The 57,671-nt window shown below is 44.3% G+C and carries 44 protein-coding genes and 1 tRNA gene (1 of these 45 running past the window's edge); 25 read left to right on the top strand and 20 right to left on the bottom strand.

Features of this window, described 5'->3' with window-relative positions; genetic code table 11:
- Together A3EU_RS30820 and A3EU_RS0116545 are read right to left on the bottom strand one after the other, a co-directional pair.
- The coding region (locus tag A3EU_RS30820; RefSeq protein WP_044086109.1) for a hypothetical protein at positions 1–353 on the bottom strand (353 nt) is incomplete at its 3' end.
- Between the two features lie 87 nt (positions 354–440).
- Positions 441–662, bottom strand: coding sequence for a hypothetical protein (locus tag A3EU_RS0116545; protein WP_020537305.1), 222 nt, complete (start codon positions 660–662; stop codon positions 441–443).
- A 335-nt stretch (positions 663–997) separates the two neighbouring features.
- Here A3EU_RS0116545 and A3EU_RS0116550 point away from each other — a divergent pair, with 335 nt between their 5' ends.
- Both A3EU_RS0116550 and A3EU_RS0116555 read left to right on the top strand, forming a co-directional pair.
- Positions 998–1,744, top strand: a complete 747-nt coding sequence (locus A3EU_RS0116550) for a glycosyltransferase family 2 protein (RefSeq protein ID WP_020537306.1) — start codon at positions 998–1,000, stop codon at positions 1,742–1,744.
- 280 nt (positions 1,745–2,024) lie between these two features.
- Positions 2,025–2,777 (top strand): SprB repeat-containing protein, encoded by a 753-nt coding sequence (locus tag A3EU_RS0116555; RefSeq protein ID WP_020537307.1) that lies wholly within the window; start codon positions 2,025–2,027, stop codon positions 2,775–2,777.
- Positions 2,778–2,881: 104 nt separating this feature from the next.
- On the opposite strand, the gene A3EU_RS0116560 is transcribed toward A3EU_RS0116555, so the two are convergent.
- The 5 genes from A3EU_RS0116560 to A3EU_RS0116580 all read right to left on the bottom strand — a co-directional run bounded on the left by A3EU_RS0116560 (position 2,882) and on the right by A3EU_RS0116580 (position 9,593).
- On the bottom strand, positions 2,882–3,880 hold the full coding sequence (locus A3EU_RS0116560) for a hypothetical protein (protein ID WP_020537308.1): 999 nt from the start codon (positions 3,878–3,880) through the stop codon (positions 2,882–2,884).
- A gap of 95 nt (positions 3,881–3,975) precedes the next feature.
- The gene (gene ybeY / locus A3EU_RS0116565; RefSeq protein ID WP_020537309.1) at positions 3,976–4,449 is read right to left on the bottom strand and encodes an rRNA maturation RNase YbeY; all 474 of its coding nucleotides are present in this window, start codon (positions 4,447–4,449) and stop codon (positions 3,976–3,978) included.
- A 66-nt stretch (positions 4,450–4,515) separates the two neighbouring features.
- On the bottom strand, positions 4,516–4,902 hold the full coding sequence (locus A3EU_RS0116570) for an ATP-binding protein (protein WP_020537310.1): 387 nt from the start codon (positions 4,900–4,902) through the stop codon (positions 4,516–4,518).
- Positions 4,903–5,125: 223 nt separating this feature from the next.
- A complete protein-coding gene (locus A3EU_RS0116575) occupies positions 5,126–8,473 on the bottom strand; it encodes a DUF4175 family protein (RefSeq protein ID WP_245569367.1) in 3,348 nt (1,115 codons plus the stop codon).
- A 160-nt stretch (positions 8,474–8,633) separates the two neighbouring features.
- Positions 8,634–9,593, bottom strand: coding sequence for an ion channel (locus A3EU_RS0116580; protein ID WP_020537312.1), 960 nt, complete (start codon positions 9,591–9,593; stop codon positions 8,634–8,636).
- Between the two features lie 271 nt (positions 9,594–9,864).
- Between A3EU_RS0116580 and A3EU_RS0116585 the strand changes: the two genes are divergently transcribed.
- From A3EU_RS0116585 to A3EU_RS0116610, 6 genes are all read left to right on the top strand, one after another.
- Positions 9,865–10,791: a hypothetical protein gene (locus A3EU_RS0116585; protein ID WP_020537313.1), complete on the top strand. Its 927-nt coding sequence runs from the start codon at positions 9,865–9,867 to the stop codon at positions 10,789–10,791.
- A 53-nt stretch (positions 10,792–10,844) separates the two neighbouring features.
- Positions 10,845–15,944, top strand: a complete 5,100-nt coding sequence (locus A3EU_RS0116590) for an Ig-like domain-containing protein (RefSeq protein ID WP_020537314.1) — start codon at positions 10,845–10,847, stop codon at positions 15,942–15,944.
- Between the two features lie 325 nt (positions 15,945–16,269).
- Entirely contained in the window at positions 16,270–16,845 is a 576-nt protein-coding gene (locus A3EU_RS0116595; protein WP_020537315.1) for an RNA polymerase sigma factor, read from the top strand.
- 11 nt (positions 16,846–16,856) lie between these two features.
- Complete coding sequence (locus A3EU_RS0116600; RefSeq protein WP_020537316.1) at positions 16,857–17,141, top strand: hypothetical protein; 285 nt, start codon at positions 16,857–16,859, stop codon at positions 17,139–17,141.
- Between the two features lie 38 nt (positions 17,142–17,179).
- Positions 17,180–18,031 carry a mechanosensitive ion channel family protein gene (locus tag A3EU_RS0116605; RefSeq protein WP_020537317.1) on the top strand — a complete coding sequence of 284 codons (852 nt, stop codon included), beginning with the start codon at positions 17,180–17,182 and terminating at the stop codon, positions 18,029–18,031.
- Positions 18,032–18,067: 36 nt separating this feature from the next.
- On the top strand, positions 18,068–19,018 hold the full coding sequence (locus A3EU_RS0116610) for a DUF3078 domain-containing protein (RefSeq protein WP_020537318.1): 951 nt from the start codon (positions 18,068–18,070) through the stop codon (positions 19,016–19,018).
- Positions 19,019–19,217: 199 nt separating this feature from the next.
- Here A3EU_RS0116610 and A3EU_RS0116615 read toward each other — a convergent pair whose 3' ends face one another.
- The 5 genes from A3EU_RS0116615 to A3EU_RS0116640 all read right to left on the bottom strand — a co-directional run bounded on the left by A3EU_RS0116615 (position 19,218) and on the right by A3EU_RS0116640 (position 29,913).
- Positions 19,218–24,035: a PKD domain-containing protein gene (locus A3EU_RS0116615; protein ID WP_020537319.1), complete on the bottom strand. Its 4,818-nt coding sequence runs from the start codon at positions 24,033–24,035 to the stop codon at positions 19,218–19,220.
- Positions 24,036–24,061: 26 nt separating this feature from the next.
- Positions 24,062–25,240, bottom strand: coding sequence for a PorP/SprF family type IX secretion system membrane protein (locus A3EU_RS0116620; RefSeq protein WP_020537320.1), 1,179 nt, complete (start codon positions 25,238–25,240; stop codon positions 24,062–24,064).
- Between the two features lie 513 nt (positions 25,241–25,753).
- Entirely contained in the window at positions 25,754–26,437 is a 684-nt protein-coding gene (locus tag A3EU_RS0116630) for a CPBP family intramembrane glutamic endopeptidase (protein ID WP_020537322.1), read from the bottom strand.
- A gap of 172 nt (positions 26,438–26,609) precedes the next feature.
- On the bottom strand, positions 26,610–28,049 hold the full coding sequence (locus A3EU_RS0116635) for a serine hydrolase domain-containing protein (RefSeq protein WP_020537323.1): 1,440 nt from the start codon (positions 28,047–28,049) through the stop codon (positions 26,610–26,612).
- A gap of 73 nt (positions 28,050–28,122) precedes the next feature.
- On the bottom strand, positions 28,123–29,913 hold the full coding sequence (locus A3EU_RS0116640) for a peptidoglycan-binding domain-containing protein (protein ID WP_020537324.1): 1,791 nt from the start codon (positions 29,911–29,913) through the stop codon (positions 28,123–28,125).
- Between the two features lie 427 nt (positions 29,914–30,340).
- Between A3EU_RS0116640 and A3EU_RS0116645 the strand changes: the two genes are divergently transcribed.
- The 6 genes from A3EU_RS0116645 to A3EU_RS0116670 all read left to right on the top strand — a co-directional run bounded on the left by A3EU_RS0116645 (position 30,341) and on the right by A3EU_RS0116670 (position 39,020).
- Positions 30,341–30,853, top strand: a complete 513-nt coding sequence (locus tag A3EU_RS0116645) for an RNA polymerase sigma factor (RefSeq protein WP_044086116.1) — start codon at positions 30,341–30,343, stop codon at positions 30,851–30,853.
- 49 nt (positions 30,854–30,902) lie between these two features.
- On the top strand, positions 30,903–31,403 hold the full coding sequence (locus tag A3EU_RS0116650; protein WP_020537326.1) for a hypothetical protein: 501 nt from the start codon (positions 30,903–30,905) through the stop codon (positions 31,401–31,403).
- A 19-nt stretch (positions 31,404–31,422) separates the two neighbouring features.
- Positions 31,423–31,878 carry a hypothetical protein gene (locus A3EU_RS0116655; RefSeq protein WP_156825797.1) on the top strand — a complete coding sequence of 152 codons (456 nt, stop codon included), beginning with the start codon at positions 31,423–31,425 and terminating at the stop codon, positions 31,876–31,878.
- Positions 31,879–32,015: 137 nt separating this feature from the next.
- The gene (locus tag A3EU_RS0116660; protein ID WP_020537328.1) at positions 32,016–33,419 is read left to right on the top strand and encodes a tetratricopeptide repeat protein; all 1,404 of its coding nucleotides are present in this window, start codon (positions 32,016–32,018) and stop codon (positions 33,417–33,419) included.
- 96 nt (positions 33,420–33,515) lie between these two features.
- Complete coding sequence (locus A3EU_RS0116665; RefSeq protein ID WP_020537329.1) at positions 33,516–37,346, top strand: nSTAND3 domain-containing NTPase; 3,831 nt, start codon at positions 33,516–33,518, stop codon at positions 37,344–37,346.
- Positions 37,347–37,433: 87 nt separating this feature from the next.
- Positions 37,434–39,020 carry a vWA domain-containing protein gene (locus A3EU_RS0116670; protein WP_020537330.1) on the top strand — a complete coding sequence of 529 codons (1,587 nt, stop codon included), beginning with the start codon at positions 37,434–37,436 and terminating at the stop codon, positions 39,018–39,020.
- Between the two features lie 82 nt (positions 39,021–39,102).
- Here A3EU_RS0116670 and A3EU_RS33955 read toward each other — a convergent pair whose 3' ends face one another.
- The gene (locus A3EU_RS33955) at positions 39,103–39,975 is read right to left on the bottom strand and encodes a nuclear transport factor 2 family protein (RefSeq protein WP_169433365.1); all 873 of its coding nucleotides are present in this window, start codon (positions 39,973–39,975) and stop codon (positions 39,103–39,105) included.
- 201 nt (positions 39,976–40,176) lie between these two features.
- Here A3EU_RS33955 and A3EU_RS30830 point away from each other — a divergent pair, with 201 nt between their 5' ends.
- The 3 genes from A3EU_RS30830 to A3EU_RS30835 all read left to right on the top strand — a co-directional run bounded on the left by A3EU_RS30830 (position 40,177) and on the right by A3EU_RS30835 (position 44,902).
- The gene (locus A3EU_RS30830) at positions 40,177–41,193 is read left to right on the top strand and encodes a DUF3089 domain-containing protein (protein ID WP_020537332.1); all 1,017 of its coding nucleotides are present in this window, start codon (positions 40,177–40,179) and stop codon (positions 41,191–41,193) included.
- 46 nt (positions 41,194–41,239) lie between these two features.
- Entirely contained in the window at positions 41,240–42,415 is a 1,176-nt protein-coding gene (locus A3EU_RS0116690; protein WP_020537333.1) for a sensor histidine kinase, read from the top strand.
- 171 nt (positions 42,416–42,586) lie between these two features.
- The gene (locus A3EU_RS30835; RefSeq protein WP_083937455.1) at positions 42,587–44,902 is read left to right on the top strand and encodes a TonB-dependent receptor; all 2,316 of its coding nucleotides are present in this window, start codon (positions 42,587–42,589) and stop codon (positions 44,900–44,902) included.
- Positions 44,903–44,918: 16 nt separating this feature from the next.
- On the opposite strand, the gene ppgK is transcribed toward A3EU_RS30835, so the two are convergent.
- The 5 genes from ppgK to A3EU_RS0116720 all read right to left on the bottom strand — a co-directional run bounded on the left by ppgK (position 44,919) and on the right by A3EU_RS0116720 (position 48,353).
- Positions 44,919–45,680, bottom strand: coding sequence for a polyphosphate--glucose phosphotransferase (gene ppgK / locus A3EU_RS0116700; RefSeq protein ID WP_020537335.1), 762 nt, complete (start codon positions 45,678–45,680; stop codon positions 44,919–44,921).
- A 9-nt stretch (positions 45,681–45,689) separates the two neighbouring features.
- Complete coding sequence (locus A3EU_RS35290; protein ID WP_020537336.1) at positions 45,690–46,568, bottom strand: peptidylprolyl isomerase; 879 nt, start codon at positions 46,566–46,568, stop codon at positions 45,690–45,692.
- Positions 46,568–47,212, bottom strand: a complete 645-nt coding sequence (locus A3EU_RS0116710; protein WP_020537337.1) for a peptidylprolyl isomerase — start codon at positions 47,210–47,212, stop codon at positions 46,568–46,570. Before A3EU_RS0116710 ends, A3EU_RS35290 begins: the two co-directional genes overlap by 1 nt.
- Before the next feature lie 19 nt (positions 47,213–47,231).
- Positions 47,232–47,633 (bottom strand): hypothetical protein, encoded by a 402-nt coding sequence (locus A3EU_RS0116715; protein WP_245569368.1) that lies wholly within the window; start codon positions 47,631–47,633, stop codon positions 47,232–47,234.
- 165 nt (positions 47,634–47,798) lie between these two features.
- The gene (locus A3EU_RS0116720) at positions 47,799–48,353 is read right to left on the bottom strand and encodes a thioredoxin family protein (protein ID WP_020537339.1); all 555 of its coding nucleotides are present in this window, start codon (positions 48,351–48,353) and stop codon (positions 47,799–47,801) included.
- Between the two features lie 82 nt (positions 48,354–48,435).
- Between A3EU_RS0116720 and A3EU_RS0116725 the strand changes: the two genes are divergently transcribed.
- Positions 48,436–48,675: a 4a-hydroxytetrahydrobiopterin dehydratase gene (locus A3EU_RS0116725; protein WP_020537340.1), complete on the top strand. Its 240-nt coding sequence runs from the start codon at positions 48,436–48,438 to the stop codon at positions 48,673–48,675.
- Positions 48,676–48,703: 28 nt separating this feature from the next.
- Here A3EU_RS0116725 and A3EU_RS0116730 read toward each other — a convergent pair whose 3' ends face one another.
- Both A3EU_RS0116730 and A3EU_RS0116735 read right to left on the bottom strand, forming a co-directional pair.
- On the bottom strand, positions 48,704–50,212 hold the full coding sequence (locus A3EU_RS0116730) for a M48 family metalloprotease (RefSeq protein ID WP_020537341.1): 1,509 nt from the start codon (positions 50,210–50,212) through the stop codon (positions 48,704–48,706).
- A 59-nt stretch (positions 50,213–50,271) separates the two neighbouring features.
- The gene (locus A3EU_RS0116735) at positions 50,272–51,090 is read right to left on the bottom strand and encodes a zinc-dependent peptidase (protein ID WP_020537342.1); all 819 of its coding nucleotides are present in this window, start codon (positions 51,088–51,090) and stop codon (positions 50,272–50,274) included.
- A gap of 957 nt (positions 51,091–52,047) precedes the next feature.
- Between A3EU_RS0116735 and A3EU_RS0116755 the strand changes: the two genes are divergently transcribed.
- The 7 genes from A3EU_RS0116755 to hisD form a co-directional block, all read left to right on the top strand.
- Positions 52,048–52,371 (top strand): hypothetical protein, encoded by a 324-nt coding sequence (locus tag A3EU_RS0116755; RefSeq protein ID WP_156825798.1) that lies wholly within the window; start codon positions 52,048–52,050, stop codon positions 52,369–52,371.
- Between the two features lies 1 nt (position 52,372).
- Complete coding sequence (locus tag A3EU_RS0116760) at positions 52,373–53,125, top strand: hypothetical protein (RefSeq protein ID WP_020537347.1); 753 nt, start codon at positions 52,373–52,375, stop codon at positions 53,123–53,125.
- A 44-nt stretch (positions 53,126–53,169) separates the two neighbouring features.
- Entirely contained in the window at positions 53,170–54,867 is a 1,698-nt protein-coding gene (locus A3EU_RS0116765) for a S41 family peptidase (RefSeq protein ID WP_020537348.1), read from the top strand.
- Positions 54,864–55,748: a TraB/GumN family protein gene (locus A3EU_RS0116770; RefSeq protein WP_020537349.1), complete on the top strand. Its 885-nt coding sequence runs from the start codon at positions 54,864–54,866 to the stop codon at positions 55,746–55,748. Before A3EU_RS0116765 ends, A3EU_RS0116770 begins: the two co-directional genes overlap by 4 nt.
- A gap of 300 nt (positions 55,749–56,048) precedes the next feature.
- A tRNA-Phe gene (locus tag A3EU_RS0116775) sits at positions 56,049–56,121 on the top strand.
- Positions 56,122–56,359: 238 nt separating this feature from the next.
- Positions 56,360–57,220, top strand: a complete 861-nt coding sequence (gene hisG, locus A3EU_RS0116780) for an ATP phosphoribosyltransferase (RefSeq protein ID WP_020537350.1) — start codon at positions 56,360–56,362, stop codon at positions 57,218–57,220.
- 257 nt (positions 57,221–57,477) lie between these two features.
- A protein-coding gene (hisD, locus tag A3EU_RS0116785; protein ID WP_020537351.1) for a histidinol dehydrogenase crosses the window boundary here: on the top strand, positions 57,478–57,671 show its 5' end (the start). It continues 1,093 nt past the right edge of the window; the window shows 194 of its 1,287 coding nt (coding positions 1–194); it begins with the start codon at positions 57,478–57,480; the stop codon falls past the right edge of the window.

Here is a 57,671-nt window from a genome sequence, read left to right on the forward strand (position 1 = left end):
TGCCAACTAGGATAAGAATGGGAGCAAAAGCTATCGTGTACGCCGCCGACGTTGAGGCTATCCCCATTTTCCATCGTCTGGTGAGCGGCATTGATGATGCTACAGCCATTGGTATAAAAAATCAGGTTTCCTTCATTGTCACAAATCATGCCTATGGGATCCATATGTATAGGAATATCAAAGTAAGAAACCTCTGGTTCACCCGAGCGGAAATCTATCAAGGTACCTCCGTGGTAAATATCAGTGGGCAATAGTCGAGGTGAACCGAGTACCCATTGGGCATCATGAGCTGCCTGGGCAGAGAGGAAGATGGGGAATAATGTTGTGAGGAAAAAGTAGAGGTAGCGAAACATAACCAAGGAATTATTTGCGTTGAATTGGCCATCACATAATGACGGCCAATTCAAAGCGGTGAACACAAATTACTGCACAATCAGTTTTTATCCGGTATTAGTGCCGATGATAAAATCAGGTTCAAATTCTCCATTTTCTGCACATAATGAAGTGCCCGTTAATGTTTCGGTGGGTGTTGGCTCGAAACAGTGTTCCAGAGGACTCTGTTGAGGTTGTGCATTTCCTAAAAAAACAAGAAAAAAAGCAATAAGAGAGAGGCGGCTCCTGAGAGTTGAGCCGGGTGTATAAAAAACTTGTAAGATCAACATAACAATATTGATTTAGTGAGAGAATCGCGTTTGGTGCTGGAAGTGAAATTAGATTATTTTCCGGCTTAGAGTTTTATTTTAATTTTTAAAATGTGCGCGTTAGTAGTTGAATCTTTTTCTGTAAGTTAACTGCAATAAATTTAATTTCCAAATTGCAATAAATCAGCGCTCATCAAAAAAAGCAATGATCTTCGTATTTCTATATCCTTGCACAAAAGAATTGTTATCTAGCATGACCGCGACAAAACCCAACTAAATATAACAATCGCTAATGGACACCTTCTTTTAGGCAACGAAACTTCCTTGTATATTTGCCGAGCAAAATAACGATATCAATGTACAAAGGGAAAAAAGTCATCGCAGTGCTGCCCGCCTACAATGCAGCGCTAACCTTAGAAAAGACCTATCGGGAAATCCCGTTTGACTTGGTAGACGAGGTGATTCTCTGTGACGATGCCAGTAAGGATAATACCTCGGCACTGGCAAAGGAGATTGGTATCAAGCACGTCATCGTCCATGAACAGAACAAAGGCTACGGTGGCAACCAAAAATCGCTTTACAATAAAGCACTAGAGCTAGGTGGTGATATCGTGATTATGCTGCACCCGGATTATCAGTACACCCCTAAGTTGATTCCAGCAATGGTCAACATCATTGGCGACGAGCTCTATCCTGTCGTGTTGGGGTCTCGTATTTTGGGCAAAGGTGCCCTCGCCGGAGGTATGCCGCTCTACAAATACATCGCTAACCGCTTTTTAACCCTGACCCAGAATTTACTCATCCGCTATAAGCTTTCAGAGTACCATACCGGATACCGTGCCTTCTCGCGCGAAGTATTGGAAGGCATTAATTATAATGCCAATTCTGATGACTTTGTATTTGATAATGAAATGTTGTCGCAAATCATTTACCACGGCTTTCATATCGCCGAAGTAACGTGTCCTACCAAGTATTTTGAAGAGGCGTCTTCTATCAACTTTCAGCGGAGTGCTAAATATGGATTAGGGGTGCTCCGGGTATCTGTTAGTCACTTCTTTCATAAGCTGGGCTTAGGAGGATCGGCTATATACCAGAAGCCTTAGATTGTTCTCTTCTTGAGGCTATATGGAAAGGTTGGAGAGCATTAGAAAGCAGTATCCTGAGTAGAACGAGTTGGGGGAAATTAATTTGATAGAAAGTGAATAATGATTGAAGTATTCGCCGCCCCCTTAGTGAAGTTATATTCATAATAAAACATGCAGATAGGGGATTATTATTAGGTGTAAATGCAGCGAATCGTGATTTAGAGAGGTTGAATAAATGAGGGCCGCAATCTGGCCCAAAACGTTGCTCAAACTATTTCTGAATTAAAATGCGCTGATTATGTCTTTTATCACTATTAGGTCAATTGCACTCTTAACACTATTTACGTTGGTTTTTGCTTGTAATGAAAATGAAAACAACCCGGATTTTGTTGAATGTGAGTCGCTGATTGCTGAAATCGATTTTGTCGTTCCAGATAGTATACTTCAGGTTATCGTAACAGGAGGAACAGCCCCCTATAGCTACGATTGGAACGATGGTTCCAGCGAAAGTATACTTAGCGAACCTAGACCCGGAGTTTACGAAGTCACGGTGACGGATGCCCTAGGCTGTACAGCTGAAGCAAGCTTGGTCGCTGCAAGCGATTGTGTTTTGAATTTAACAGCAGATAGGGAATTTGAAGAAATCGGGAATACAGGCGTGTTCCGTTATACTATAGATGCCACGAGTAGTGCTCCTCCAGTTGCTTTTCTGTGGTCTAATGGAGAAACGGGCAATTCGATTCAGATTACGGAAGCAGGCACATACGTAGCCTCAATTACGGATGCTAACGATTGTTTGATCGGCTACTCCACTACGATCAACGAAGGCCCTCAAGGACTTTGCGAATTCGGTATTCGAGTTTATTACTCCACAAGTGAGAATTTACTGAGGGTTGGTTTCCGCAACCTTAGCAGTGGTGGACCATACACTTATTTATGGTCAGATGGTTCTACCGAGCGTACTTTCAACAATCCTGTTCCTGGCACTAATTACACCGTCACGGTTACAGATATAGCTGGTTGCCCGGCGGTGGCTGAGATTAGTCTCTAAAGGCATATAAAGAGCTATTTAGAACGAATAGGTGAGTGCTCCGGATGAGTTCTTGGCATCCGGAGCACACAAGTAATAAGGCTATGCTAGCGAATGATTAGCTATTATTCCCCCTCTAACTTGGTCATCAGCTCAAATCCGTCGAGGGTGACGGTACGAAGCAACTCTCCGGTTGATAGATCAATGCTATAAATATAAGTTTCGATATTATTCTCTAGGGTAGTTCCTCCTCTGCACACAAATGCATTGGTCGCAGTGTGAATCGTTTGGAGGTTGGGAGATAATTGATCAATAGCCAGGTCGCTACCAGATAAGGTCTGGGTGGTGAATTCATTGTCCGTTCTCACCAACCGCACTAAACGGAATACTCGATCAGCATCAGGGTACGTAAGGGCGTAAATGAAGTCGTTTTCAGGATGCTGAACAAAGCCGAATAAGCCAGGTAATACACCGCTGTCGTTTACCAATTCATTGGTGTCTAAATCAAAGATGTAATATTTCTCTCTTTCGAGAAAAAGGAGGTCGTTGGTGCTTTTTTGATAAATCATAGCTTCAAAACTACTGCCATTGAGCGGTAAGTTATCTGCTTGTATTGTGAATGTTTGAGTTGTTAAGTCAGCAACATAAATAGCATTGTCAGCCTTGTCAAAAGCATAAACGGTATTATTGTTGGCACCGAAAGCCAAGAATTCAGGTCGAGTAACTAAAGAGCTTCCATCAGGAAGTTCAAGAAGTATGGTCGTTTTTTCAAGAGTAGTGAGATTTTGAATGATCATTTCTTGCCCATCAATCTGGTTGATGTAAATTCTCCGGTTTTGAGGGAAGTCAGTAAGGGCAGCGGTACCGTTTGGGAAATTAATTGCTCCGGCAGGTTCTTTAGTACCGGGTATAGAATCGTAGTTGCCGGTGGTGATATCTATAAATGTTTCCCATTCGCCAACGCGACTTCTGAAATTAGTGGCATACACGTGAACAGAAGGATCGTATTCGCTAATGCTCGGCTGTTCGTCGTCGTCTTTACAAGAGGAAATACTCAGGGTAAGCATCAGACCAGTGAAAAAGATTAGGATAGAGAAAAAGGGCATTTTCTGAGGAGAGGGCATAATAGATTGTTTTAGGAGGAAAATATTTAATACGTTACCCCCTCAAGATAAAAGGTTCTTTTCGGTCACTATCAATAGCAAGCGTTAAACTTTTCCTAAACCATAGTAGCTAGCATGGCTAGGGCTTCTTCTTCGAGTTTACGCATCCGTTGAGCTTCTTCTTGAGTCTTATCTCCGAAGCCACAGAGGTGTAATACGCCGTGTATGATGACGCGCTGAAGCTCCGTAAGAAATGGGAGGCCAAGTTCTGTAGCATTTTCTGCTACGCGGTCTGTACTAATATAAAGATCACCACTGACAACAGGTGGATCAGCGTAAGGAAAAGTGATAATATCAGTGAGAGTATCGTGATCAAGGTACTCCACATTGAGTTGGTGGAGGTATTCGTCGTTACAAAAGATATACTGAAGTTGTCCTAGCGCTCCCTTATGGTGTTGAATAACACGCTCGATCCATTGGGTTAGCATTGTGAAGTCGGGCATAGGCTGCTCGACATCCTCTACATGAAAAGAGATTTCCGGTTCCAGCACTGCGTCTGAAGGGAAAGTGGGGAAAAGAGAATCTGACAAATGAAAAGTACTTAATATTGCGCAGAAAATAAACTGCGATTTCGCTTTTTATTTTCGTGCTGTTCCTTAGAGCTTGAATTGCATTTCTACGGTACGTCCGCCGTTACGGTAGGCGATTTTATCGGATAAGTGCTGCATGAGAAATACGCCTCGGCCGCCACACTTACAGATATTTTCTTCTTTGGTTGGATCAGGAACCTGTTTATAATCGAAGCCACAACCCTCGTCTGATACCTGAATAGCTAGTTTATCTTTAGCTTCTCTCAGGCTTATGGAAACTTTCTTATTACTGTCTTCGCAATTTCCGTGGATAATTGCATTATTGACTGCTTCTGTAAGGCTGATGAGAATATTGCCGTGTTGATCATCATTGAGGCGGTAACGTCTTACGAGCTTGGTAACAAATAGCTCTACTTTTGCAATGCTCTTGGCCTCAGAAGCTAATCTAAGCATGAATGGTTGTGTACTAGTCTTCGTCATATATCGATTAATATAAGAAAAAATTGACTAAAATGCAAGGCCTCATAAACGAAGACCAACATTATTAAGACGTCATTTGGAGTACGGGGTCACAATAGGGTAAGGCATCAATCGGACAACAAATGTAAGGGATGTAGAGCAGTTTGTCAAGAGCTGTACACCCCTTATTGTCATTTTTACAAAAAGATACTTGGGTTTAGTTGGCCCGCAAGCTCTTGAAGTACTCGTCTACGAGGTACTTATAATAAGGTTTCAAAGAAGGTGAAACCGTTTTAAACATATCTATTTCTGCTTCCCGCTTTTTCAGGTATTCCTGGAGGGAAGGAGGCAACTCCCGCTCGCGTTGGCGGGCGGTATCTGATTTGCGGCGTTCGTCCTGATCTTGCTGGCGCTCGGCTTTTTCGTGTTCGAGTAGCCGCGACATGATTTCTTGTTGGCGCTGCATCATTTCATTGGTCAGACGCTTGTTTACCAGGTCTTCCTCGCTGCGATCCATTTCATCGATCAGCTCTTGGAGCTTTTGGTCTGTCCCATTACCTTGTTGCTGGCGTTCGGCTTGCTTCTTGCGCAAGGCATTGCGTAAGGCGGCTTGCTTGGCGGCCATTTGTGCATATTCTTTGCTTGATACGCCCTCGCCTTTTTCCAGCGCATTTTTCATGCGTTGCAGCCCTTCGTTGATGGATTGCTGGCCGGGGCTCATCTTGTCACCAGGTTTATTACCTTGTTTGCCCTGGCCTTGGCCGCCGGGGTTGTCACACATTTGGTCGCCGGCCATCATGCCCGACATTTGTTGTTGCATCTGGTTCATCACTTCGCTCAGCATCAATGCCAGGTCGTTGACGTTGGTCATCGTGCGTTGTTGGTGCTCAGAAGCCTGTGGCACGCGGCGCTCTTCCAGTTCTTTTACGCTCGCGCGCATATTACTGCGGATTTCGGTCACCTTTTCCGTTACAAATGACTCGATTTGGTAGACTCGCTTGCTCAGCGCGTGCAGGCTATCCTGAATTAGGCGGAAGTCATCCTTTAGCTTAAACTGGTCCTGTACCAGCTCCACATAACGCGGGGTATTGATACCTGCGCGCTCAAAATTATCGATTAAATCTTCTTGGTCAAAAGATAGGCCTACGAGGTTTTCCAGCAATTGGCGCAAAGCCTGCATGTCTTCTTCCATTTGCTCTTGCTGCTCGCCTTCCATCTGCTGTTGCATCATGCTGGCCATGCTCTTCATCTTCTGGCCCGCTTTTTTCTGCGACTCGCTGGCGCCACTATTCTCTTGCTTTTCCAGTTGCTCCTGGCTCTCTTCCATGTCCTCCTCAATACTCTCCGACTGCTCCTCAAAGTCACCCATCTCAGTGGGTTTCTCCAGCTCCTCGTTCTTCTTCTCCATTTCCTCCATCTTCTCCTGGATCTCTTCAAACTTCTCGCTGATTTCTTCCTGCTTTTCTTGCAGTTCCTCTTGCGACTTTTCGCCACTTTCGGTCTCTTCAGCAAGTTGTTCCTGCTCCTCAGCGAGTTTCTCCAGTTCGTCGATGGTCTCCATCATATCCTGCTCCAGCTCCAGTTGCTTGTACATTTCCAGCATCCGGTCCAGTTCCATCTCCATCTCTTCGTCGCTCATCTCCATCTCCTCCATCATCTCCAGGGCCTGGTCTTTATCCATTTCCTGAAGCAGCTCTTCAATCTGCTTCATCAGCTCCTGCATCTCTTCACTCAGCGATTCTTCAAACATTTCTTGCAGGCGTTCCTGCTTTTCCTGTAGGCGTTCTTCCTGTGGCGAAAGTTCTTCCTGCTTTTGGATGTTCTCTTCAAACTTTTGCTGAGCTTCCTGGATCTGTTGCTGCAACTCTTTCTGCCGCTCCAGCATTTTTTCCAGTTCCTTGCGATCCTGCCAATCCATTTCTTTTTCCTGAAGCATCTGCTCGCGCATCTCCTTCATCTTATCCTGAATAGCTTTAGATTCTTTCAGCGCAGCTTCCAGGTCTTCTTTGATTTGCTCTTCGTTTTCTTCAATCTGAGCAGCGATCTCATCTTCTGTAGGTACGGCATAGCTCATCAGGTTGGTACGGGCAGATTTGCGACCGTTTACACCATCGTTATCCAATACCTCAAAGTAGTAAACCACATTATCTCCTGGCTTGAGGCCAAGTTCCCGTAGGTCAAAGGTATAATCGTAGCGAAGTGCTTTACCTTTGGTTATTGCCAGCGGTACGCTGACGGGCTCCTTGGCCGCACCTTCAAGATCACTAATGGTGTAGTGGAAGTTTAAACTGGTCAGCCCGTAATCATCGGACGCTTCTCCTACGAAATACATCAGTTTGTTATAGCTGCTGTCCTGAAAAGCTTCCACCCCGATCTCAGGATAGAGGTCAGGAATCACACTTAGACTGTAACCGATAGAATCGGCATTAGGCAACAAAGCATTTGATACATACAGGCGGTAAGTAAGGTCGCGTAGTGCGCGCTTTTCCAACGTAAACAGATCGTCGTCAAAACGGCGTGCTTCCTTAATTTCCTGATCGTCGGAGAAAGCGATGCTCAAGTCGTCTGTGTGTTGAGCATTGAAAACCCAGTTGATCGTCGTTCCTACAGGGACATTCAGGTCACCGATGTTATCCAATTTCTCGTTACGACGCTGTAGGTAAGCAGGGTAATTGAGCTGTACTTCAAAGCTGGCGATATTAGGCTTTTTCAAAACCTCCAGCGTGAATTCTTCAGAGCTTACACCTCCTGCATACAAGCGAAAGCGGGTGTCTTTTTGCACATTACTAAAGCGGTGTGAAAATTGATTGATCGACTCTTTGGTCAGGCGGTACTGGTAGTTGTCTACTTCAATGTAAGCCTCATTGGGAAACTGTTCTCCGTCTATTTCAATACTCAGTGGGAAATCACCAAATTGTACCACCGACAGGTCATCGGCAAGTAGATTAAAGCGGAAAGGCGCAGGACGTTCAAATTCTTGCCCGTTGCGAATGAGGCGGCGGGTAGAATCTTTGATCATGCTAGGGGCGGCAAACAACAAGACAACAAGTAGCAACAATGGCGGTAAGGCATACTTGAGGTATTGGCGGTTGTTGTTGAGGTCAATAGCTGCGCGGAAAGGTACCGGACTAATCTCTTCGGTCTTCTGGTTGATACTGGCCATGATCAGGGCCTTGTTCTCAGCAGTATCTGCCTGATGGCGCAGTTGTAGTACGTTGAGTAGCTTATCTTTTACATTGCTAAAGTGGTCGCCAATAATCTGAGCGGCCTGCTCATGAGAGATGACTTTACCCAGGTGGAAATAAGCCATCAAAGGCCGCACGATCCAAATGCCCAAAGCGAGCAAGCTGGTGCCGACAAAACCAAAGAACAATAGTTTCCTTCCGCCTTTACCGAAATAGAAAAAATTCTCCATCAGGCTCACTGCTAAAAACAGCAATAAGATAGCTCCTACGCTATACAGTGCCCCCCGAATCAATTGGTTCAGGTAGTACTTCCGGATAAACTGATCTAACTTTTCTACCAGTAACTGGTAATTATCTTTGGCCGCCATTTCTTTTTGCATTACTTGTTCGCACGTCGCTATATCTACAACTTTCAAATATACGCTTTAGTACACGCAATAGTTGCTTTAGCATAAGGGAAATCAGGGGAGAACCGGGTATTGTGCAGTGAATGACGGAATCGTGACGATTTTTGGGGTATGCATTCGTGCAAAGTCCAGCTTACTCCAGGAATTCAAACTCGTGGATCGCATCAAGGTCCAATACCGTTTTCCCAGAGCGCGGATAGTACATGGGCAAGTAGCGAGCATTCCACCGAATTTCCCGACAAGTATAGGAGCTACTGACGTGAACTCTTTGTCCAAAGGACTCGTCAAAACCTTCGATGAAGATAATTACTTCGGCTTGTTGGCGAGTGAAGTCTTTCGGCTCCCAGCCTAGAATGGGGCTTTTTTTGTCAATAATATGAACGATAGTCCAGTTTAGCGGCAGTAGATTCACTTGGTCTCGTTCTAGGGGTAGCGTGAAAAAACGTCGTGTGGAGTGTTTGTTATCGTCTTCTTCTACCCAGGAAAGAATGACGCTGGCGCGTAGATTGATAATCCGACTTTTTCGCAAATTGGCAATTCTGAACTGAAAGCTCATTTGCTCGGTTCCTCGATACGGAGAAATTAACGCATCCTTGCTAAAAATGAGCTGAGATTGCGCCTTAGAAAAGCGGGCAAAAAAAAGCCCTGTAGCAAGTGCGGTAGAGATGAGCCCCACCAGCGCATCGGCCGAAGCCAGTAAATTGGCTCCTACTCCCTGCGGGTTGACGGCCCCGTAGCCCACGGTAGTAAAGGTTTGCACACTGAAGAAAAAAGCTTCGGCTAAATCGTCGAGCCAATGGCTGGCAATCACCCCCGATAATCTTTCTACCCCAATTAGAAGAAAGCCAATACCAAACAAAAAATTAACTGCAAGGTAATAGAGCACAACGTATAGAAAAAAGGAAGACCAACTCATTTCCACCAGGCTCTGATAAGCTGTCCACACCTGCTGCCCTTCCCTGATAATATTGTAGGATCCATCTTTATTGATCAAGCGATCTGCGGAGTGCGTAATCCTAGTACCAAAGCCAGGGTCCTGAAGTTCAGGGTTCCCCTTTGGGGTAGATTTGCGGTTGAATCCAGGAATATTCATGGTGCTGCGGATGGGTTTAGTAATCTTCGTCTCTGAGAAGTTTGTTTTTAAGACGGACGTGTCAAAATCGGAAACCTTTAGGACTTTCGATGTGCATGAAACGCAAAATTGACCAGAGAATCGTAATTTTAGGTCCTTTTACAGACGACACGGTATTTGCCAGATATGAAACTATCTCTTTAGATCATCGTAATCTAACCTAACATACAACACGCAAAACTGTTTTTTCAAACAGAAAACGGCTTTGTCAATATCGTAAAATCGTCTATCAATGAGAGCTGAAATCGTTCTTGTTTATTTCTTAATGCTGTTTTGGGCTATTCCATTATCGTCGCAATCAACGGAAGTTGAAACGAGTACCCCTCAAGGTGAAAGTTTCACGATGGTGGCTTTCGGAACCGGACAAACTACGGGCCATATTGCTACGCTTACGGTAACCAATAATACAGCAGCTGAAGTAAACGTAGCCCCTCAATCCTTTTTACTTCCCGCTTTACAGACCTACCAAAGTTATGTTGGGCGAATTCCGGCAGGGATAAGTATCAAAAAAGGAGAATCTGTAGAAATTGCCCTTACCGGTTTTTGTATAGATGTTCATAGTCCGCCGATTCCATTAGGGCGGGCACTGCTCCCTGTTAAGGATTGGGTGCCTGTTGGAACTAAAATCCCAAATCCTGGAATTGTCACAACAACACTTTTGCCCCGTGCGCCACTAGTTGATTTTAGCCTTTCTGATATTGGTTTTTTGAAAACACTACCTGAGTTCAAAACTCAACGCTCCAAAAAGGGAGGAGTACCTCGCATCACTTATCCTGGTTCAGAAACACCCATTGGTGGCAGTCTGTCTAAAATCACAGACATGGCCAAAATAGCTCCGTTACTAGTTGCTATGGTGCAATCTATTGAAGCGGCTACGCCCATGATTCAAGAAGAATACACGACCCCTTTTCAGGGAGATTTGCTTAAAGAGCGCGAAGCCATCATCCAGCAAAGTGTGTGGATATTCATGGCGCAGTTGACGGGCGCAAGCTACACCCAGGAAGATTTTGCTAAAAAAGTTGAGCAGGAACTACAGCAACGCACCGGCACTTTGGCTAACAGTTTGCCACCAGGCCAGCAAGCAAAACTTGAAACCGGCATCAACAATTTTTGGACTGCTTTTTTAGCTACAGGCGCTGCTGCTAAAGTATGGCGATAGATGACCGGGATTGAATCCTGGCGATTTTTTCCTTCCCCTTTGATACGTACCCTATGAGAATATACTACACCTCCATTTTACTAGTTGCCTTACTTAGCGGCAGTTCATTATCAGCCCAGTCTGTTGACCAGCCGACAGACACCACCGGGATAAATGGCTATGGGCAAGACCCCTGGACCAGCATTGACCTCACCGGCCAGCGTATGAAGCCGGGATTGTTGCAGTCCTCACAAGTTAATGAAACAAAAAGGAAAATACCTTTCTGGGTTCCTCTGGGAGGTGGTATTCTCGGAGGAAGTGTCGTCACTTACATTCTTTTACAGGAAGAAGAACCCCAGGACACCATACCCATCATCGGACCAGAGCCGGAACCAGAGCCCGACTCTCTGGTGGTGAGGGATAATGCTTTCACCCTGCCTTGCTTACCTCCTTTTACCATCCGGCCATTACTTAATGATGAAGGGAGTGGTATTTTTATCAGTACTGTTGGCCCAACTGGTGATGCTACAGTGGAATTATTTGGTACAGATGCTTTAATCATTACTGATTTTGGACCAGCCGAAATATTTACATTTTCGATTAGTGTAAGCGACTCCTTGGGCAATTCGGCAACCAATAACATCACCCTGACGGTAGATCGCCCTGACATTTCAATTCAAGATGATGATTACAGTGCCCCTTTCAACACCCCCGTTTCGGGCAATGTGCTCGACAATGATCAAGGCAATGGTATCCGGGTAATTGATTTCACGCCACCTGCAACAGGAGGTACTTTTGAACTTGGGGAGGATGGACTGATGACCTTTGTTCCGTATCCTGATTTTGTGGGTACGATTACTATTCCTTACACGATTGAGGACGATTGTGAGCAGCAACTTTCCGCTACGATAACGATTACGACAGGTGCGCCCGATTGCGATTTTACAGTCACACTCACTCCTTCTCCCGCTGATTGTGGCTTAGCCAATGGTGTTGTTAACACTCTTGTCACTCCGGCAAATGACTACACCTTTAATTGGTCAAATGGTATAGAAAGTCAGGATCTCGAAAACTTACTACCTGGCGATTATGAGGTCACTATTACCAGCAATAGTGGTCTTTGTATAGACAGCATTGCAACGACGATTATTGAAAACCCCTTCACTTATATCGTTTCAGCTACCAGCGCAGCCGGAGACTGTACCGGAGAAGGAGAAATAACGCTTAACCTGGATGCTCCCGGAGCAGTACCACTCGTGACTACGATCAGTGGTCCCGAAGGAGATCAGCAATTTGTTCTACTGGCTGGGACGACGATGCTTAGTGACTCTATCAATCTTTTCCCCGGGGACTATATCATCGTTGTCTATCCTCAAAATGCAGGAGATGGCTGTGCCCAGCAAACGATGGTGAGCATCGCTGACAATAGTGTTTTGCCCACGCTGAGCAATGACAATTACACCACTCCCTTTCAGACTGCTGTGGGCGGGAACCTTCTTGATAATGATAGCGGAATGGTAATCGCCATCACCGAAGCAGGAGATCCAGGCGAGGGTATTTTGAACTATAGCGAAAACGGCAACTTCACCTATACACCACCTGCTAATTTTACGGGAACGGTTAGCTTCCCTTATTCCATCACCGATATATGTGGCAATACCTTAACGGGAACAGTAACCATTGAGATAGGTGCACCAGATTGTAATTTCAGCCTCTCCCTGGAAGCCTTGCCTGCCGATTGCGGAATAGCAAATGGAAGTATCAGCAGCAGTATTTCTCAGGAAGGAGCATACAATTACGCTTGGTCAAATGGCGCAGAAGAAAATCAAATTGAACAACTCATTCCTGGAGAGTACCAACTGACGGTAACCAGCAATGGCGGTCTTTGCAGCGAAGAGTATTCGGCGACGGTTACCGAAATCCCCGGTAATTACATCAGCAATGTGAGTACTACACCAGGTAATTGTTTAGGCGGAGGCAATATTGAACTAACATTAAATTCTCCGGCCGCAGGGCCGCTCACGCTTGCTCTTACCAGTGCAACGGGTACTGAAACCTTCAGTGTCGATGCAGGAACAATTTCTTTAAACACGCTGACCAACATCCCCACTGGCAACTACACCTTTGGTGTGTATCCTGAGATTGCGGGAAGTGCTTGTAGCCAGTTCAACAGTGTAGCTGTTGGTGACAATACGCCTCTGGTCTTAGCTAACAATGATTTTTACACCACGCCTTTCCAAACCGCTATTGGCGGAAACCTGTTGATTAACGATCAAGGTCTACAAGTTGAAGTGGTCTCCATTGAGGGCATTACGGGAGGCATGGTGACATTCACCCCTGGTGGAGCATTCACTTTTACACCTACGGATACCTTTACTGGAATGGGTAGTTTTTCTTACACTATACGCGATGCCTGCGGAGGAGAGGCCATTGCCAATGTAATGATTGTTGTAGGAGCACCCGATTGTAATTTCACCGTTGGCCTCAATGCCCAGTCGGCCAATTGTGGGTTTGACAATGGAGCGATCACCACCACAATAGAGCCCGCTGACGAACAGTACGTTTATGCTTGGTCAGAAGGCAGTAGCAGCAGTTCATTAAGCAATGTTGCTGCCAGCCTTTACTCGCTCACGGTAACAAGTAATGGCGGCCTATGTAGCCAAAGCTACAGCATAGTTGTACCCCAGTTGCCGATCAACTACTTCAATAACACCACTACCACGGCGGGTACTTGTCTTGGCGGTGGTAATATAATGCTTGACCTCAATGCCCCAGACGGCGGCTTGCTAAATGGCGTCCTCAATGGCCCCGACTTCAATCAAACAATCAGCCTGCCTAGTGGTATTAATAACCTCAATGAACTTTTCAACTTAAGCGCAGGCAGTTATTCTATCACGCTCTATCCAGTAGCAGCAGGGCCTTCTTGTAGCCAAAGTATCAGCTTGTTGATCCCCGATGAGACCCCGGCTTTATCTGCGACAAATGATAGTTATACCACTCCGTGGCAAACACCTGTTGGCGGCAATGTTATGGACAATGACAGTGGCTTAAACCCTGTACTGATCAGCACGGAAGAAGTCGTTGGAGGAACCGTTATCTTTGAAGCTGATGGTTCCTTTACTTTTACGCCAGCTATTGGTTTTACAGGAAGCGCAAGTTTCATTTACACAATTCAGGACGGTTGTGGTACTACTACGCAGGCGGAAGTGATGATTATGGTACAGGCACCAAGCTGTGTGTTCAATGTATCTCTGGAGGTTACCCCTGCCACCTGTGACTTTAACTCGGGGAGTATCATCAGCAGTGTTGATCCACCAGGGGTGTACACCTACAACTGGTCAACCGGCGCTACCAGCCCTTCTGTCAGCAATTTATCTGCCGGAGATTACACCCTCACGGTTACGAGTAATGGTGGCTTTTGTGTGCAAGAATTCGCAGCAACGGTAATGCAGGCCGAACCTATATTTGTTGACAGTTTGAGTACGGCCCCTGGCGACTGTGCAGGAAACGGATCTATTATCATAGATGTCACCGCTCCTGACAACGGCGAGCTGGTCGTCATTATCAATGGCCCCAGCGGCGCGAGCGAGGTTACCATACCTTCTGGGTTTTCTGACCTTGGCGACTTGGTAAACCTCCCTAGTGGCGTGTACGACCTGGTCGTTTACCCCGTTTCGGTAGGCTTTTCCTGTAACGAGCAAACTTTTGCCGAGATCGAGGACAACACGCCGCCTTTCATTGTTAATGATGACAACTACATTACTCCTTTTCAGACACCTTTGATCAATAATGTTTTACTCAATGACGAGGGCCTGCTAGTACAGGCCGAAGAAGTGCTGGAGGTAACTGGCGGCACCGTTGATTTGAGCAGTAATGGAGATTTTATCTTCACCCCTAACGATGGTGCAACTGGTACGGCTAGTTTTGTATACACCGCTACAGACGCCTGTAATGAGTTGCAGCAAGGTACGGTGACCATTGAAATAGGAATACCTAATTGTAGTTTCACGGCTTCCTTTGTTCAGTCTGAAGCCAGTTGTGGTTATAATGACGGTAGTGTCATTGCAACCGTAAACCCCGCTGGCGACAACTATACTTATGCCTGGTCTAACGATGTGGATACCAGTCAAGTTCTGAACTTACCCGTGGGTGAGCATTCCTTGACGATCACAGACACCAACGATGGTTGCCCGCTGTCTTTCACGTTTGATATCACAGAACTTCCTGCTGCCTACATCAGTGACTTAGAGACAACGGCTCCAAACTGCAATCAAAATGGCGATATCAGCTTCTTGCTTGATGGCAATGCACCAGGGCTTTATGCCATCTCAATCACTGCTCCTGACGGGAATATCACGGAAATCAGCAATATCCCTACGGGCTTAATGCAGTTAAGTGATTACCTGACCATGATGAGTGGCACCTACTCCATTAGTGCTTACAATCAAAATATTGGTGCCGTTTGTACAGAAGAGGTGATGGCTGTCGTTCCCGATTTGAGTGTTCCGCTGATTAATTTGAGTAGTATTACCCAGCCATCAGGAGGCGGGGCGATGGATGGTAGCTTTACTATTGTTTTTGACCAGCTCAGCACTGGTCCCTACCAAGTAGATATCAATGGTGCAGACGCTGGTGCTTCTAGTGGAGCGCCCTTTACTGCCGACAATTTGGGTGCAGGTTCGTATGTCGTTTTCGTAACCGATGCTAATGGCTGTACCTCCAACACCATCACCATTGAGTTGGCAGGCAGCATGCAAATTCGTATTGGCTGGCAGCAGCCGGAGATTTTCTTTACAGAAAGAGATAATGAGCCTGTTAGTGATCTTCCGAATCCTGTTTTGAGGTCTCAGTGGCGGCCTTTCCTGCTATTAGAGCATGCCCGTACTCGCTATTTTTATCAACTTAAATTTACCGAAGCACAGCGTTATTCATCCATTGGACGGATGACGCCCATTTTGCATACCAGTTTTTATTACGGTAGAAAAAATCAAAATGACACAGGTGATTGGAGTTGGAATACCGGCCCAGGTTACCTGGCGAGTCCCTCTCTCGGGTGGCAATGGGAAGCGAATATTGAATGGGGCCCGCCTTCAAGTCAAGCGTGGTCTTTACAGGCAACAGGAGCCTGGGGGAATGAGCCTCGGTTATTGATTGGAATCAATTGGGAGTACTAAAACCAGTGCGAAAGGCAAGGCCTGTAGCCCGGCGGACGGAGGAGCAGGACAAAGGATGGGCAGGAGCGGAGCGACCGACAGCCTGGTGCCGAGGCACGAAGGCATGGCCCCTAGGAGCCTGTTTAACGATTTTGTTTGGAGGAAAAAAACAATCGAATAATGTTATTACTTTTGTAGCGAAATAAAGTAGTCTTTTTAAGCCGTTCTTAACATTTTAGTGCACAGGTCTAAAAAAAATTAACCTTTACCTGTATCTTTTGCATCAATTTGCGTCTAAAAGCCAAGTTCACTTGTGCTAGCAGATGCTGATAAAAGCTAATAATGCATGTCCGCTTGTAATGCACAGATGAACGATCTTGATGTAATCCACAGTTATTTGGATTCTCAGGCATCGCGTTGTTTTAATTTACTGTACCAGCGATATTCTGGAAAAGTATATGCTAAGTGCTTGACGCTCTTAGGAGATACTGCCTTGGCTGAAGATGCGACTCAGGAGATTTTCACCAAAATCTTTTTAAACTTGGGGCGCTTCAACGAGAAGTCTAAATTTTCTACTTGGTTGTATTCAATTACGTACAATTTTTGTATTGATTACATCCGGAAGAAAAAGAAAGAAAAGGCTGTTTTTTCTGACGAGATGGAGAAAGCTCCAGACATGGCCGAAGATAATATTCCAGACAAGGAAATGCTGGAGCTCAACCTGCTTCAATTAGAGCAGGTGATGGGTAGTCTTAAAGCAGGAGATCGGGCGATTCTCCTTATGAAGTACCAGGATGGTGAGCAAATTAAAGATATCGCGGAACAGTTTGGGAAATCAGAGAGTGCTATTAAAATGCAAATTAAGCGGGCAAAGGAAAGAGCCAGAAAAATTCGGGAAGAAAGCTTTGCCATGGAAGCATAAATTCTAAAGTAATGGATGAAAAGGGGCGTAATCCATTTGAAGAAATGGAGGATCATCAGATCCGGAATTTCTTTGAAGGACCAACAGATAGAAAAATAAAATCCGGCTTAGACGGCACCCTTGGTACCGTTAGATTCCTGGGAAACATCGCTGATGTTTACTTGTCACGCTTTGTTGATACCGTTGTGGGCATGGCTAGTGCAAATAGTCAGCGCGACGAAGAGTCAACGCCTTCTAGTGGCAGGCTTGACCCTGATCAGACACCTGGTCGAGACAAAAAATACCCAAACTTATAATTTACTTTTAGTAAAACCGCTACCCATATTTTCTGCTTATGGATCAAATTTTCAAGACGATTGCGACACAGTTGATGGCCATGCTAGACGTCATTCCGAGTCTGTTAACGGCCTTTGTTGTATTTTTAGTAGGCTTAATTCTTGCTAAAACACTACGCAGAGTAATCGGTAAACTATTAGCCAAAAGCGGTATCGACAAGCTAGCCGATCGTTTAAATGATATCGACATGGTGGCCAATACGGATATTGACATCAAGCCCAGTGCGATGATTTCCGGCATCATCTATTACCTGATACTTTTTGTCTTCATCATGGCAGCTGTGGATGTCTTGGGAATGAAGGCGATATCTGATTTGATGACGGATATTATTAACTATATCCCGAAAGCCCTTTCCGCATTTTTTGTCTTTCTCATTGGAATACTTTTCTGTGACTTGATCAAAAAAATGGTCCAGACGGCCTGTGAATCATTGGGAATTGGCTCTGCTAAATTGCTGGCTAATGTGATTTTCTACTTTTTATTCCTCAACGTAGCCTTGATTACGCTGAAGCAAGCCGAATTGCAGACCACCTTCATGGAGAATAACATTTCCATTATCCTTGGTGGGGTGATTTTTGCTTTTTCTATTGGCTACGGCTTGGCTTCTCGCCCTCTGATGTCAAATATGCTGGCAGCCTTCTACAACAAAGGTCGGTTTGCCGTAGGCGACGAAATCACCGTAGATGGCCAAAGAGGAGAAGTTATAAATATGGACACGACGACCCTCACTTTGCGAATGAAAGAGGGAGAGCTCATCGTACCTTTGAGTAAATTATCTAACAATCATTATATCATTCATCGACGCGCGCGCTTCATGCCGCTTAAAGAGAATGAAGGACAGGAGGACTAACGGCCTGTCAAACCTCTTAATTAAACCAATTTTGAAATGAAAGGATTATCTACCTTTTTAGCCATCGTACTAATGATGGCTTTACAGCCTATTGCAGCCCAAACAACAGAAGAGCTGCAAGCAATGAAAGATGAAAAAGCTGCTGAGTTGGCAGAACTCAAAGGTGAGTTAGCTGAACTCACGGGTAAAGTCGACGCCCTAAAAGGCGAAGTAGCTGGCTTAACGGATCAACTGACCCCTTACCCGCGCTGGGATACGGGCCTATTGGGCAATGTAGGACTCAATTTTTCAACTTTTAATGACTGGCTTTTGCGCGACCAGCCAAATACCAGCGCGGTTAATATCGGTTTTTCTTCTACCGGTTTTGCTAACGCAGATTTTGAAAAGGCCTTTTGGCGTAATAGCCTTAGTCTTACCCTTGGATGGTTAAAGTTTGACAACCGTGACAATCCGGATGATAATGACGACTTTCAGGTTTCAGCGGATGCCTTCAATATCACCTCTTTGTATGGCTACAAATTGTCAGACAAACTAGCCATCTCTACTTTGGGAGAATATCGTACCTCCATCCTAGACGGACGTTTCAATAACCCTGGCTATCTTGACCTTGGTGTGGGTGCTACCTGGACACCAATCAAAGACCTTGTGGTAGTGGTACATCCATTGAACTATAACTTTGTGTTCTCTGATGCAGAGTTTGACTACAAGTCTTCTCTAGGTGCAAAGATTGTAGCGGACTATACCCGCCAGTTAACAAAAAACATCGCCTGGAAATCTAACCTCTCGGCTTTCGCCAGCTACGAAGGCAGCGACCTGTCTAACTGGACTTGGGTAAACGGCCTATCTACCGCTGTAAAAGGCATCGGTATTGGCCTGGACATCGGCTTACGTAACAACAAGCAGGAAGCGCTTGCTGCTGAAAAAACGGACAACCCACTCCAGACCTACTGGATTTTAGGCTTGTCTTACGCAATTTCTGCTAAGTAATCTTGTAAGGAAACAATCAAAGTATTCTTATAAAGATGCCGGTTCACGGAAACGTGAATCGGCATCTTTGTTTAAGTCGGGGGCCGGAAACCGGAAGTATTTTTCGCACCCCACACCCCGCACTTCGTACTAAAAGTCACCATCCAACCCACGCCCGGGCTGAAGCCCAGACTACGCCCCGCTCTTCGCACAAAGCCCCCTACCTCAACAAAGTCACACTCCCCGTGTAAATCCGCTGCACGCCATTCAGGTATTCCACTTTGGCCTTGTAGGCATAAGCTCCTTGTGGTAAAATTTCTTCTTTATAGCGACCGTCCCAAGCTGCGGCGGGTTGATCTTCGCTAAGTTCTTCGGAAACGAAAACCCTTTGCCCCCAGGGCGAAAAGATCTCCAGCGTCCACGAAGCGAGGCCAATACCTGCAGGTTTGAAGACGCGCACATCGCCGCTACCACTTTCCGGCGAAAGGGCATTGGGAAAGAAAATATCGTACATAAAGTCGGGGTTTACATCTACATACGCCGTATCCGTACAGCCATTCAGCGAGCTGGCGATGAGCGCTGCTTGCCAACTTCCGTTCTGTTCATAATCATGCACCGGGTCGATTTCTGTACTGCTAGCACCATTCCCGAAATTCCATAAATAGTTATCAGCGCCAGTGCTCTCATTATTGAAGAGCACAATACCACGATACATATCTGTAGGAAGTTCCCACGTAAAATTAGCCACTGGACGGGGAAGTAGATTGACGCTGCCGCTGAGTTGGAGGGAATCAAAGCAAAGACCATCATAAGTAGCGACCAGGCTCACATCGTAGCTGCCAGCTTCACTGTATTCAATAACCGGATTGGGCTCGGTAGAGGTCTCTCCGTTGCCAAAATCCCAGTAATAGTCGGTGGAATTGAGTGTCGCGTTATCAAAAACGACCGTCTGTGGTGCGCAATCGTCAATCAGAATAGGCGCAAAATCCGCTAGTGGTTGAGGGACAATCTGGAAATTACGCTGAAGAACATCCTGGCAGCCAAAGGTATTGTTGGCGAGTAGCTGTACACTGTATTCCCCCTGTCCCGAAAAGGTGATGCTTGGAGACGTAAGGCTGCTGTTTATGCCATTGCTAAACGTCCAATCGTAGGAAGTCGCTCCAGTGCTGGTATTGGCAAAATCAATCACCTGCTGTTCACCGCAATAGACTTCTTCCGGTAAGGAAAATCCTGCTTGCGGCTCCTCAAAAACGACCACACTAACGGTGTCGTAACTGGAGAAACACCCTTGCAAATCTGCTGTTCTTAGACTCACCGTGTACAAACCTGATGCCGTAAACGTATGGCAAGGGTTCAGCGTCGTAGAACTGTTCTCGTCTCCGAAATCCCATTCGTAAAAATCAGCGTTCGTAGCCGTCGCATTGAAACAAACATCCAAGGGGGGGCAACCACTCGCGCCTTCCATGAGTACCGTGCCCTCGGGCCTTTCCCTGACCGTAACGGTACTCGCAAAACTCGACTGACAGGAATAAGCCGTATTGCTGATAATCATTGTCACTTGATAAGTTCCTGGCTGCTCATACTGATGAACCGGATCGGTGGCAGTGCTGTTGCGGCCGTCACCAAAATCCCAAAATACCGTCTGGAAATCAGAGGACTCATTTGTAAACGCAATCTCCTGATCCGGACAGATGACCGGAGGGTGGCTAAACAAAGCCTCAGGGCTGGGCAGCACCTCGATATTGATAGATGTAGAATCTTCGCTACAGGCTGTAATCGCATATTGGTAGACGGTGTAGTATCCCGGATTCACAAAAGTATGCACAGGGTTCGCCTGGTCAGAGGTGGTACCGTCGCCGAAATTCCAGCTTACCGCCGAACCAAAGGAAGAATAGTTCGTAAAATCCACACTCAGAGGCACACAGCCTTGCGTAGTATCTACCCCGAAAAAAGGCGTGACATTGCTGGGATTGACCAGCAGCTCTTGGAAGCTGCTATCGCTCCCGCAGCTGTTACTCGCAATCAGCTGAATAATATAAGTCGTGGCAGCGGTATCTGGCGTGGTAAAGACCTGCATGCCGGGCAAGGAATCTTGAGAAGTGAAGCCATTGCCAAAGTTCCAAAAGTAACTCTCGGCATTTCCTAAACTGGTATTGGCAAAGCTGATTTCCAAAGGCCCACAGCCATCATCTACCGGAATGCCAAATCCAGCAACAGGGCGCGACAAGACTGTCACGGTATCAATCGCCATTGAAACACCACAGGCATTACTCACAGCTACCATCACTTGATAGGTGGTGTCAAAAAGCCCTGGTGCATAAACAACACCTTGAGGGTTTGGAAGTGCACTGCTTTCTCCGTTGCCTAGCGTCCAGTCATATTGTAAATCAACGCCAGTACTTACATCTGCAAAATTAACGCTCAGTGGGCCACAGCCTGTTGGCGTATCCAATGCAAAAGCAGGATCGGGCAAACTCGTCACTACCAATTCTCCATCTGCCGAACGACTACAACCCGCAGTGTTAGTTGCCGTCAAGGCTACTGGGAAAGTTCCTGTGTTCGCCATCGAAAAACTTACACTATCTCCATTTAGCATTTGAGTTCCATCGATCAACCAAGTATAGCTAACACCATCTTGTGGGCTTGCGCCTAAACGGATATCAGCCGCAGCACATACGTAGTCTGGTAAGCTGAAGACGGCTTCAGGAATAGCTTGTATTTCGACCCCGACGCTATCAGCAAAACTACAGCCGGTATTGGCATTGATAATCGAATATTGATACCAATATACGGTATCCAACAAGAGCTGGCTTGTGTTAATAACACCTTGATCAGGGTCTGCCAAAGCGGGCCCCGACCAAGTACCGCCCGCAGGAGTAGGGGCAGGTAAATTTTGCATACCACTCCCTACACAAAAGGCTAGATTAGTGCCCGCATCAAGGTTACCTGGCCCTTGAATATCGAGCATCAAAGCATCACTAACTTCACAGCTACTGCCTTCGGCGATGGTGTAGGTGTAATCAAAAGAACCACTGCCAGCTGCTGCCAAATCTACTTCGCCAGAGAAAGCGTCCATGATGCCGGGGCCAGTCCATTGCCCGCCAGCAGGGGTGCCCATCAGGGTAATCAAACCTTCGCTGATACAGACGCTTTGATCTGGGCCCACCACCGCTTCTTCAGGGTCAATTATCGTGATAATGACTTCTGTCGCAGCGGTGCAAGCCTCGAGCGCATAGGATAATTGCACGGAATATATGCCTTCACCCGGGCTGGTAAAGGTGCCATTAGCACTATCGGTAATAAAATCACCTGACCAACTCAATAGCCCACCTTCAGGCATTGCCGTAGGGTTAAGCTCTTGTTGTAATATCAATGTCCCTGCATCTATACAAAAAGCAGAAGTATCAGGCGAAGTCAGCGTAGGCAACTCCTGTACATTTACAATGGTCTCCTTTCGGAGCAAACAATTACTACTATCCAGCAAGCTGTAAACAAGATCAAAAGAGCCCGTACCGCTAAGACCTGGGTCAAAAACACCTTGCTGATCATCGACAATGCCCGGGCCTGACCAGCTGCCGCCTGTGGGGCTGAAATCCAGCTGTACTAAAGCTTCGTTTTCGCATAGATCAAGGTTTTCGGCTATCGTAACACTTTCGCCCAATAGGATGTCAATACTCATGCTGTCTCCATAAACGCAAGCCCCATCCAAAATTTGATATTGCACATTAAATGACCCTAAACCTGTAATGGAAGGATCAAAAATACCGCTGGAATCGATGCCTAGCCCCGACCAGAATCCTCCTGCGGGGGATGCAGTTAAGGAAACTGGGTCGGAAGCATCGCAAATGGGACCGAGGGGTGATAACTCCAGCAACACCACCTCGGATCCCTGGATAGAAAGCACGGTATTATCACTTGCATCCGGGCAGTACCCGTTACTGACCACGAGGTCAATAGCATAGTCACCTACCTGGTTAAAATTTACCAATGGGTTGGCTCCATTGGGGATATTAGGCATCGAAGGCCCACTCACCGACCAATTATAGGTACTGATATCTCCTTCTGTGAGTAAATAATCGCCCAACTGTACGCTGGCAGAATCACAAAAAGTCGGTATTTCTTCCAATTCGATAAGGGGAGGCGCCAGCACTGTTACGGTTGTCGTCCATTCACTGCTCCCACAGAGGTTGTTGGCTTGTAAACTGACGGTATAAGTCCCTGGTACCGTAAACTCCACCGTCGGAGTTGGGCTTTGCGCATTAAACGTATCCAGAAAAACGACGCCCGCACTATCAGGGAAAGTCCAGAGATAATCATCTGCAAAATCAGAATTGTTGCCAAACGTGACGGTCAAGGGTACACAACCTATGGCTGCATCGCTTCCGTTGGCAGTACTTCCGGCTACGGGCTTATCGAGCACTTCTACGGGTAAGGTGAGGCTGTCTGTTCCACACTGGTTGGTCACTACCAAGGTCACATCGTATACCCCCGCAGTATCGAAAACATGATCAGGGTTGGGGTCGGTAGAGGTCGTGCCATCACCGAATAACCATAGGAATTCATCACCGTGGCAACTGCTATTGGTTAGCGCAATGGAATCACCGGCACAAACGATAGGAGGGGCACTGAAATTTGCACGTGGCTTAAAACGTATAGCCACCGGCGCAATCTGAGTATGACAACTCTGCCCCTCCTCGCAAAAACGGTAAATTTCCAGGCTTATATTGTAAACGACGAAGTCATTGCCCGACGAGCAGGCCGTGCCTTCATCAAAAAGGTAGGTGTAGAAATAATTAGAAACTTCATAAACCGTATCCCGATCACCATTGCCCCAATCCCAGACGTAGAAGTCGATATCGGGCATGATCGTTTGGTTAATGACCTCGAAGGTTGCTCCTTCACAGACGGTAATTTCTTCGCTGAGCAAGGCCCAGTCGGCAAAAATATCACCACACTCGTCAGTGATACATTGTGCATTTAAAGTAAAATTTAAGCTTCCGATCAAGGCCAGAAGCGACAGACGTATTGATAGTTGCATAGTATTCAGACGGATTTTCGGGGATGTTAACGATACCAAATGTTGTTCCAGCGGCGATGATGGCTTCGGCCCACAGGCGGGCACTGCACACTGCCCTTGCCGCGGCGACCACCTGATCGCTTTTTGCCTGCACCATTTGGGCTTAGCACACTACAAAACAAACCTCCACTCTGGAGATAGTAGCGAATGTTAACTTCTACCACTCCACCAGAAGCGGAGCGCAAGCCACCAATATTCATATCGTAACTAAGGCCAATCTCCAGCGCTTGCCGTTTATCCAAATCGAAAGCTAGCCCGAGGTAGGCGATTAAAGCATCCGTATTCTGGAAACCCGCAAAGGGGTGACTATTGTGGTAAAACAAGCCTAGTGACCCTCCCTGGTACAGCCCCGTTAGACCGAGGGTCGTAGCGTTGATGCCGCCCTGTCCTTCCAGACGGAATTGAGGCACCAGTCGAAAGCGATTGATCTGGCCGTTGCCAACACTGAGGAAAGGCAGGTAAAGACTTCCGTGCGCCGTCCAACGCAAAGGAAGTGGGGTGTCCAGCCCTTGCAAAGATTCAATAGGGCCGGTATTAAAGCTGATGTTGAGCAAATTATTCAGCGCAATGCCGTAATCGAATTGCAGGTCTTCTTTTCCGCGTTTGCGAATATCCACCCGGTGGATAAAACCAAAATCGACACCACCAAACTGCACTGGTACCCGGCTCCCTGGATCGAAAGCCGTAGCATTGACATTCCCAAAACGAGGATCGAGCTGATCCGAGAAAACGAGTTGATCCCAATCAATACGTTTTTCCATCCAGTAGGGACTAATCCCCAAACGAAAGTTATGCACTGATCGTCGGCCTTCGATGCGGGCCACAAAACCGAGTTGTAGCTTGGCCGCAGTAGTCGTTAAGAGGCCTTCCCCTTCGACATCACGAGCGATACTGAGGCCAATAGCTCCCGGCAGGCAAGGCTCAAAACTCTCTACGGAGGCATAGAAAGAGTTGAAGCCACTAGGAATTTGGTTCCACTGGCGTCGATAGGTAGCAGTACCCGTCAAGCCGCCATTGATCCCAACATAAGCCGGGTTAAGGTGCAAAGGGGTATTAAAAAACTGAGAAAAGATAAAATCCTGGGCCCGAAGGCTCGGAGATAGGAGCAGTAGCCAGCACGTGACTACCGTAGCTGCACGAAGCAGCACGTGAAAGAAGGGTACCATGTTGAAGTTGTTTTTGGGACGTACCATATCTCACCTCAACGACCGGGTCGTAAGACCTAGCAGCTTCAGCTTGCTACAGCACTAAAAAAAGCTATCGCACGCTAGCCATCAAGCTACTCTCAACTCTGTGTACACACAAAGTCATAAGAGGTAGTTTCCCTTACGGGACAATACCTACGTACTATCGCAAAAAATTAAATAGTCAGTAACTCACTTAACCGGGGAAATAAATGGGGTTGTGAGTTTTGTTGTGAAGTTTTCTCAAGACAGGTTCATGGGAACCCTAAATTCAGGATAACATATTATGTTTTTCAAAGATAGGTAAAAGATGGTTAATAATGCAAGGCTAAGGAGGGATAAAATAATATCAATTCTGCGTTTTTAATTCTTTTCCTGGATGTTTTTATAAATCCTCATGTTCTGAAGGGTAGCCCTTGTTAATGCCTGCGACCTATTAGCGACGGCTATCATCAATAGTGTTTTGCTCTAAATGTTGATAATCTAACCGCATTTTCATTTCTCTTCGGGTACAAAATATTTAACATAGATTAATATTAAAATCGGCACGAAAACCAAGCCTAAAACAAAGTTTAATAAAGAGATCCAACCAGATAATTCATTTCCACCTTGAGCAATCAGTACTAATTCCCCTAAAGGCCCTTTTGAGAAAATTGTGTTATGGATAAAATTCCATCCAAGATGAAGCCCTAAAGGCAGCATTATTGATTTTGTTTTGGCAAAAGCCCAAGCCCAAGCATATCCCATTACTCCAGTTCCCAAAAACACTAAAGCCATAGCTAAAATGTTTCCTAGAACGCCAAAAGAAAACCAATGATATATCCCGAATGTAATGGCCGAAATTAGAATGGCTTTATTTGTGCCAATTTTTTGGATTAGAATGTATAGGATAGCTCCACGAAAAATCAACTCTTCAGTTAATACAGATTTTAAGTCCCACCAAAATGATTTTAGAATAATTAGAGGTGTGATAGTCTCATTTGAAACCCAAGTCGATGACTTTAGGAGTGATTCAGTATATTGAACAATGGCACAAAGTATTGCCGTAATTAGGAATCCGATTAAGAATTCTTTTAATCTTTTAATGATTGGAAGAATCCCTAGTGATAGAATGCTTTTCTTTTCAATTAAGAATAATAACAGCCAAGAAATTGCAAGAATAATAATGATACCTATCATCTTTTCAATTTGTTTTGTAACATTAACCTCCTTTGAGCTGCTTGTTTAGTGTACAACACTTTGGAGGTGTTTTTTAAGCTGTCTGAGAGGAAGATGGGTTAAACTTCCTTAATTCGATAACTGCTTGTAGCGACTATTGCTGTTATACGACACTGTTAGCATCCGTGTTGAATTACAATTTAACAGCAGTTTGCCCATAGAGTGTGAAGGATTTAAAATCATCCTTCATCAAAAATGCAACTTCGACACCAGTGTTTGGGTGAATAAAATTAAGCTCATCGCCAACAATTGGGGTGAGCTTGTACTCGTCTCCATTAGGGAATATTAGTGAAATCAGGTTGTTGCTTTCATCATATTCGACAGAAAGATTTAATTGATTGTTCCATTTGTATTCACCTGACAATTGCTTTAAGTCACTGGAATTTACTTGCTTCCGAGAGACACTTGTTTGCTTAAAATGTTGCCAGTTATATACCTGTGAGGCTGATAAAAGTAATTCGTTCCCTAGCGCCCCTCCATTATCTGAATTGATCAAGTAAACCAAGCCATTTCCACTTGCAAGGTCTATTGTCATACCTGTACGGTAACCGGCATTGCCTCCGTAGTGAGTGATAGAAACATCATCACCAGCCCGATTTAATATGAATCCGTAAACTTGGCCGTCTCGTTCTTGGCTAAGTATCGATTTTATATCTGACGGTGAAAATATCGATTTTTTGCCTTGATAGGCATTGTAAATTTCAATTAGAAATTTAGCCATATCAGTAGCGTTACTCCAAAGTCCAGCTGCGGCTTGTTCCGGATGATTTCTCCAGCCGCCATCTAAAACATCTCCTGATTGAACGTAACCCTTTGCTACCTGATTAGCTTTCGAGGCAGGTAGGGGCTGCGTGAATTCAGAATGTTTCATGCCGGCAGGTTCAAGAATCCATTTTCTCATGATGTTCGAGAATTCATCATTGTATATGTCTTGAAGAGCCAGTTCGGCTAATGTGTAAGCACCACCAGAATAAGCCAGGGTTTCATTAGGTGGTCTGATAACATCTATCGCTGGGGAATTGACTCCTTCAGTCCCCCTTAGAATATCTATATCAGAGGGCACGACGAGACCTTTAGCGTATCCCTGGTATCCTCCGGGAGTGATTCCTGAAGTATGGGCGAAGAGATTACGAAACGTAACTGGGTTTTCGGCTGTTTGTTTGCCTTGGGGCAATTCAAAATCCTTGAGGTAATCTTCGATGTTTTTATCCAGGTCTATTTCACCAGCAGAATGCATACGCAGTGCCGCTAGGAAAGTTACCGGTTTAGACAGTGACGCTGCCTGGAAAATACTTGAAGCATCCAGTTTTTGTTCGTCGGAAAAGTTGGCATTTTGATAAACATCAGCCCATTCAATCTCACCTTGATGAATTACAGCAAGAGATAACGCCGGAATATTATACGCTAACATTTTATTTTCTATAGAACTGAAACTTTCCGCCTCTCCTAAAAACGTCACTTTCTCACGAATTTCAGCCTCTAACTGAGCTTTTCTTTCCAATGATTTATGGGGAATAGAAGCACAGGAAGTAATAAAAACGAATATTAAAGACTGAAAAAATAATTTATTCATAAGTGACGTCATTGGTTAATTATGATGTGTGTGTGTGTGTTGATGCGAACTTACCCTATACTCAACAATCTCCTTACTCAAATCGCTTCAAAGGCACTCCCGCAATTGCACGCAGCGAAGCGATAGATAACTGCCGGGCTATTGCTTCGGTCACCCCTTGATCAAGAAAATGGTCCTCGATTCTGACTTGCGCCTGGAAGTAAGCCATTTTCAGCGCCTGAGCTGTAGGCGCAAGGAGGGGGTCTGCCCCCGACCAGCGATCGACGTTGCGGAAAAGGTTCTGCTGCCAGGTTTCCAGTATCGTAGCTTCTGTAGCAGGCAGGCCTTGTGTTTGGTAATAAAGGATGTTTTGGCGGCCTGCTGCTTCCTGCAACGCTTCTGTTTGTGTGATAGCGGCCGGATTGAGATCCATCGCAATGGTTTGTAGCAATTGTACCTCGGGCCAGGCGGTAAAGGTGCCACAGTTTTCTTGCTGAAGCAGTCGGCGATAATCGCCCATTTGTTCTAACGCACTTTGGGTAGCGGCTGGATGCCGATCATTTACCCAGCAAGGCAGCAAGTAGCTCACCGCTGGGGCCGCGTGTACATAAAAGAGGTGAAGCAAGAGCTGATCTAGCCCCTGGTAAGCATAAGTAGCCCGATAATTGAATACACTGGTGCTTACGCCACTATTCAAATAAGCAGCCTTAATGGCATCATTCATCAATTGATTGACCCCTGCGCTGGCCCCCAAGCTTGTAAACGAAAGATAGGCCTGATAAGCCAAGCCTATCGCTGTTTGATCACCTTCAATCACTAATGGTGCGTTGGGATCATAAGGCAACTCACGAATCGCTAGCTGTAAGGCATTTTGCTTTTTAGTAGCATTTACATTTTGGTAAAAGGGAATTAACTGTTGGTACTTCCGTACCGTAAAATCTTGCGTTCGCATCTGTTCGTATGCCTGGGTGGTACCTGTACCGTAATAACCATCTAGGCTACTTTGGTAGAAACCGCTATTCTTGAGCACGCGCTGTAGGGCTATAACGGAATTACGTTTTACATTACCTCTGATTTCTGGCAAGCGAGACACAGGCTTCTCCTCTGCTGAGCTTACCACGCTTACTGGCTGCTCAATAGGAGATGTTGTTGAATTGTTGGCAGGAGGAGTAGGGATAGTCGGAGTACTGGGGCGAGGTACAGTAGGAGGATTTTTAGTAATAATACCACTCTCTGAAACTTCCATTTCTTCCGGGCGAACAGGTGTTCCTGGCCCGCGAGCCTCCGTTGGAGGAACCGTATTTTGATCCGAAAGATTCAACGGAATAAGGTCTTCTTTGATACCTGTAGCTAAATTGGTCACCGGTAACAAGCGGCCACTATTAACCATTTTTACAAAAGCATCTTCAAAACCAAGACTGCGGATACGGGGAAGTTGAGCTTTGGCCGTTTCCACATCAGGAAAGGTACCTGTCAGTACTTTTACGGCGCCATCGGCCAATAAAACATTCAGCGGACCCGCTTTGCTCAGGTCTTGCCAGTTGATGACCTTACTTGAATAACGAGTAGCAATTTGAATGACCGGTACATCTATACCTTGCGTATATTTTCCCGGAAGGGCCTGAGCACTGGTAAAGCCTTCCGCCTGTAGTGCTTCCACAACCCCTTCTGCGGCGGTAACTTTGGGGTACTGCCCAAGGAAAACTTGTTGTAAATTGCCTTCGCCTGTTTGTACGTAAAGAAAGCCCAATGAACGGATTTTAGAAAAATCCTGAGGCCGGACTTCTACAAACGAGCCCACAAACGCGGTATAATAATCTTGGCCAGTCAAAGGCTGCCAAATGGAGAAACTGCCAAGCAGTAGTAAAATAAGAAGTTTGTTCATGCTATGCTATTTTGGTACCAGTAGTAAATAGGGTTCGGCAAAATAAGAGCTTGTTTGGGAGTTTTGCGAACTAATTTTCAAAGAATTACGGTTCTGACTAAGAAATTAAAGCCGAGCTTAGCGGGCTAAGTAAGGGTTTCATTTCGACGACAGGTTCGTAAGTCCTTGGAAATAAGGAAGCATCAATCATTTTCTTTCCTCTAATTTGGGATATTTGTTTTTCACCAAATGAAATTCCCAAACAAGCTCTAAACGAATACATTATAGAAAAACGTATAGCTTGATAAAAAACGAATCCTGGCGTTAAACTTAAATGAAGTTTAGAAGTCCAAGTTTCTGGTGCTATGTAGAAACATCAGGTTATCATTAAACCCAAAAGCTGTTAATATTGCTACCAGCCGATACTGATCAGGAAATTTTGCGTCTTATGCAAGAGCCAGCTCAACGAGAGCGAGGCTTCCGGCTGTTGGTGAATACCTATGGTGATCGGTTGTATCAGCATATTCGTCGCATGGTGCATACCCATGAGGATACTAACGATGTTTTGCAAAACGCTTTGGTAAAAGCCTATCGAGGCATCGAGCGATTTCAGGGCAACAGCCAGTTGTATACGTGGTTGTACCGAATAGCGACCAATGAAGCACTCACTTTTTTGGAGCGCCGAAAAAGGCAGCGGCGTTTATTTGTGAGCCCCGGCAATGATGATTATGTATTGCCCGAAGCGCGTGCAGAATTACACATGGATGGTGCCTATGTGCGGGAACGACTGGATCAGGCTATCGCCCAATTACCACCCAAGCAAAAAGCAGTATTCAGCTTGCGGTATTTTGAAGAAAAAAGCTACCAGGAGATGTCCGATATTTTCACCACTTCGGTAGGTGCTTTGAAAGCCAGTTACCACCATGCTGTTAAGAAAATTGAAGCCCAATTAAGTAAATAAGAAACAGCACGAAAATAAAATCACAGTTTATTTTCTGCGCAATACTAAGATGAAAGAGCAAAAAAATATCAGGCAAGAACTCCGCGAACAAAAAGCGGAATACTTGTTAGAAAAGCAAGGGGGAATCCCGCAATGGGAACTCCCGTCTGGCTATCTTGATCAGTTGACGGACGAGGTACTGAATGCGACGACAGCTAAACCCAAAGCTGGTAAAATTGTTCGTTTTAATCGCTTTTTGCGGATGGCCGCAGCTGCGGTGGTCGTACTTGCACTTGGTTACTGGTATTGGTATCCACAAAATGCTGGTACTACTTTGACCGCCTCTGCGGAACCAGACTGGAGTGGCATTTCGACAGAAGACCTTCAAGACTATGTAGCCAGTAACCTTGATGATTTTGAGGTAGACTTGTTAGCTGCATCTGCTGTGGAAGCCGATAACGAGATGGTTCCGGGCACCGGTATCAGCACAGAAGCCATTGAAGAATACCTGGAAGCAGAAGACTGGCTGGATGAGATGGACGTTTCAGAGCTTTTTGATGAAAACATTTAATAAAAACGACAGTAAAGTCATGATAATACAGAAACTATCGCTCCTACTATGCTGCGTAATACTCACTTTGAGCACCCGTGCTCAAGATGGAGACTGGGTGCCGGAAAACGATCAGATTCGCGCGCAACGTGCGGCTTACATCACCCAACGTCTGAAACTGAACAGTACAGAGGCCGCCCATTTTTGGCAGGTATTTAATGAATATGAGGCCGAAAAAGCAAGCCTCAAACAATCTTTTCGCACAGAAAGATCACGCCCTACTACTGAGGCCGAAGCCGACCAGTTGATCTTACGCCGACTCGAGCTAGATGAAGCCATGCTGCAACTAAAACGCCAGTTTTACACTGACGTAAGAACAAAAGTTCCGGCACGTAAACTTATGCTGTTGCCCCAGGCTGAAACGGAATTTAAAAGAGATTTACTACGTCAAATTCGAGACCGCCGACAACAATCCGGTAGAAGTAGTGGCGGATAGCCATAATACTTTTGTATCTTGTATGGAATGATTCATTTCTTTTGCTTTGTTTTGTAACAAACTAGCTGCTTTCTTACGTATAATATAGGAAGCCCCGAGAGGTAGCTACAAGATTGATTCCAGTCCAACACAAAGATATGAATAGACGAAGAAAAGGTGATTGGGACACCAGGATTGTTGACTTGGTAACCGCCTACGAAACAGGTGAGTCCACGGCTTTTCTGGATGTTGAAGCTTATCATGATTTGATAGAATACTATCAGAACGAAGAGCAGTTTGAAAAAGCCCTCACGGTCGCCCGTCTTGCTTGCGAACAATACAAGTTCTCTACTGATTTTTACGTGCAGCAAGCCCAGCTTCTGATCTATACCAACCGACATACACAGGCGCTCGAAATTTTAGAGCTGGCCCTTACCTTTGCTCCCGGCGATTTTGAACTCAATTTACTCTTAGCGGAAGCATTTATTCGTACCGGAAAAAACCAGGCAGGATTAGCACGCCTGGCTCCCTACAAACTACAGGCAAGTGCGGAAGACCTGAGTGAAATACTATTGGTTGAATCGATAGCCTACGAACGGCAAGGGCAGTACGAGCACATGTTCTATGCGCTAAAAGCAGCGCTAGAGGCCGACTTGACCAATGAACGAGCCCTGGAAAGAGTGAGCCTTTGCACAGACTTCTGCCGCAAGCATGAAGAAGCTTGTGTTCTTTACAATAAGATTATTGACGAAGACCCTTACAATGCTTTTGCTTGGTATTACCTGGGGCAAGCGCTCGTGTATTTGCGAAAATCAGAAGAGGCGCTGGAAGCCTACGAGTATGCGTTTCTTGCTGACCCTGATTTTGAAGAAGCTTACCTCGAATTCGCTGAGCTATCCTTCGAAAACCATCAGCCCGATAAAGCGCTTGAGACGTACAATGAGATGGCCGAACGGTTTGGCACCGATGGCGACTTACTGCTTCGTATGGGCAGTTGTTACCATGAGATGTACCAGCACGAAACGGCTATCGCTTACCTTGAGCAAGCCGCCCGCATTGAGCCGCACAATGATGAAGTGATCTTTAAGATTGGCGAATGCTATGCTGCCCAGGAAAAGTGGGCGGTAGCTTTGAGTTTCTTTCGCAAAGCTATTCGGATGAACGGCGAAGACGAAAACTATTATCAGGCATTGGCCGAAGCTGCTTTCTCTGTTAGTGACTTCGACTTAGCAGAAAAAGCCTATGATGAAGCGCTCGATCTTGCACCAGATAACAGCCAGCTATGGCTCGACCTCGCATGGTTTTACCTCGAAATGCTGAGGCCACAAGATGCGTTAAAGGTGCTGGAAGAGGCCAATGAAACCTTGTACGAAGCCGAAATTGCCTACAGTTACATTGCCTGTTTGCTTGCCAGCGGCCAACGCCAGCAAGCCTTGGCCAAGTTAGCCGAAGTCTTGCTAGATTATTATTCAGAACACGCTTACCTCTTCGATTGGCAACCGCTATTGCGGAGTGACTCGGAAGTAAATGCGGTTATTAGTTTGTATAGGCCGGAGGCCTGATTAGGCCTTAGTTGGGCTTTCTGTATTTCGCGTAAGTCCAACTAGGTGTTGCGCATAAAAACAAGTTAGCGGTCATGAAAAATAAAAAAGAAAAGAGTGAGTAGATTTCAAGCGATAGAAAATGAACTTAAATCAATAAATGGAACAGTCTTCCAAGAGCTGTGTGATAGCTATTTGAAGCTAAAGAACAAGAACTATCTTGCATTTTCACGAACAGGAAGTCAGACAGGGAAACAGAAAACAACAAAAGGTACACCCGACTCATTCTTCCTCTTGCCAAATGGAAATTACTTATTCGTTGAAATCACAACAGATATAAGTACTAAAGATAAATTGGCAAATGATATTCGAGCATGCTTTAATTTTAAGAAAACAAAAGTACCAATCAACAAAGTTGAAGAAATCGTCCTCTGCATAAACTGGAATATTGACCAAAAAGAAATTCTCAAATTAAATACTCTAGTCAAAAGGTATAACAATAATGTAACCGTTCGATACCTCATGCTCCAAGAATTGGCAATTGAGCTTCATTTAAATCATAGAGATTTAGCACACGAATATTTGGGGTTGCCATTGGATACTGGACAAATCGTATCAATGGAGACATTTATCGGCGAATACAATAAAGCGTCTAAGGGTATTTCTACTCCCTTGAATAATACATTTTTACATAGAGAGAATGAATTTAATCAATTACGGCAAGCGATTCACGAAAATGATTTTGTAATATTAACTGGTGCACCTGGTGTTGGAAAAACTAAATTGGCACTTGAAGGGATAAAAGGGTTTCTTGCAGATAACTTGTCATTTGGAGCTTATTGCATCTCATATAAGCATCATACATTATTAGACGATTTATTTCAATACTTTGACTCAGAAAAAGATTATGTACTTTTTGTTGATGACGCAAATAGAATAGATGCTTTTAATCAGATAACAGGCTTTTACAGAGCTATTAGGAAAGGGCAATTAAAAGTAGTTATTACAGTCCGCGATTATGCCTTTCAAGAAATTGGAATATTATGTCAAGAATTTTTTCCAAAAAGGCTCGATTTAGAAAAGTTTTCAGATGAACAAGTAACTGATATAATTAAAGCAGATCCATTTAATATCTTAAATCCTGATTATCATAAAGAAATTGTAAGAATTGCGGACGGTAACCCGAGACTTGCAATTATGACTGCTTTACTTGCCAGAGCTGAACAAAATATTTACGCTCTTCATGATGTGTCAGATTTGTTTGAAAACTATTTTTCAACATTCATTAAAGATGATGGCGAATTTGCAAAAGAATTAAACATAAAATGCCTCGGCTTGATAGCATTTTTCTTTACAATTCCATATAAGAATAAGGAAATAACAGAATCGATTCTTAGGAGTTTCGATATTGTGTATTCTGATTTTATAGATGTTATTGATAAGTTAGACCAGTTGGAATTAGTAGAGATACAATTTGAACACGTTAAAATACCTGAACAAAATCTCTCCACATACTTTTTTTATAAAGCATTCATAAAAGACAACTTACTTTCCTTTGAGATTTTACTCAATAGGTACTTTGATGAGAACAGTACACGATTTAACGATTGTGTAATTCCTGCTAATAATACATTTGGTTCAAGGAATGTAATGGACAAGCTACTCCCACACTTGCAAAATTATTGGCAGCATATTAAGAATGATAAAGAAAAGGCGTTCAAATTCTTATCTACATTTTGGTTCTATTTAATGAACGAATCAATTGAATTTATATATTCAATAGTAGCATCTTTACCAGACAATTCTAATACGACATATGAGGTCGCATATGAAAATAATGCCTTTTCGTATCAAAAGAATGAGGTGATCGAACTTTTAGGCGAATTCTTTCGATTCCCAAGTGAATATTTAAAAGATTCACTTGAGTTAGCATTTGAGTACTCAAGGAAGAAGCCCGAGCATCTACCAGAACTAATTCATAAGATTAGGGAGAAAATGACCTTCGATAGAGAAGATATGAGGCATCGCCCTACTCGACAAAATGTTTTATTTGAGATATTAATAAGTGGTTTAAATAATAGTGACTCATTATTGTCAGTAGCCTTTTATGAATTGTCAAAAACCTTTTTGAAATATAAATTTCAACATACAAAGGGAGGTAGAAATCATTCCTTTTACTGGTATCATTATTCAATTCCTAATAGCCCACTAATCCAAGAATTTCGTACAAACATTTGGAATTCACTTGAAAAAAATTGGGATGCAGACCCTATAAATTCATTTGAGTTGTTGAAAAGTTATTCAAACGTAACTCCTGATGTAACAAAAGAAATAATGGAGTTTGATATTCTATTCATAGTCAAAATAATTAAAGAAAAACTTACCCCCTCTTCATTCGAGCATTGTAAATATGTTCAGGACCAAATAAGGTGGTGCAATAGAAATTCGGTAACTCATATTTCATTCTCATCATTCTCATCGTCATTTACCAATCCAATGTATGAAGACTACTTAAAGATTGATTGGGATAAATTTAGAGATAAAGAGATGTTTGAGTTTGATGATTACCGAGAATATGAAAAACTAAAGGAAGCAGAAATACGAAGTAACTTTATCTTTAAAGACTTCAAAGAGCTTGAAAAGTTCTACGATACTTTCATGTATTTGAAGAAAGTTGCGAAAAATGACTGGCAATACAATACAACTCTTGACCTCGTTGTAGATGAAAATTGTAAAAATGATTTTGAGATAGGTTGTCAAATTTTTAGTAAAGTTATAAGTGAAAACAATGAAACGAACTATATACCAAGAGTTCCCTTTAGAAACCATCTAAATACAAAAGAAAAAGTATCACGAATTTGGGAGATTATACAAGGGCAGAAAGGTGGTGAGTCAGGGTTTCTTATGAAGCTATTACCCTCACGATTAATTGATATGCTTGGAATATCGAACCCAACAATAAGCCATGACACCCAACGAGAATTTAATAGTAAAAGACAATGGGAGTTATCATTCTATGACAACTTAGATGAATCACTCATCAGTAAAGATTATGTTGACCATTTGATTCACACAATTAGCAGCATAAAACAAGCAAGAACAATCCACTTTGACCGCTTAAAAAGATTTCTACTTATTGAACCTAATTTATTCCAAAAAATATTAGAAACTATATTTGACAAGAATGAAAAGGAAAGTACTAATATCCAAGTTTGGATGGACTTTTTTAGTACCCATTTTGACCAATTGGGAGATGATTTTGAACTAATCAAACAATCATATATCCAGCAAAATGATATTCAAAATCATTTTGATCATGAAGGGAAAGGATTCTTGAACATCCTAAAACAAGAACCGAATTTTCTTTTTGAGTATGTTGATAATTTATACCAAGATAAACGACTTAGTGTCTCCGCAGACCATAGAAATTTTGCTTTCATATGGCAGGTTGATAACATAGAACCTGTATTAGAAAATGTTTTTAATTTAGTTGATGAAAAAGAACCATACTTCGGCATTGGAGATCATTTTTGCAACTCATTTTTTAGAAATTTGAAAGAAGAAATAAAAAATAGAGCTAAACACTTTCTAATTGACTATATAAGTAAATATTACTCTGATTCAAGTAAGATGAATATTGTAGTTGACATTGCAAGAAACTCTATGAATGAGATATTCGAGGAGGTATTGCTGTTGTTTATTTCCTTATGCCAAGATAGAGAATTGTTTTCTGAAATTTGGTGGAGAGGAAACGGCGGAACATATTCAGGAGATGTGATAATCGCCGACATAGAAATGGCAGATTGGAAGAATATCCAATCAATAATTGAGAAGTCTGATGTTGGAATTAAGTTGATTCCAATAAAGACCTACATTAATGAAAAAATCGAGCAGTGTAATAAGAGTGGCGATTGGGAACGACAGAGAAGATTTATGAGCAAATATTAAAAAAATCACGACCGCTAACAAGCCCTAGCCGTTAGGTGTAAAATTAGAATTGATTAACTTTAATCCAATAGTATAACGAATATATTTATGGTCAACTGGTTGAATAAATGGATTAGGGGACGATCAGAAAAATCGATCCGTAACGGGGTGATTTTAACCTTGTTGGCAATTCTAATTACTCGTGGGGTTTATGAAGATGTGAGAGTGTATATAGACGTTGTTACAATTGTGCTCTTTTCTGTTTTGCTCACCGCAATCCTTCGACCTGATATCAAAGAACTAATCACACAGATAAAGGGCGTTGGGTTTCCGGGATTACAAATACCAATAAGCGAATATTTGTCAGAAGTAGAAAGAGTAGAAGAAAAGTACTCACAAACAATAACAGAATATGCAAAAGAGGAAGATGTCGCGATAATAGACTCCTTTACCAATAAGATAATTATTGACAACAAGATTGAAGCAGAGTTAGGAAATATAGCCCGGTTTTATAAAGAAATATCAAGAACCCAAGAGCAAATACCAATTGGCGGTAAGAAGTTAATTGACTATTTGTTGAGAGTTGATGTCATAGGAAAAGACATCTATCAGCTCTCTCTGTATTATCTCAATATCCAAGAAAAAGAAATTAGTGAAAATAAGCACAGTATTCTGCGAATTGGCATTCGAATTTGGAGAATGCTAGTAGCGATTTTTCGGAAATTCAAAGATCTTCGAATCTTATCAAGTGCTGCTAATAGTGAGTTCAAAGGCGATATAAAGAGAATGCAGCTTGGTGGCATGAATTTTGGCAAGATAGATAAAAAAGCCGTTTCATTATTTTCAACGATTAATATAGTAGACGACTTTGATAATGGTTATCCGATTGTCCAGTTAGATAAAGACAATTTTGAAATCATAGAGTATCAAGGAGATGAATTAGTCAAAGCCGAATTATTAGAGGTAATACCTGTAGATTCTAATGTGAAGATGAGAATTGTATTAGCTCTTGATAGTAGCTTGTCAATGAATGAGAATAATAAGATTGCATTAGCAAAAGATGCTAGTAAGGCATTAGTTTATTCCTTACTTTCACTAAATCTAATGATCGATGTCGAGTTTGCTATATACCCTTTTAATAGTGTCAATAGAGATGGTTTTATAGACTTTGGAGAACAGCGGATTTGGTCAAGTGCCATTGAAGAAATAAATGAAGCAATTGATTCAATAACGCCCGGTGGTGATACACCTTTATTGGATGCACTCAAGTTGTCATTGGATGTCATTGAGAATTTTGAAGGCTACAAGCAGATTATATGTCTTTCAGATGGAATCGATAACAATAGTGAGATAGGCTACGATGAAATATATACAAGAGCAGAGAGGAGCAACACACCAATATATTCAGTTGGTTATGGCCAAGACGAGTACCTCGAATTTCTAGTCAGTATCTCTAAAATCACAAAAGCTGGAGGTGAGAATACTGGTTCATTCATGAGGATATCGCCAGAGAATCTGAGGAATGTTTTTTCGTATTTATCTGGATCAATAAACCATGCATATCATCTAAGGTGGAAACCAACGAAATATAAGAAAGGGGATTTAAGATACTTTGACATCAATGTTAACTACGAGACTCAATCCTCAGGAATCGTGTACTTAACATTCAGTAAATTATCTTATACAATGATATAAAAACAATACACCTAACTTTGCTACCAGCGACCATGCTCGTTCCTCGCACGGCGTGGTAGCCCGAGTTGTTTTTGTGCCGCTCCTACTCCTCCTTAGTCAACTCTATAAAGCCCTCGATCTTATCATTGTCGATGGTTACAGCAAGGTCGTAATGCTTGATCAACCAACGGCCATTTTCAAAGTGGGCGACGCCTGAGCCGCGACATGGCCCCATCCAGGTTTCGAGCATTTCTTCCCACCAGACATACTTGTTGTTGTCGCTGAAATACAGCTGCCGATCATACGGTTTAAACGCCCAGGCCGACTCGCGGTCGAAGGCAAATTGTGCCCATACGTGGAAGGTATCTCGCGGCCAACGTTCGGTGGCATCTGTGCCCAGGTAGATGCCGTCTTCGGACATGCTGCCAAAAAAAGTGTCCTCATCGGCTTCGGCAGCAGCTACATGCCAGGCATCTACGAATGCGTGTACACTATCAGCCAAGCTACGTTCTTCCACGGTGCAGTTTTCCTTGCGGCGGGTATCAGTCACCTGGTGGACCTTCCACCCTTCCGCCGTTTTGACCATCTGAAAAGCGTTGGTGCCACAATGAGACAATTCTCCATTGAGGAAAAAGCTATACTCCGTCCAGGCGGTAGCCAGTGGTAGATCTACCTCGATCACCTGAGAATATAGGCGTTCATCGAGTGCACCAGCAGGGAATGACGCTATAGATTGCAACCACCGCTGGCTGCTGCCTTGTTGCATATAAGGTTTCCCTTCTTTGTCATAACCAACACTCTGCATCCGGATATCCGGGTGAAGCAAGGCTGCAACGGTCGTACTATCAGCCGTGCGCATACCATCAAACAAAGCTTTAATGACTAGTGCTACTTCTTCTTCGTCAGACATTGTTGTTTGTGAACGGAGGGCAGAAGTTGTAAGAGTAAAAATTAAGAGCAGTAATAGAAATCTCATAGTGAGCGTTATTTTATTGGTCTCTAAATTAAGCTTACTCTTTAACATTCTGAGGATTAATCTTTGTGAATCAGCGAGGGCGTGTATTTTTGCAATCACTACGCCTCTTTTTGCAGTACCCTTCGGCAATCTATTGGTTACAGCGACACGAAGAATGTTGCGTATTTCACGATACTCCAATGTTCAGCAATAAAAAATCAGATGAAACTCCTTTACCTGCTTTCAAGCATCGTTTTATTCTCCATCTATCTGACCAGTTGCCAGGTTCATCCACGTGAACCCTTTTCATCAGCTCAGGTGCCTACTACGCCTGATTATAGCCAGGATCGGTACTGGGCCGCATTGCCTTGGCGGCAAGATGCTGCCGATAAAACACCCGACGGGCTCAGCGACCAGCAAGCGAGTGCCAAGGTTGATGTGTTTTTTCTCCATCCTACCACTTACACCGGTAAGCGTGGCGATAAGCTGTGGAATGGCCCGGTAAAAGACCCTGAGCTCAACGAGCGGACCAACGATAGCCCCATCCAATACCAGGCTAGTATCTTTAATGGTTCTGGTCGGGTTTTTGCGCCCTATTACCGCCAGGCGCATTTACATGCTTACTTTACAGAGGATACCCTAAGCGCCCGGCGTGCTTTTGACCTGGCGTACGATGATGTACGCAAAGCATTTCGCTACTATCTGGCCAACCACAACCAGAATCGTCCCATCATCATTGCTTCACATAGCCAAGGTACTACCCATGCGATTCGTCTATTGAAAGAGTTTTTTGATGATAAACCACTTAGTAACCGGCTGGTGGCTGCTTACATTGTAGGAATTCCTGTATTGAGCACAGCTTTTACAACTTTGCAACCTTGCCAAGACAGTACCGATTTGAATTGCTATACTGCCTGGCGCACCTACAAACGGGGCTATGAACCTAAGCAGAACCACCCCGCTGTGGTCGTTACCAATCCTTTAATCTGGACATTGGAAGACACCTACGCACCAGCCAGCCTTAACGATGGCGCGGTGATTCGGCCGTTTGAAAAACTACGCCCAGAAGCAGCTGATGCTCAGGTGTACGGCCCTGTGTTGTGGGCTTCGAAGCCCAAATTTCCTGGCAGTTGGCTGATGATGACAAAAAATTATCACATTGGTGATATGAATATTTACTACCAAAATATCAGGGAAAACGTAGCTTTAAGGGTTGCTGAATATTTAGCCTTAAACTAGCACTTCATACCGTTCTTCCAATTCCTACTCTAACTTATATTTTTCTATGGATATCTATCAGCGAAAATCACGGCAAAAATGGTACCTCGCGATCTTAGGCTTGGTGATTATCCTTTTTTCTATTTGGTACACCAGCTACATGGCCGAGCGATTAGCCGTTGTAGAGCAAAACAACACTCGTTTTTACGCCATTGCCCAAGAAGACTTGAGCACTTGGGATAATGAAGCGCAGGATTACTGTGACTATACATTACATTCGGAGATTCTACTTTCTAATACGATGATCCCTGTTATCATTGTGAACGAAAGCGGTGGCGTAGATTGGGGAGCAAACTGGGGCAGTGAAGAACGCGATACCAATAAAGTTTATTTGCAGAAAAAAATGCAGGAGCTTATTGAGGACGGAGCAGAACCGATCGAAGGCTACGGAACCCTTCTTTATTTTGGCGAAAGCAAAATACTAACACAGCTACGCTATTTTCCAGTCGTCCAATTTTTACTGATTGGCGGCTTTATTGTCTTCGGTTACATAGGCCTCAACTCTGCCCGTCGTTCAGAGCAAAACCGCGTTTGGGTAGGCATGGCCAAAGAAACAGCCCACCAGTTGGGTACACCTATCTCAGCCATCGTTGCGTGGATTGAACACCTCAAAATTCTTCGCCCCGAAGACGAGGAAACCATGGAGGTTGTAGAGGAGCTACGCAACGACGTACAGCGCTTGGAATTGATCGCTGATCGCTTTTCAAAGATCGGTTCGGTTCCTAAGTTGGACCAGGTAAATATTTATGAGGAATTAGGAAAATGCAAAGACTATATGCAACGGCGGGCTTCTCGTAAGGTCAAGTTTGATTTCCCTGACCCGATGTTGAACCAACAAAATGTCGCTATTAATCCGCCTCTATTTGAGTGGGTGATCGAAAACCTCTTACGTAATGCACTCGATGCGATGGGCAGTAAAGGAGAGATCAGTGCTGAGGTTTATGAAGACAGCCAATTTGTTTTTGTAGACATCACCGATTCCGGTAAGGGCATTCCTGCAAGCAACCACAAAAGGGTATTTCAGCCTGGGTTTACCACCAAGAAAAGAGGCTGGGGATTGGGCTTAAGCTTGACCAAACGGATCATCGAAGATTACCACGGAGGGAAAATTTTCGTCAAGCGCTCCGAAGAAGGTAAAGGAACTACTTTCACGATAAGTCTTCCAAAGCAGCCCGCTAAATAAGCGCTTGTCGCGCAGTAGCTGCTCACTAAAAGAAGCGATAAGTGATGTGTTAACTCATCAACCCTTTTGATTACAAAAAAGTGGTTTTAGGTCATCACATCTAAATAGGGCGGGATATTTATTTTTTACGCCTACTAAGCCCCATCTTTGTGGAGAGATTCAAAAGCCTCCATGATGGTAACATGTAAATATTTTCGATTTTTCAAGACGACGCATAGTATTCAACTAGGCCTCCTGTCATTGCTTTTTCTTTGTTTGGGCTACAGCCTAAATGCTCAGGCAACTTTGCGAGGGAGTGTGCGTGATGCCGATAACGGGCAGTATCTTACCGGAGCCACCGTTTATCTCAAAAACATCAAAAAAGGTACCGACACGGATACATTGGGCAACTTCCGTTTCACGGATTTAGCTCCCGGGAGGTATACGATTGAGGTTTCCTTCTTGGGGTACCAACAACTGGAGATGGCAGAGGTTCTGGTGTCAACCGGTAAAGAACAAGTACTGGACATTGAGTTGCAGGAAGCCCCTACCAGCCTGACGTCGATCACCGTCAAAGCTAGTCGATCCCCTCAAAGCGGAGCTAGCCCTAACCTGTTGCGCCTCACACAGGAAGAAACACTGCGTTTTCCAGTTACCTTCAATGACCCGGCCCGCTTGGCTACTGCCTACCCTGGGATCAGTGGTGCCAATGATCAGGCCAACCACCTAGTTATCCGTGGGCAGTCGCCACTGGGAATGCACTGGCGCCTCGAAGGGCTCGAAATTGTAAACCCCAACCATACCGCCAACGCTGGTACCTTTTCCGACCGCAGTACGTTAAGTGGCGGTGGCGTCAATGCGCTAAGTGCGCAACTTTTGGAAGAGGCCAATTTTTACTTGGGGGCTTATCCTGCCGGCTACGGAAACGCCACTGCCGGGCTGATGGATTTACGCTTGCGTAACGGAAACAACGAACAAAGAGAACATACCATTCAGGCCGGACTCATCGGTTTTGACATTGCAACCGAAGGGCCGATCAAGGAGGGAGCTAGTTCTTATCTCGTCAACTATCGCTATTCCTTCACAGGCCTGCTCAGTGACCTGGGCGTTCCCCTCGGTGACGAAGATATTCGGTTTCAAGATTTGAGCTTTAAGCTGAATTTTCCTGGAGAGAAAGGCAATGCTTTTCAACTTTTTGGGATAATGGGTAGGAGTAGCAATGACTTTATCCAGTCAGAAGACACCACGGCTTGGGAGAGTGAAAAAGACCTTTATAGTACCATTGATTTCGATTCAAAAATGGCGACTATTGGTTTCAATTGGCAGCACCCCCAGCAAGATAAGGGGCTTTGGCTGCTATCGGGTGCCTGGTCAGGCATTCGTAATAGTCGCTTGGCGGTGGCCAGTGACTTACCAAATCGGGAATACGATAATCTGGAGCAAGAAAAAACATCACTACGCTTGAGCTATCGCCGAAAGCTGTTGCCTTTTGGTAGTGTCACTTTTGGGATAGAAGGCTTATACCTTGATCAAAAAGTGAGCAGGGAGTTTGCTCTCGGCGGCGAAGGAATTCCGGGAAGGGTCAGTGATGGGATCGTGCTTAGCCCTTATCTGGATTGGCGCTACCAAATCAAAAAACTCAACTTGCAACTAGGATGGCGAGCGACAACCTACCTAAACTGGCTGGATGAAAAAACATATTCCGAGCCTCGCTTAGCGGTTAGCTATTTAGCCAATAAAACAACTAGCCTCGGAGGGGAGTACAATGTCACAACACAAGCTCCTTCCCCTTACGCGCCCCAATTACAGGCCCGTAAGGCCCGGCAATACAGTTTATTCTGGAACCGTAAGCTGGGGGATAACCGTAAAATCAGTCTTCAGGTTTATCATCAAGAACTCACACAGGTAGCAGGAACTGGAGCACGCTCAGCAATCAATCAGTTGGAAATCATACTGCCGGAATCATCGGCAACTACCGAAGGTCGTACCCAGGGGGTGGAGCTTAGCTTGCAACAATTTGCTACTGGGGGCTGGTGGTACGTCCTCAGTGGGAGTTTGTTCGATGCACGCTACCTCAATGAGCAGGATGAATGGGTGAAGACCCGTTTTGCCCAAGATTTTGCCACAGCACTCACCTTTGGTAAAGAATGGAGTGGCGTAGACCGACTAGATCGCACCAATCGCTTTGGTTTCAATGTAGCTGTACGCTGGAATGGTGGTTTACGCTCAACGCCGATACTACTCCAGGCTTCGCAAGCCGCTAGAACTACGGTCTTCGATTACGGTGCAGGGTTCACTAATCAGCTACCTGCTTATTTTCGGACAGACTTGCGGATTTACTACCAAAAAAACCATGCAACCTGGAATTCTATGCTTTCGCTAGATATCCAAAATTGGAGTGGTCAACAGAATACCGCCTACGACTATTATGATCGTTATTTGGGAGAAATCACCACGCGATACCAGTTGGAGTTTATTCCAATACTGAGTTACCGCATTAATTTCTAGGTGTATATAGGGCTATTTATCCTTTTTGCTCCTGTTCCCAAGCGTACCAGGCAGCACCTACAGCTCCGGCTTTGTTAAGGTAACCCGCAGGTTTTACCCGAAAATCTACGGTTAGTTCGTCTTTGTATTCGTCAAAGCTTTTGCTACCTCCTCCTCCAATAATAATGAGGTCTGGAGAGAACAGGCGTTGTAAATGCAGTAGGTACTTATTAAAAATCTTACCCCATTGCGCCCAGGTGAGTTCTTTTTCTTTACGTGCTACTTTGGAGACCGCTTTCTCAACGACTTCCTTCTTGTTTTTAAGAAACAAGTGACCTAGTTCCGTATTGGGGACCAACTGCCCGTCAATGAACAGTGCAGAACCGATGCCCGTACCCACGGTGAGCATCATCACTACTCCTTGTTCACCTTTGCCTGCACCAAAGCGCATTGATGCCACGCCAGCAGCGTCTGCATCGTTAAGCACATAAACGTGGCAACCTGAAGCCTCCCTTAGTAATTCGGAAATATTGGTTCCAATCCAGCTGGCATCAATATTTGCAGCACTTAGCGCTACACCATGGCTAACAATTGCAGGAAAACCAACCCCAATCGGGCCTTTCCATTTAAAGAACTTTACCAATTGCTTAAAAGTAGCCGCTACAGCTTCCGGAGTTGCAGGTTGGGGCGTATCCAAACGGTGGCGTTCGGTAATCATCTCACCAGTTTCAACATTGATGAGCCCGCCTTTGATCCCAGTGCCTCCTATGTCTACACCCAGAATAATATTATCTTTCATACGATACTGTTAGCGAATGAGTTTAATGACCATCCATACATCTTCATTCGGGCGATTTTGTCCATTCGTGTTTACTGCCGCGATCCGATCAATGACATCTAATCCTTCAATGACCTGACCAAAGACGGTGTATTCCTGATCAAGGAAAGGCGTTCCTCCCATTTTTAGATATTCCTCCCGTACGTAAGATGGGTAACGAAATCTCGCAGCTCCCTCTTTATTGTTAAGATCTTGCTCACTCACCGGCTTACCTTGGACGATGTAAAACTGAGAACCAGAACTGCGCTTTTGTGGATTGTTGGTACGAGCAGCAGACAAGGCCCCTTTTACGTGTGCCAAGGAGTCAACAAACTCTGCTTTTATGGTATAACCAGGGCCACCAGATCCCAACATCTTCCCAGGAGGAGCATTCTTACTATCAGGGTCACCACCCTGGATCATAAAGCCCTGGATGACGCGATGAAAAAGTAGGCTATCGTAATACCCTTGCTCTATCATCTTGACAAAATTGTCTTGATGCAGCGGCGTTCGGTCATAGATTTCTGCCAACATATCCCCCATTGGGGTCTGGATAAGTACGAGGCAACGCTCTGGTGCCAGCACTGTTACTTTCTTTTCTTTCGTACCCGTTTTTCCTTTCTCGTCGGTGGCCGTAAGTTTTACGGTATAGGTTCCAGAACCAAGAAAACGATGTTCAGGTGAAATTTCTGTAGATGTTTGGCCATCTCCAAAGTCCCAGAAATAGGTTTGGGCTTTCTCCGTTTCGTTGTTGAAGGTCAATGTTTTTGCCGCGGCAATATCTTCCGTTGGCACTGAAAAATTAGCAATAGGACGGGCACAGCTACCAACCAATAACAGGGCAGCCAAATAGAGAATAACTTTATGCATTAGTTCAGGATTTTTATCGTCATTTTGACGTCTTCAAGAGGGCGATTTCCTGCCGATGGGTTGGTGCTTACCTTAGCAATAGCGTCAATTACTTCGAAGCCTTCGACAACTTCCCCAAAGACGGTGTATTCAAAATCAAGCTGTGGCGTACCGCCCAACTCTTTATAAAGCTCGCGTTGTACATCAGAATAAGGGCGACCAGTACGTTGGCCAATTTGATCCAATTCCATATCAGTTACGGGCTTGCCGTGTACGATATAAAACTGAGAACCAGAGCTGGCTTTTGCAGGGTTAGAAGTCCGGGCAGCGGCCAATGCTCCTGTCAGGTGCAAAGCTCCAATCTCCGCAGGAATGGTATAACCAGGGCCACCCATTCCTAAAGATTGACCAGCGGGCGCGTCCTTGCTGTCAGGGTCACCACCCTGGATCATAAACCCGGCAATAATGCGGTGAAACAAGGTACCATCATAAAAGCCTTCTTCGGCCAGCTTGATGAAATTATCGCGATGTTGAGGCGTACTGTTATAGAGTTTCACCTTCATATCCCCCATATCGGTAGAGATAAGGGCGTAGGTATTTCCATCATTGTTACAGCCACTTAGGGTAGCCAATATCAACAGGGCGAAGAAAAGTCTTGTTATCATCAGTATTCGGATTTAAAGCTTATTTACTACTGTCCTCTTTAAGCGAAGCCGTTTCCGCTTCCCATTCTTTGAAATAGCGGATAATTCCTTGCTTGAAAAGGATTTCTTGTTCTTTAAGATTGTTGGGTGGAATTTTACGGACCAGCTCCCAGTGGGGCCAACCATCAGCATCACGCCCTGCAAACTCGTAGTAGCCATAATAGCCCAACAAGCGACAAGTGGCAATGTGCATCAGATCCTGCTTTTCCTCTTTGCTAAACTTTTCTTGCCAGCGCCCCAGTTCCTGGATGCCAATCAAAAAAAGGATACCATTAAGATCAGGCAGTACCTCTCTTTGGAAGCGATCTTTGAGGAAATGACGAATGCGTAACCACTCGAAATTCATCTCCCATTCTTCGGTTTTTAAGTCTTTTGTTTCCACAGGGGGCAAAAATAGTGATTTGAACGTTGTAGAACAACTTAGTAGAAGGATCGTCCTTCACAGGACTTAAAGTAGAGGGTATAAGGATGTAAAAACGGCAACATCTTCCTCTACGATCTACCCTGATCGACATCAGTCGATCATCCCTCTACAGCTGTATAGCATTTATTTCCATTTGATACCACAACCCGCGCTCGGGTATTGCTTTTCAGGGGCAGGCTTCGCGGCGAGCATCTCGTCTAGTGCTTGGCGTAGATCTTTGCCATCAAGAGGAGAGTCATTGCCGGGGCGAGAGCTATCAATACGGCCTCGGTAATAGAGTTTCTGTGCTCCGTCAAAGATGTAAAAATCAGGGGTGCAAGCCGCGTCGTAAGCTTTGGCTACGTCCTGGCTTTCGTCATAGAGGTAAGGAAAATTGTAACCTACCGCCTTAGCGTGTTCTGTCATAAGTTCAGGTCCATCCATAGGATAGTTGTTCACATCATTGGAACTGATGCCTACAAAGCCAATGCCTTGGGCTTTGTAATCCTTAGCGATACGGACAATTTCTTCGTTGACGTGAATTACGTAAGGGCAGTGGTTGCACAAAAACATGACAACGGTTCCTTTGTCGGTTGCGATGTCTTGTAGGCTGAGATTTTTTCCACTTACGGTATCGGGCAGGTTGAATTCAGGAGCTTTTGTCCCGAGCGGGAGCATGTTGGATTCCTTTAAGGCCATGAGCTGTTATTCTTTTTTGCAAAAGTAAAGTTATTCAACATCTTTCCGGGCTTAAGTGTTGAGAGAATAAATAGAACAAGTTATGTGGACAGAACAGGACAATGAGCTGCGGGCAGCATTTGAATTCAAAAATTTCACCCAAGCCTTCGCTTTTATGACCGAAGTGGCTTTTGTAGCAGAGGCACAACAGCATCACCCCAATTGGTCAAACGTTTACAATACGGTTAGCTTTCGTTTGAATACACACGATGCGGGCAATACCGTTACCGAAAAAGACCGCAAACTAGCGGCGGCTATTGATGAGATTGCGGTGAGGTATTAGAGCCGGTTTTTATCCACCACCTCTAAATCTACCGTTGCCCCTGCCCGTCAGGCGTGGCTACTGTCTTGATGAGCGTTCCTTTCTTCAGGCGAATCGTAAGTTCCATACCGTTGAGGATAGCCAATTCATCTAAGCGGTCGCTGGGTTGGCGGTAAGCAGAAAAAGCCTCGCGCAGTGTCATGTCACGACTGAGGGTTTCAATCTTGATGCGTTCCGCCTGGCGGTTCAGTTTGTCGGGGTCGCTAAGGCTACCAAAGCTCGTCATAGTCGCTAGCATACGGCCACGATAAGAAGAAAAATCCTGTTCGGTAGACAGGCCGAGGAAATGGTAAATGTATTCACCGTACTGAATGTAGTAAGAGACGGTTTTCAAAACCTGCTGAGCAGGCTGCCCGTTGGCATCTTGGCCCTCCTGCACCAGGTCTGCGTATACCTCTAGCGCGGAAAGACCGTTGACGGTGCGGCGTTGGCTGCCCGTTGTTTGCAGTTGGTATTTTTCGGCAGTAGCCTGCGCCGCAGCTTCTAGCGAAGCCCCTTGCCCCAGTTGTAGCATCATTACCGCTTTACCGTCTTCGGGTGCCATTTGCACCTGCTGGGGGGTGTTGGCTGTCTGCCAGCCGCTGGGGATCGCATACTGGAATTTTAATTCAGGATGATAGAAGTTGCTATTCTCCACAAAACCCTGACGAGGATCTTCGCCGTACATCAGTCCGTCGATCATACGCAGGTAGGAATCGCGGCCTACTTCGTAAGGGCCGCTACCTCTATTGCGTCGCTGCCACTGGTCGGCAAGCTGCCCCACTTTTACGTTGCGGTCAGCTGGGTCGGGGTGGGTAGACATAAAGGTAGGCAGGCGTCCTTCTGGGCCACCGCTCAGGCGATCGAGGGTAGCAAAGAAGCCAGCCATCTGGTGAGCATCGTAGCCAATTTCAGAAGAGTATTCTACGCCTAGTTTGTCGGATTCGCTTTCGGCATCACGACCATATTTGAGTAGCATGAGCTGCATGGCCTGGCTAGCTTCATTACCAAACTGGGCAAACTCCGGAGATAGAATCATCCCGGCAATCAAGCCTACTTGCGCCAAAATACTACGGCTGTACTGGCGGGCGGAGTGCCGTGCTGTAACGTGGCCGATCTCGTGCCCTAGCACCCCGGCAAATTGTGCTTCGTTGTTGAAGTGCGCCATGATGCCGCGGGTGAAGTAAACATATCCCCCCGGCAAAGCAAAGGCATTGACGACAGGAGAATCCAGTAACTTAAATTCAAATTTTAGGTCAGATCGGTGAGAAACTGCTGCCATCTCCTGCCCTTTGGCATTGAGGAATTGCTGCATTTCATCGTCTTGATACAAACCAAATTGCGCCACAATAGCCGGGTCGTTTTGGTCACCCATGGCCTGCTCTTGTCCGGCAGACATCAGCATGAGTTGTTTCTTGCCGGTAACAGGGTTGCGCGAGCAACTGTCCCAGGAGAAGGAGAACATCAGCACGAAAACGGTGAGCAAAAGGCTGCGGTAAGATAAGTTGTGGTGTATCATGGATAAGAGAATTTTTTATTAAAAATAGGGGAAGGATTACTTATTTTTTAGAGGCACATTTAGACTACTGAGGGTTTAAATACCAAGCCAAGAGCTCGATCAAGCTCCGGCAAAACCCGCTTAAACTGCTGAGGGTAGATGAAGTAGAAGGCAATGCCCATGGCCGTCAGGTCCAGCTCGGGAAGGCCAATCCAACGTTCTAGCGCTTCTTGCGAAAAACCACTGACGCCTTGCAAATCTTCCCAGCTCACCGATGACCAATCGCCATAGTCATAAGCAGGGTAAGTATTTTGGAAGATGCGAGCGTATTCGTACCAGGCGGGATTGAGGTACTGCTTGGCATCTACAAAACCACGCAGCACGTGCTCCAGACAAAACATAACCACGCCATCCGGTTCATAGATTTCCGAAATGTGGAAATGCTCTTGGTACTGAGGCGAAGGAAACGGATGAGGGTAAATGATGATGTTCTCATAATTCGTAAACAAAAATTCCTCTTGCCCAAAGGTCATCGTCACCGGCACGCTCGCAATGATCACTTTTACATCCAAGGGAATAGACTCCAGTACCTGCGGCTTATAGTCAGAACCCTCGTTGAAGAGAAACACCCGCCGTCGGAATTCTCTTTGCTCTGGTTCTGATAGTTGCTGATAAAACGGTGATTTCTCCGCCAAAAACTGCGCCATCTCCGTAGGCAGATCAGGGGGGCTACGCTGCCACCACCACCAGTTGATCTGGGGCGCGAGCACATAGAACGAGACCAGTATCACCACCATGGCGATCATGAGCAAAGACCAGCTGGTGTCTACCTCTATGGTGAGATAAACGCCGAGGCCGAGCAGCAAAATAAAAGGTATGGCCAATCTAAAAGCGGGCATGTTGTTTATTTTTATCTCAATGTACGGCAAGATTTTGACGGTAATAAGTTTTTCCGTCACTAAGAGTTTGTTGGCTGGTTTGTTTGTTGGCTGGTGTTTATTGTTGAATTCAGCATACAAGAGCACCATTAACCAACAAACGATTAAAATCAACCCTTCCAACCATTATGGGCCTCCGCCTACCTACGGTGGCGTCAGGCTGTCCGTCCTTGCAGTCCTACCATCCTTAGGCCCTACGCGCTCCGCTTGTCGCGCTCACCTATTCGGTTCGCGGAGGAGAAAAGGTTTTGTTTGTTTCAACTGTTGGCCACAGCAGCCAGGGAATACGGTGAAAAAAGATTAACTTATAAGATGAAATTTCCAAACAAGCTTAAGTGATGAAGAAGTTCAATAGTATCATAAATAAAGCAAGCAAGTCGGAATTAATTCGATGCAAAATCGGTTAAGGAGAGCAAATAATTGACAGGGAAGCTTGAAAACGGAGAGGGCCTTTTGCACAAAACAACGATGACGGTAAATGAATTAGGGAAAATAAATGTTTATGAATATGTTTACTTTTTGAGTAAACATGCGGAAAGACATATTCAGCAAATGGAAGAGAATCGAGCTGAATTTGAAAGAGTTGAGAAGCACTAACAAGCGCTAAAGCATAAAAAAATATGGGAATGCAAGGAGTAAGCATTAATAGATTCAGTACCTATTTGCTGTTTTTGATCATTACAATGGGCACAGGTTGCCAGACGTATAAAGGGTACTATTATTCGAGTTTCAATTCTGACCATCCGCGCACTTATGAGTATTCTTGTAAAGCAGATCCAACAAGCACCCAGTATTGGAGAATCGATAATATTAGAGCTGACTGAAATTTATGATGATCAAGAATGGAAAAAGAAGATAAATTGATTTGCTACTGTTGCAGTGATGCTTTGCCCAAAGTGTAATGAGCAATCAAAGGAGATGAGAAAGTGGAGCTATGTATTACTTATCATTAATGGTATTAACATCGTAGAAAAGATACGTTGGGGCTATTTCGTGAAGAATACATCAAGGTTGATAATCTATATGCCTTCGATGCTGGATTTAATGATCAGCATCATTGTGTCTCTTATTGCTACAGTTGTTATTGTCAAGAAAATGACGAATGATGATCACTCTAATGTGGTTTTCCGTGATGATGTATTGGATGCTTTTGATAAGGCATTACCAAAGAGAAATTATTGGTTTGTAGGCATACTCACCTTGGCAGCCTGTTTTTACGTAAGTATAAAAGCAATGTTTTAATATGAGAAAACAACTGTTAATCCTAATCTTAATAAGCCAATTGTTTCACGCGTGTTCAATTCCAGGGGCTTACTATTTGGTGAACTTAACTGATGCTAGCCTTAATGTTAGACTAGGTTATGAGTATTCTTTTGAAAATTTAGAAATCAAATCTACCATGTATGAAGGCGAGGCACTTGAGTATGATGATTTTGATGAAATGCTAGATCATTCATATGTATTTGATACGCTATCGTGCTCTGTTATTTTTACTTTGGAGCCAAACACCTACGCGTTTATTGGCTATGGATCAAATCATAGAAGTTATGTAGATGTAATTGATATTGCTCAGATTCAAAAACCAATGAAAATCAATGAGGGAGATAATGACAAAGTGAGTATTTCGTCAGCAAGAATGGGTTCGTATATTGGAGTAGTTACGATAGATGAAGTTGATGAGATTAGTAATACTTTGCCGCCAGATGGCGTGTACACCTATGATATTGCTTTCGCTGAATGGGGAGGAAAATCAATGGGGGATAAAGTGGAAATTACGATAAAGAACAGGAGTGTTGAAGTTCGATATGATGGCGGAGGGCAGTTGCCGCTAGCAGAAAAAGGTGATTTGCTAGAGACCGGCATACTTGTCCGTCATAAAACAGGAGAATGGATCATTGTCCGATCCCAAGGTGAGATTAATACAGAAGAAATAGGCGGCTGTACAGGAGGGCCTTCAATAATTGACTTCGATAAGCAAAAATTCTGGATGTGCTAAATGAAGACAGCTCTCTAGCTTTATTATCCAAGAAAACAACTTAAATGCTTAGCTTTAAAGATGACAGCATACTGGATACTCCTACTCCAAAGGGAGTTACGGAATTGAGTAATTACCAACTTGTTGGATTCCTTGAAGAGGATCATCAATATGCACGAACATTTAGAGAAGTATTTCCGAACTTCGTATATGCCGAAAAACAGTGGTGGCAACCATTAAGACAAGACTCCAAAATGACAAAAATTACAATTGTTTTCTTTTTTTTAGCCTCATCATTTGCTGTCTTTGGTCAATCTATTGATGAGCCTTTTTCGATAGAAAAGATGGAAAAAGACTTAGAGATATTTAAAGAAATAAGGCAAACGGCTAATTCAGGTCTCTACAAATACCGTACAAAACAACAAATTGATAGCTTATATGAATGGGCTGGCGATGAAATTCAAAATATTTCCACTTATATAGGTTTTTACAACTTAATCTCTACCCTTACTGATTTTGAAGGAAGCCTGCATAACAATACTTCTTTACCCCAAAAGTACCTGGAAAGTATATTGGCCGAAGAGAATGGCTACTTCCCCTACCCCCTAAAGTGGATAGAAGGCAAATGGCTTCTTAATTACGAAAATGGCGACCTTCCTTTGGGGGCAGAAATTACAGTAATAAATGATGTGCCAATCTCGGAGGTGATAGTACACCTGCATAAATACTATACTACCGACGGCATAAATACAACAGGAAAAAGAATTGGGGTAAGTAGTGCTTTTAGCAGGTACTACAGGTATCACTATGGCTTAAAAGATACTTTCGAAATTTCGTTCATAGCTCCAAACTCGAATATCGAAGAAACATTAAAAACGGCGAGTGTCAGGTATGCAGACTATCGTGTTAACTTCAGAAAAAGACACTCTCATCCGTTTGACAAACTTCAATTCAAAAGGATACAGAAAAATGAACGATATGCCTATAAACAAATAGATGAGCATACAGGACTTCTTACCCTCAATACATTTGGTATGGGCAATGAAGAATCAGAAGAACACTTGGCGTACAAAGAATGGTTGGACAGTGTTTTTATAGCTATGAAAGACCATGAATTGGAAAATTTAATTGTAGATGTGAGGAACAACGGCGGTGGCGACGACCCAAATGATGTTGTAACGTATTCGTACCTAACCAATAGAACGTTTCAAGAAAGCAAGGAGGCCTGGATTAGCTTTGACAAGGTTCCATTGCTCAAGTATTATGATTCCCCATTTCCCAGAATACTCCGCCCGCTCGGTGTTGGCAAATTCAATCGTGATTTTCAAAAAAGGTTTCCAAGAGAAGAGGATGGGAGGTTCTATATAAGCAAAGCGTCTAATGAAATGAAAATCCGACAACCCGACGACAATGCTTTTAAAGGGAACATTTATCTTTTGATAAGCCCAAGAGTTGCCTCGGCAGGGAGCCTTTTTGCTGCGTTGGTAGCAGGAAATGATAATACCACTTCAATTGGTGAAGAAACAATGGGCGGATATTATGGTCATAATGGACATACTCCTTTTGGTTACGTTTTACCAAGGTCAAAAATTGTTACCGAGTTTTCCATTGATAACATAACCCAGGATGTGCCTGAAAAGCCAAACCAATTTTACAACAGGGGAGTTATCCCTGACTATGAGGTTTTACAATCTTTTGAAGATTTTTTAGCCAACAAAGACACGCAAATGGAATTTGTCTTGCAACTGATAAAAGAGAAATGAAAGAAATCGTAATTACTTTTTTAGCCTTAATTTTCTTTGGAAACCTTGGATTTTCCAAGGTAGGGAGTGTTAGAGATACACTGGAGACAACGACTGTTTTGTATAAAGTCACACACCCTGATATTCAATATGAATCTTATCTGTTTGGCACTCACCACGCTTTCGGGAAACCCTTTTTTGATTCGTTGCAGTTTGCAAAAGATGCTCTTTTGTCATGCAAAATTCTAATTAAGGAGAACCTTAATATTCCGGGACATCTAGCAGAAGACATCATTAATAAAAGAACATCTACTACAAAATGGAACAAGTATTTAGACAAAGAAAATTATTCCTATATCCAAGCTCTTTTTTCACCAAGCAATTTGGAATTCGATAAAATGACTCCGGCTGAATTGTATGCTTTTTTAAGTCGGCACTACAAAGAAAAGGTTTGCATCGGCAAAGACCCAAAGGCTAATTATTTTTCTCTTGATGACTATATCGGAATGATAGCTGAGCAAAATCAAATAGAGGTAATTGGGCTTGAGACGACGGAGGATCAGATCTCATTAATCAACAACGACTTGAAAGGAATGCCTCGGAAAGTCCATAAAAGGAGGCTTGAAAGTATGATAAACAGAATCCAATCGGAGTCTGATGACCATTGTGCTGAAACTGAATGGTACCGAGAAATGGACTTTGATTTTCGGCTGAATGAATCTTGCCAAAATACTTTGGTGTTGTCAGATCGAAATGAGAAGTGGATGATTCAAATACAAGATCATTTTACTTCAAAAAGCTGCTTTGTAGCCGTCGGGTTAAGTCACTTAATGTTTGAGTGTGGCTTGATAAGCAAATTAAGCGAGTTGGGGTATAAAATAGATCCAATCGAAGTAAAATGAAACGACCGAACATTACCAATGTTGGGATAAAAACGGAGTTGAAATAGCATGTGACTAAAATAAATCAGCTTCTAACCCATTTTGAGCCGCTGGAAAGGCATTTGTCTTATGCTAAAGCGATGAATGTATTATTTCTTTTCACAGCTTCGGTTACCTAAAGCTTTGATTGCGAGGATAAACTATTACAGGATCACGGCCTTTGAAAAGAAAATTTGTAAAAAAGTACTGTACAACTTGCCTCCTAATAAAATATGTCCTAGATTTGCCTCGCCTTTTAAAGAAAGGTACTCTTAATAGGTTGGTGCGGTAGCTCAGTTGGTAGAGCAATGGACTGAAAATCCATGTGTCGGCGGTTCGATTCCGCCCCACACCACTTCTTTCAGCAATTATGAACGTAACTTTTGTACATCATCATCATTCAGGCTTTGCTTTTGCGGCGAATGGTGATCTGGTGGGTGCATAATTACTGAATTAACACACAATAAAAAGGTCTTCCGTTAGTCGCGGGAGGCCTTTTTTTATTTCCCTAAGTCAAGGTTTTGACGGAAATAAGTCACTTGGCCTCCAACACAAACGGGGGAATACTGTTCCAAACCATAAAATACCCAAAAATGGCCAAACGACTCAAAGTAGCTGTTCAAAAATCCGGGCGCTTACTCGATGATTCACTCAAATTACTCAAAGAATGTGGCATCAGTATTGATAACGGGCGCAACCAGCTAAAAGCTTCAGCGCGTAACTTTCCAATCGATGTGTTGTATCTCCGCAACGGAGATATTCCTCAGTATGTGCAAGATGGCGTAGCGGATATCGGGATCATTGGGCAAAACACGGTGCTCGAAAAAGAGAAAAACATTAAAGAGGCGCTACAATTGGGGTTCTCTAAATGCCGCCTGTCTATTGCCACTCCTCGACAAACCGATTACTCCGGACCTCAGTGGCTGGCAGGCAAGCGTATCGCTACCTCCTACCCCAATTCGCTCCGCCAGTATCTCAAAAGCAATAATGTTACTGCCGAAATCCACGAAATATCTGGCTCGGTAGAAATTGCTCCCAACATTGGCTTAGCTGATGCCATCTGTGATTTGGTAAGCACCGGCAGCACACTTTTTAAGAACAACCTAGTGGAACAAGAGGTGATGTTCAAGTCGCAGGCTTGTATCGTACAAAACGAAGCTTTAGATCCCGAACTACAGCAGATTTTGGACAAGCTGGTCTTCCGCATTCAGTCCGTCCTGACAGCCCGCAAAAACAAATACCTTCTGATGAATGCCCGCGACGAAGCCGTGCAAGACATCATCAATGTACTGCCCGGCATGAAGAGTCCTACCGTTATGCCACTCGCACAAAGTGGTTGGAGCTCCATCCATACCGTTATTTCAGAAGACCGCTTTTGGGATATTATTGATTCCCTCAAAGACAAGGGTGCGGAGGGTATTTTGATTGTTCCGATTCAGAAGATGATTCTTTGATGATGAGGCTTGCTTTGAAGTATGCCCTAGTGTAACGTTTTAACAGGCAAGCCTCATCGTATTAGGTATTTAGTACGGGGTACTGGGATTACCTGCGGTGATCGTCGCAGGCTCCTCAGAGTTGTCGTTCCTCCTCAGAGTTTAGCAAACCCTATGGTTGAACCTGCCAAGTACCTTTTACCTTGTACCCAGTACAGTGATTTTATATAATTCAGCTCACTGACGATACATTTTTATAATCAAATCTCACGTTACTTATGCAACTCTATCTCAATGCTGATCCTGAAAAGTGGCCAGAAATTCTGGCGCGCCCAGCCCTGGATTTGGCCCAGCTCGAAGCGCCAGTCAATGCGATCCTTCAGGAAGTAGCTACACGGGGTGATGATGCCTTGCTGGATTTTACGGCCAAGTTTGATGGCGTTCGCCTCGCAGAGTTGGCGGTAAGCAAAGA

This window comes from Lewinella cohaerens DSM 23179 (assembly GCF_000379805.1).
GTDB classification, from domain to species: domain Bacteria; phylum Bacteroidota; class Bacteroidia; order Chitinophagales; family Saprospiraceae; genus Lewinella; species Lewinella cohaerens.

What these genes read in the sequence shown, in the direction of transcription:
- A3EU_RS0116720 (WP_020537339.1), bottom strand. Translation starts at nt 48,353, where the DNA reads ATGGCCTTAAAGGAATCCAACATGCTCCCGCTCGGGACAAAAGCTCCT.
- A3EU_RS0116590 (WP_020537314.1), top strand. Translation starts at nt 10,845, where the DNA reads ATGAGAATATACTACACCTCCATTTTACTAGTTGCCTTACTTAGCGGC.
- A3EU_RS35290 (WP_020537336.1), bottom strand. Translation starts at nt 46,568, where the DNA reads ATGCATAAAGTTATTCTCTATTTGGCTGCCCTGTTATTGGTTGGTAGC.
- A3EU_RS0116640 (WP_020537324.1), bottom strand. Translation starts at nt 29,913, where the DNA reads ATGAACAAACTTCTTATTTTACTACTGCTTGGCAGTTTCTCCATTTGG.
- A3EU_RS0116765 (WP_020537348.1), top strand. Translation starts at nt 53,170, where the DNA reads ATGCTTAGCTTTAAAGATGACAGCATACTGGATACTCCTACTCCAAAG.
- A3EU_RS0116760 (WP_020537347.1), top strand. Translation starts at nt 52,373, where the DNA reads ATGAGAAAACAACTGTTAATCCTAATCTTAATAAGCCAATTGTTTCAC.
- A3EU_RS0116645 (WP_044086116.1), top strand. Translation starts at nt 30,341, where the DNA reads ATGCAAGAGCCAGCTCAACGAGAGCGAGGCTTCCGGCTGTTGGTGAAT.
- A3EU_RS0116605 (WP_020537317.1), top strand. Translation starts at nt 17,180, where the DNA reads ATGGATCAAATTTTCAAGACGATTGCGACACAGTTGATGGCCATGCTA.
- A3EU_RS0116600 (WP_020537316.1), top strand. Translation starts at nt 16,857, where the DNA reads ATGGATGAAAAGGGGCGTAATCCATTTGAAGAAATGGAGGATCATCAG.
- A3EU_RS0116690 (WP_020537333.1), top strand. Translation starts at nt 41,240, where the DNA reads ATGGATATCTATCAGCGAAAATCACGGCAAAAATGGTACCTCGCGATC.
- A3EU_RS0116660 (WP_020537328.1), top strand. Translation starts at nt 32,016, where the DNA reads ATGAATAGACGAAGAAAAGGTGATTGGGACACCAGGATTGTTGACTTG.
- A3EU_RS0116580 (WP_020537312.1), bottom strand. Translation starts at nt 9,593, where the DNA reads ATGAATATTCCTGGATTCAACCGCAAATCTACCCCAAAGGGGAACCCT.
- A3EU_RS0116615 (WP_020537319.1), bottom strand. Translation starts at nt 24,035, where the DNA reads ATGCAACTATCAATACGTCTGTCGCTTCTGGCCTTGATCGGAAGCTTA.
- A3EU_RS0116730 (WP_020537341.1), bottom strand. Translation starts at nt 50,212, where the DNA reads ATGATACACCACAACTTATCTTACCGCAGCCTTTTGCTCACCGTTTTC.
- A3EU_RS0116755 (WP_156825798.1), top strand. Translation starts at nt 52,048, where the DNA reads ATGAGAAAGTGGAGCTATGTATTACTTATCATTAATGGTATTAACATC.
- A3EU_RS0116670 (WP_020537330.1), top strand. Translation starts at nt 37,434, where the DNA reads ATGGTCAACTGGTTGAATAAATGGATTAGGGGACGATCAGAAAAATCG.
- A3EU_RS0116585 (WP_020537313.1), top strand. Translation starts at nt 9,865, where the DNA reads ATGAGAGCTGAAATCGTTCTTGTTTATTTCTTAATGCTGTTTTGGGCT.
- A3EU_RS0116725 (WP_020537340.1), top strand. Translation starts at nt 48,436, where the DNA reads ATGTGGACAGAACAGGACAATGAGCTGCGGGCAGCATTTGAATTCAAA.
- A3EU_RS0116655 (WP_156825797.1), top strand. Translation starts at nt 31,423, where the DNA reads ATGATAATACAGAAACTATCGCTCCTACTATGCTGCGTAATACTCACT.
- A3EU_RS0116560 (WP_020537308.1), bottom strand. Translation starts at nt 3,880, where the DNA reads ATGCCCTCTCCTCAGAAAATGCCCTTTTTCTCTATCCTAATCTTTTTC.
- A3EU_RS0116650 (WP_020537326.1), top strand. Translation starts at nt 30,903, where the DNA reads ATGAAAGAGCAAAAAAATATCAGGCAAGAACTCCGCGAACAAAAAGCG.
- ppgK (WP_020537335.1), bottom strand. Translation starts at nt 45,680, where the DNA reads ATGAAAGATAATATTATTCTGGGTGTAGACATAGGAGGCACTGGGATC.
- A3EU_RS0116570 (WP_020537310.1), bottom strand. Translation starts at nt 4,902, where the DNA reads ATGCTTAGATTAGCTTCTGAGGCCAAGAGCATTGCAAAAGTAGAGCTA.
- A3EU_RS0116635 (WP_020537323.1), bottom strand. Translation starts at nt 28,049, where the DNA reads ATGAATAAATTATTTTTTCAGTCTTTAATATTCGTTTTTATTACTTCC.
- A3EU_RS0116735 (WP_020537342.1), bottom strand. Translation starts at nt 51,090, where the DNA reads ATGCCCGCTTTTAGATTGGCCATACCTTTTATTTTGCTGCTCGGCCTC.
- A3EU_RS33955 (WP_169433365.1), bottom strand. Translation starts at nt 39,975, where the DNA reads ATGAGATTTCTATTACTGCTCTTAATTTTTACTCTTACAACTTCTGCC.
- A3EU_RS0116545 (WP_020537305.1), bottom strand. Translation starts at nt 662, where the DNA reads ATGTTGATCTTACAAGTTTTTTATACACCCGGCTCAACTCTCAGGAGC.
- hisG (WP_020537350.1), top strand. Translation starts at nt 56,360, where the DNA reads ATGGCCAAACGACTCAAAGTAGCTGTTCAAAAATCCGGGCGCTTACTC.
- A3EU_RS0116630 (WP_020537322.1), bottom strand. Translation starts at nt 26,437, where the DNA reads ATGATAGGTATCATTATTATTCTTGCAATTTCTTGGCTGTTATTATTC.
- A3EU_RS0116770 (WP_020537349.1), top strand. Translation starts at nt 54,864, where the DNA reads ATGAAAGAAATCGTAATTACTTTTTTAGCCTTAATTTTCTTTGGAAAC.
- A3EU_RS30830 (WP_020537332.1), top strand. Translation starts at nt 40,177, where the DNA reads ATGAAACTCCTTTACCTGCTTTCAAGCATCGTTTTATTCTCCATCTAT.
- A3EU_RS0116575 (WP_245569367.1), bottom strand. Translation starts at nt 8,473, where the DNA reads ATGCAAAAAGAAATGGCGGCCAAAGATAATTACCAGTTACTGGTAGAA.
- A3EU_RS0116710 (WP_020537337.1), bottom strand. Translation starts at nt 47,212, where the DNA reads ATGATAACAAGACTTTTCTTCGCCCTGTTGATATTGGCTACCCTAAGT.
- A3EU_RS30835 (WP_083937455.1), top strand. Translation starts at nt 42,587, where the DNA reads ATGATGGTAACATGTAAATATTTTCGATTTTTCAAGACGACGCATAGT.
- A3EU_RS0116610 (WP_020537318.1), top strand. Translation starts at nt 18,068, where the DNA reads ATGAAAGGATTATCTACCTTTTTAGCCATCGTACTAATGATGGCTTTA.
- A3EU_RS0116620 (WP_020537320.1), bottom strand. Translation starts at nt 25,240, where the DNA reads ATGGTACCCTTCTTTCACGTGCTGCTTCGTGCAGCTACGGTAGTCACG.
- A3EU_RS0116550 (WP_020537306.1), top strand. Translation starts at nt 998, where the DNA reads ATGTACAAAGGGAAAAAAGTCATCGCAGTGCTGCCCGCCTACAATGCA.
- A3EU_RS0116555 (WP_020537307.1), top strand. Translation starts at nt 2,025, where the DNA reads ATGTCTTTTATCACTATTAGGTCAATTGCACTCTTAACACTATTTACG.
- A3EU_RS0116595 (WP_020537315.1), top strand. Translation starts at nt 16,270, where the DNA reads ATGTCCGCTTGTAATGCACAGATGAACGATCTTGATGTAATCCACAGT.